The sequence below is a fragment of the Rugamonas rubra genome, assembly GCF_900114705.1.
GTDB classification, from domain to species: Bacteria; Pseudomonadota; Gammaproteobacteria; order Burkholderiales; family Burkholderiaceae_D; genus Rugamonas; species Rugamonas rubra.
The window spans coordinates 1-57,671 of the sequence record NZ_FOTW01000027.1 but is presented as its reverse complement, the minus strand read 5'-3'; the positions used below and the strand labels follow the sequence as shown (position 1 = coordinate 57,671).

47 protein-coding genes, 3 tRNA genes and 2 pseudogenes (1 of these 52 running past the window's edge) are annotated in these 57,671 nt (G+C 65.1%); 18 read left to right on the top strand and 34 right to left on the bottom strand.

Annotated elements, in window-relative coordinates; all coding sequences use genetic code 11:
* Both BM252_RS24625 and mnmH read left to right on the top strand, forming a co-directional pair.
* Nucleotides 1-494, top strand: partial view of an arylesterase gene (locus BM252_RS24625; protein ID WP_245774428.1) — the 3' portion only. 136 nt of this gene lie to the left of the window's left edge; only the last 494 of its 630 coding nucleotides appear in the window; its start codon lies beyond the left edge, outside the window; its stop codon occupies nucleotides 492-494.
* On the top strand, nucleotides 491-1,552 hold the full coding sequence (gene mnmH / locus BM252_RS24620) for a tRNA 2-selenouridine(34) synthase MnmH (protein ID WP_093390317.1): 1,062 nt from the start codon (nucleotides 491-493) through the stop codon (nucleotides 1,550-1,552). The genes BM252_RS24625 and mnmH overlap by 4 nt, the downstream gene beginning before the upstream one ends.
* On the opposite strand, the gene BM252_RS24615 is transcribed toward mnmH, so the two are convergent.
* Nucleotides 1,497-2,468 carry a LysR family transcriptional regulator gene (locus tag BM252_RS24615; protein ID WP_245774427.1) on the bottom strand — a complete coding sequence of 324 codons (972 nt, stop codon included), beginning with the start codon at nucleotides 2,466-2,468 and terminating at the stop codon, nucleotides 1,497-1,499. The genes mnmH and BM252_RS24615 overlap by 56 nt on opposite strands.
* A gap of 145 nt (nucleotides 2,469-2,613) precedes the next feature.
* On the opposite strand from BM252_RS24615, the gene BM252_RS24610 reads away from it, so the two are divergent.
* Nucleotides 2,614-3,588, top strand: a complete 975-nt coding sequence (locus BM252_RS24610) for an MBL fold metallo-hydrolase (RefSeq protein WP_093390315.1) — start codon at nucleotides 2,614-2,616, stop codon at nucleotides 3,586-3,588.
* A 65-nt stretch (nucleotides 3,589-3,653) separates the two neighbouring features.
* On the opposite strand, the pseudogene BM252_RS24605 reads toward BM252_RS24610, so the two are convergent.
* The 15 genes and pseudogenes from BM252_RS24605 to BM252_RS24540 all read right to left on the bottom strand — a co-directional run.
* Nucleotides 3,654-4,301, bottom strand: a pseudogene (locus BM252_RS24605) (FtsW/RodA/SpoVE family cell cycle protein); the annotation flags it as partial.
* Nucleotides 4,302-4,493: 192 nt separating this feature from the next.
* Complete coding sequence (locus BM252_RS24600; RefSeq protein WP_093390314.1) at nucleotides 4,494-6,419, bottom strand: SurA N-terminal domain-containing protein; 1,926 nt, start codon at nucleotides 6,417-6,419, stop codon at nucleotides 4,494-4,496.
* A gap of 216 nt (nucleotides 6,420-6,635) precedes the next feature.
* On the bottom strand, nucleotides 6,636-6,773 hold the full coding sequence (locus BM252_RS31225; protein WP_174900671.1) for a hypothetical protein: 138 nt from the start codon (nucleotides 6,771-6,773) through the stop codon (nucleotides 6,636-6,638).
* 4 nt (nucleotides 6,774-6,777) lie between these two features.
* Nucleotides 6,778-6,854: transfer RNA gene (locus BM252_RS24595), tRNA-Asp, on the bottom strand.
* 27 nt (nucleotides 6,855-6,881) lie between these two features.
* Nucleotides 6,882-6,957: transfer RNA gene (locus BM252_RS24590), tRNA-Val, on the bottom strand.
* Between the two features lie 53 nt (nucleotides 6,958-7,010).
* Complete coding sequence (locus BM252_RS24585) at nucleotides 7,011-7,298, bottom strand: HU family DNA-binding protein (protein ID WP_370593101.1); 288 nt, start codon at nucleotides 7,296-7,298, stop codon at nucleotides 7,011-7,013.
* Nucleotides 7,299-7,482: 184 nt separating this feature from the next.
* Nucleotides 7,483-9,894 carry an endopeptidase La gene (gene lon / locus BM252_RS24580; RefSeq protein ID WP_093390313.1) on the bottom strand — a complete coding sequence of 804 codons (2,412 nt, stop codon included), beginning with the start codon at nucleotides 9,892-9,894 and terminating at the stop codon, nucleotides 7,483-7,485.
* Nucleotides 9,895-10,176: 282 nt separating this feature from the next.
* On the bottom strand, nucleotides 10,177-11,445 hold the full coding sequence (clpX, locus tag BM252_RS24575) for an ATP-dependent Clp protease ATP-binding subunit ClpX (protein WP_093390312.1): 1,269 nt from the start codon (nucleotides 11,443-11,445) through the stop codon (nucleotides 10,177-10,179).
* A gap of 163 nt (nucleotides 11,446-11,608) precedes the next feature.
* Nucleotides 11,609-12,226 carry an ATP-dependent Clp endopeptidase proteolytic subunit ClpP gene (clpP, locus tag BM252_RS24570; protein WP_174900670.1) on the bottom strand — a complete coding sequence of 206 codons (618 nt, stop codon included), beginning with the start codon at nucleotides 12,224-12,226 and terminating at the stop codon, nucleotides 11,609-11,611.
* 121 nt (nucleotides 12,227-12,347) lie between these two features.
* Nucleotides 12,348-13,688 carry a trigger factor gene (gene tig / locus BM252_RS24565; protein WP_093390310.1) on the bottom strand — a complete coding sequence of 447 codons (1,341 nt, stop codon included), beginning with the start codon at nucleotides 13,686-13,688 and terminating at the stop codon, nucleotides 12,348-12,350.
* Between the two features lie 34 nt (nucleotides 13,689-13,722).
* Nucleotides 13,723-13,809, bottom strand: a tRNA-Leu gene (locus tag BM252_RS24560).
* Between the two features lie 217 nt (nucleotides 13,810-14,026).
* Nucleotides 14,027-14,563: a hypothetical protein gene (locus tag BM252_RS24555; protein WP_093390309.1), complete on the bottom strand. Its 537-nt coding sequence runs from the start codon at nucleotides 14,561-14,563 to the stop codon at nucleotides 14,027-14,029.
* A gap of 10 nt (nucleotides 14,564-14,573) precedes the next feature.
* A complete protein-coding gene (locus BM252_RS24550) occupies nucleotides 14,574-15,362 on the bottom strand; it encodes a PEP-CTERM sorting domain-containing protein (RefSeq protein WP_174900669.1) in 789 nt (262 codons plus the stop codon).
* Nucleotides 15,363-15,670: 308 nt separating this feature from the next.
* Nucleotides 15,671-18,763, bottom strand: a complete 3,093-nt coding sequence (locus tag BM252_RS24545) for an efflux RND transporter permease subunit (protein ID WP_093390307.1) — start codon at nucleotides 18,761-18,763, stop codon at nucleotides 15,671-15,673.
* Complete coding sequence (locus BM252_RS24540) at nucleotides 18,760-19,947, bottom strand: efflux RND transporter periplasmic adaptor subunit (RefSeq protein WP_425442371.1); 1,188 nt, start codon at nucleotides 19,945-19,947, stop codon at nucleotides 18,760-18,762. The genes BM252_RS24545 and BM252_RS24540 overlap by 4 nt, the downstream gene beginning before the upstream one ends.
* 188 nt (nucleotides 19,948-20,135) lie before the next feature.
* On the opposite strand from BM252_RS24540, the gene hpnC reads away from it, so the two are divergent.
* The 6 genes from hpnC (at nucleotide 20,136) to BM252_RS24515 (ending at nucleotide 25,308) form a co-directional block, all read left to right on the top strand.
* Entirely contained in the window at nucleotides 20,136-21,011 is an 876-nt protein-coding gene (hpnC, locus tag BM252_RS24535) for a squalene synthase HpnC (protein ID WP_093390306.1), read from the top strand.
* 164 nt (nucleotides 21,012-21,175) lie between these two features.
* Nucleotides 21,176-22,009: a presqualene diphosphate synthase HpnD gene (gene hpnD / locus BM252_RS24530; protein WP_093390350.1), complete on the top strand. Its 834-nt coding sequence runs from the start codon at nucleotides 21,176-21,178 to the stop codon at nucleotides 22,007-22,009.
* Entirely contained in the window at nucleotides 22,002-23,405 is a 1,404-nt protein-coding gene (gene hpnE / locus BM252_RS24525) for a hydroxysqualene dehydroxylase HpnE (RefSeq protein WP_093390305.1), read from the top strand. The genes hpnD and hpnE overlap by 8 nt, the downstream gene beginning before the upstream one ends.
* A gap of 118 nt (nucleotides 23,406-23,523) precedes the next feature.
* Entirely contained in the window at nucleotides 23,524-23,679 is a 156-nt protein-coding gene (locus tag BM252_RS31220; RefSeq protein WP_174900668.1) for a hypothetical protein, read from the top strand.
* A 14-nt stretch (nucleotides 23,680-23,693) separates the two neighbouring features.
* Nucleotides 23,694-24,464 (top strand): DUF1700 domain-containing protein, encoded by a 771-nt coding sequence (locus BM252_RS24520; protein ID WP_093390304.1) that lies wholly within the window; start codon nucleotides 23,694-23,696, stop codon nucleotides 24,462-24,464.
* Nucleotides 24,465-24,498: 34 nt separating this feature from the next.
* Nucleotides 24,499-25,308: a head GIN domain-containing protein gene (locus tag BM252_RS24515; RefSeq protein ID WP_093390303.1), complete on the top strand. Its 810-nt coding sequence runs from the start codon at nucleotides 24,499-24,501 to the stop codon at nucleotides 25,306-25,308.
* 114 nt (nucleotides 25,309-25,422) lie between these two features.
* Here BM252_RS24515 and BM252_RS24510 read toward each other — a convergent pair whose 3' ends face one another.
* Both BM252_RS24510 and BM252_RS24505 read right to left on the bottom strand, forming a co-directional pair.
* Nucleotides 25,423-25,917 carry a hypothetical protein gene (locus tag BM252_RS24510; protein ID WP_139236738.1) on the bottom strand — a complete coding sequence of 165 codons (495 nt, stop codon included), beginning with the start codon at nucleotides 25,915-25,917 and terminating at the stop codon, nucleotides 25,423-25,425.
* 260 nt (nucleotides 25,918-26,177) lie between these two features.
* Nucleotides 26,178-27,431: a TIGR03862 family flavoprotein gene (locus BM252_RS24505; protein ID WP_093390301.1), complete on the bottom strand. Its 1,254-nt coding sequence runs from the start codon at nucleotides 27,429-27,431 to the stop codon at nucleotides 26,178-26,180.
* Between the two features lie 104 nt (nucleotides 27,432-27,535).
* Here BM252_RS24505 and BM252_RS24500 point away from each other — a divergent pair, with 104 nt between their 5' ends.
* Nucleotides 27,536-27,760 (top strand): hypothetical protein, encoded by a 225-nt coding sequence (locus tag BM252_RS24500; RefSeq protein ID WP_093390300.1) that lies wholly within the window; start codon nucleotides 27,536-27,538, stop codon nucleotides 27,758-27,760.
* 63 nt (nucleotides 27,761-27,823) lie between these two features.
* Here BM252_RS24500 and moaD read toward each other — a convergent pair whose 3' ends face one another.
* The 6 genes from moaD to kbl form a co-directional block, all read right to left on the bottom strand.
* Complete coding sequence (gene moaD, locus BM252_RS24495) at nucleotides 27,824-28,081, bottom strand: molybdopterin converting factor subunit 1 (RefSeq protein ID WP_093390299.1); 258 nt, start codon at nucleotides 28,079-28,081, stop codon at nucleotides 27,824-27,826.
* 33 nt (nucleotides 28,082-28,114) lie between these two features.
* Nucleotides 28,115-29,341, bottom strand: a complete 1,227-nt coding sequence (locus BM252_RS24490) for a molybdopterin molybdotransferase MoeA (RefSeq protein ID WP_093390298.1) — start codon at nucleotides 29,339-29,341, stop codon at nucleotides 28,115-28,117.
* Between the two features lie 12 nt (nucleotides 29,342-29,353).
* The gene (thrC, locus tag BM252_RS24485; protein ID WP_093390297.1) at nucleotides 29,354-30,829 is read right to left on the bottom strand and encodes a threonine synthase; all 1,476 of its coding nucleotides are present in this window, start codon (nucleotides 30,827-30,829) and stop codon (nucleotides 29,354-29,356) included.
* Between the two features lie 97 nt (nucleotides 30,830-30,926).
* Nucleotides 30,927-32,333, bottom strand: coding sequence for an L-serine ammonia-lyase (locus tag BM252_RS24480; RefSeq protein ID WP_093390296.1), 1,407 nt, complete (start codon nucleotides 32,331-32,333; stop codon nucleotides 30,927-30,929).
* 56 nt (nucleotides 32,334-32,389) lie between these two features.
* Nucleotides 32,390-33,352: an NAD-dependent epimerase/dehydratase family protein gene (locus BM252_RS24475; protein ID WP_093390295.1), complete on the bottom strand. Its 963-nt coding sequence runs from the start codon at nucleotides 33,350-33,352 to the stop codon at nucleotides 32,390-32,392.
* 29 nt (nucleotides 33,353-33,381) lie between these two features.
* Complete coding sequence (kbl, locus tag BM252_RS24470) at nucleotides 33,382-34,587, bottom strand: glycine C-acetyltransferase (RefSeq protein WP_093390349.1); 1,206 nt, start codon at nucleotides 34,585-34,587, stop codon at nucleotides 33,382-33,384.
* Nucleotides 34,588-34,855: 268 nt separating this feature from the next.
* On the opposite strand from kbl, the gene BM252_RS24465 reads away from it, so the two are divergent.
* The 4 genes and pseudogenes from BM252_RS24465 to BM252_RS24450 form a co-directional block, all read left to right on the top strand.
* Nucleotides 34,856-35,431, top strand: coding sequence for a helix-turn-helix domain-containing protein (locus BM252_RS24465; RefSeq protein WP_093390294.1), 576 nt, complete (start codon nucleotides 34,856-34,858; stop codon nucleotides 35,429-35,431).
* Nucleotides 35,432-35,510: 79 nt separating this feature from the next.
* Nucleotides 35,511-36,404: a class A beta-lactamase gene (bla, locus tag BM252_RS24460; protein WP_425442368.1), complete on the top strand. Its 894-nt coding sequence runs from the start codon at nucleotides 35,511-35,513 to the stop codon at nucleotides 36,402-36,404.
* Nucleotides 36,405-36,558: 154 nt separating this feature from the next.
* On the top strand, nucleotides 36,559-36,909 hold the full coding sequence (locus tag BM252_RS24455; protein WP_093390293.1) for a hypothetical protein: 351 nt from the start codon (nucleotides 36,559-36,561) through the stop codon (nucleotides 36,907-36,909).
* A gap of 14 nt (nucleotides 36,910-36,923) precedes the next feature.
* A pseudogene (locus tag BM252_RS24450) lies at nucleotides 36,924-37,598 on the top strand (ATPase); the annotation flags it as partial.
* Here the strand turns inward: BM252_RS24450 and BM252_RS24445 are convergent.
* From BM252_RS24445 to BM252_RS24430, 4 genes are all read right to left on the bottom strand, one after another.
* Nucleotides 37,595-38,380 carry an inositol monophosphatase family protein gene (locus BM252_RS24445; protein ID WP_174900666.1) on the bottom strand — a complete coding sequence of 262 codons (786 nt, stop codon included), beginning with the start codon at nucleotides 38,378-38,380 and terminating at the stop codon, nucleotides 37,595-37,597. The pseudogene BM252_RS24450 and the gene BM252_RS24445 overlap by 4 nt on opposite strands.
* A gap of 140 nt (nucleotides 38,381-38,520) precedes the next feature.
* The gene (locus tag BM252_RS24440; protein ID WP_093390290.1) at nucleotides 38,521-39,684 is read right to left on the bottom strand and encodes an MFS transporter; all 1,164 of its coding nucleotides are present in this window, start codon (nucleotides 39,682-39,684) and stop codon (nucleotides 38,521-38,523) included.
* Between the two features lie 334 nt (nucleotides 39,685-40,018).
* On the bottom strand, nucleotides 40,019-42,574 hold the full coding sequence (locus tag BM252_RS24435) for a zinc-dependent metalloprotease (RefSeq protein WP_093390289.1): 2,556 nt from the start codon (nucleotides 42,572-42,574) through the stop codon (nucleotides 40,019-40,021).
* A 9-nt stretch (nucleotides 42,575-42,583) separates the two neighbouring features.
* Nucleotides 42,584-44,752, bottom strand: coding sequence for a prolyl oligopeptidase family serine peptidase (locus tag BM252_RS24430; protein ID WP_093390288.1), 2,169 nt, complete (start codon nucleotides 44,750-44,752; stop codon nucleotides 42,584-42,586).
* A 478-nt stretch (nucleotides 44,753-45,230) separates the two neighbouring features.
* Between BM252_RS24430 and BM252_RS24425 the strand changes: the two genes are divergently transcribed.
* Nucleotides 45,231-47,039 carry a GGDEF domain-containing protein gene (locus BM252_RS24425; RefSeq protein WP_425442370.1) on the top strand — a complete coding sequence of 603 codons (1,809 nt, stop codon included), beginning with the start codon at nucleotides 45,231-45,233 and terminating at the stop codon, nucleotides 47,037-47,039.
* A 5-nt stretch (nucleotides 47,040-47,044) separates the two neighbouring features.
* Here the strand turns inward: BM252_RS24425 and BM252_RS24420 are convergent, their stop codons facing one another.
* The 6 genes from BM252_RS24420 to BM252_RS30480 all read right to left on the bottom strand — a co-directional run bounded on the left by BM252_RS24420 (nucleotide 47,045) and on the right by BM252_RS30480 (nucleotide 53,210).
* The gene (locus tag BM252_RS24420; protein ID WP_093390287.1) at nucleotides 47,045-48,415 is read right to left on the bottom strand and encodes a tetratricopeptide repeat protein; all 1,371 of its coding nucleotides are present in this window, start codon (nucleotides 48,413-48,415) and stop codon (nucleotides 47,045-47,047) included.
* Between the two features lie 243 nt (nucleotides 48,416-48,658).
* A complete protein-coding gene (locus BM252_RS24415; protein ID WP_093390286.1) occupies nucleotides 48,659-49,441 on the bottom strand; it encodes a metal ABC transporter permease in 783 nt (260 codons plus the stop codon).
* Nucleotides 49,438-50,352 carry a metal ABC transporter substrate-binding protein gene (locus tag BM252_RS24410; RefSeq protein WP_093390285.1) on the bottom strand — a complete coding sequence of 305 codons (915 nt, stop codon included), beginning with the start codon at nucleotides 50,350-50,352 and terminating at the stop codon, nucleotides 49,438-49,440. The genes BM252_RS24415 and BM252_RS24410 overlap by 4 nt, the downstream gene beginning before the upstream one ends.
* A 9-nt stretch (nucleotides 50,353-50,361) precedes the next feature.
* A complete protein-coding gene (locus tag BM252_RS24405) occupies nucleotides 50,362-51,873 on the bottom strand; it encodes a TonB-dependent receptor (RefSeq protein ID WP_093390284.1) in 1,512 nt (503 codons plus the stop codon).
* A gap of 83 nt (nucleotides 51,874-51,956) precedes the next feature.
* Nucleotides 51,957-52,304, bottom strand: coding sequence for a hypothetical protein (locus BM252_RS24400; protein ID WP_093390283.1), 348 nt, complete (start codon nucleotides 52,302-52,304; stop codon nucleotides 51,957-51,959).
* Nucleotides 52,305-52,466: 162 nt separating this feature from the next.
* The gene (locus BM252_RS30480; protein ID WP_139236737.1) at nucleotides 52,467-53,210 is read right to left on the bottom strand and encodes a hypothetical protein; all 744 of its coding nucleotides are present in this window, start codon (nucleotides 53,208-53,210) and stop codon (nucleotides 52,467-52,469) included.
* 41 nt (nucleotides 53,211-53,251) lie between these two features.
* Here BM252_RS30480 and BM252_RS24395 point away from each other — a divergent pair, with 41 nt between their 5' ends.
* From BM252_RS24395 to BM252_RS24390, 3 genes are all read left to right on the top strand, one after another.
* Nucleotides 53,252-56,908 (top strand): RHS repeat-associated core domain-containing protein, encoded by a 3,657-nt coding sequence (locus tag BM252_RS24395; protein ID WP_093390282.1) that lies wholly within the window; start codon nucleotides 53,252-53,254, stop codon nucleotides 56,906-56,908.
* Nucleotides 56,909-56,919: 11 nt separating this feature from the next.
* Nucleotides 56,920-57,150, top strand: coding sequence for a hypothetical protein (locus BM252_RS30475; protein WP_139236736.1), 231 nt, complete (start codon nucleotides 56,920-56,922; stop codon nucleotides 57,148-57,150).
* Nucleotides 57,151-57,452: 302 nt separating this feature from the next.
* On the top strand, nucleotides 57,453-57,671 hold a 219-nt coding region (locus BM252_RS24390), incomplete at its 3' end, for a transposase (protein WP_174900665.1).

The window sequence follows — 57,671 nt, the reverse complement described above, 5'->3', positions numbered from 1 at the left end:
CCGGCTGGGTCGCCCTGGCCGAGCGCCGCCTCAAGAGCGACAACATCGACGCCGCCATCGTCAACGCCAGCATCAGCGGCGAGACCACCAGCGGCGGCCGCACCCGCCTGCCTGCCCTGCTGGAGAAATACCACCCGGCGCTGGTGGTGATCGAACTAGGCGCCAACGACGGCCTGCGCGGCCTGCCGGTGGCCGCCGCCGAGGCCAATCTGCGCGCCATGGCCGCCGCCGCCCACCAGGCCAACGCCCGCGTGCTGCTGGTCGGCATGCGCATGCCGCCCAACTACGGCCGCGACTACGCCGACAAGTTCTTCGCCATGTACGCCGGCTTGAGCAAGGAGCTCAAGGCGCCGCTGGTGCCCTTCATGCTCGAAGGCGTGGCCGACAAGGCCCAGCTGTTCCAGCCCGACCGCCTGCACCCGACGGCCGAGGCGCATCCCATCATCCTCGCCAATATTTGGCCGTCCCTACAGAAACTACTAAAACCACGATGAAGTATCCCGCACTACTCAGCTTTGACGAAATCCTGCCGCAACTGGAACAGTTCGACACCATCATCGACGCCCGCAGCCCCGGCGAGTACGCCCTCGACCACCTGCCCGGCGCCATCAACTGCCCGGTGCTCGACGACGCCCAGCGCATCCAGGTCGGCACGCTATACAAGCAGGTCAACGCCTTCGAGGCGAAGAAGATCGGCGCCGCGCTGGTGGCCAAGAACATCGGCCACTACATCGAAACGCTGTGGCTGGACAAGCCGCGCGACTGGAGGCCGCTGGTCTACTGCTGGCGCGGCGGCAACCGCAGCGGCTCGATGGCCCACATCATGGCCAAGATCGGCTGGCCGGTGGTGCAGCTCGACGGCGGCTACAAGGCCTTCCGCAACCACGTCGCCGCCGCGCTGGAAGTGCCGCCGGCGCTGTCGTTCCGCGTCGTCTGCGGCACCACCGGCAGCGGCAAGAGCCGCCTGCTCGAGGTGATGCACGCCGACGGCGCCCAGGTGCTCGACCTGGAACAGCTGGCGGCCCACCGCGGCTCGGTGCTGGGCGACCTGCCCAGCCGCCCGCAGCCGAGCCAGAAGGCCTTCGAAACCAGCATCTGGCACGCGCTGCGCCACTTCGACCCGGCGCGGCCCGTGTTCGTCGAATCGGAAAGCAAAAAGGTCGGCCAGTTGCGCGTGCCGGCGGCGCTGATGGACGCCATGCGCGCCTCGCCCTGCGTCGCTTTGACGCTGTCGCGCGCCAACCGCGTGCGTTTGCTGATGGAGGACTACGCCCACTTCACCCAGGACGCCGCCGCCCTCAACACCCAGCTCGAGTGCCTGGCGCTGCTGCACGGCCGCGAAAAGATCAGCCGCTGGCAGCAGATGGCCAACGCCGGCGACATGGCGCCGCTGGTCGAGGAGCTGCTGGCCGACCACTACGACCCGGCCTACCTGCGCTCGATCAACCGCAACTTCACGCTGTACGACCAGGGCACCGCGCTGGAGCTCGACGACATCACGCCGGCCGACTTCCTGGCGGCGGCGCGCCGTCTGCAGCCGCCGGCCGACTAAGCGCGTCCCCGAGCTCGTCCCCAACCGCGTCCCAATACGGCGGCGCGCCGAACCCGGCGCGCAAATGGGCGATGAACAATTGCGCCTTGGCGGCGTGCGAGCGGCCGGGCATGCGCACCGCGTGGATGGCCGGCTGCGGTGTCGCGCCCTTGTCCGCCGTGTCGGGGAACAGCTGCAGCAGCTGCCCCGCCGCGATGGGCTCGCTGACCATCCAACTGGCCAGGTGCGCCACGCCGACGCCGGCCAGCGCCGCCTGCAACAGCGTTTCCGTGTCGTCGCAGCGCAAATTGCCGCGCACCGGCAGCGCCGCGTTGCCGTTGACGCCTGCAAAACACCACCAGCCCTGCGGCACCGGCAGTGTCGCCACGCTCAGGCAGTTGTGCTGCAATAGTTCCTGCGGCGTGGCCGGGCGGCCGTGCCGCGCCAGGTAGGCCGGGCTGGCGCAGGCCAGCCGCCGCATCGGCGCCAGCCGGGTGGCGACCAAATCGCTGTCAGGCAACACGCCGATGCGGATCGCCACGTCCACCCGCTGCGCCGTCAGGTCGACCATCTGGTCGCTGAGATGGAGGTCGATTTCCAGCAGGGGGTATTGCTGGAGAAAGCTCAGAACGGCAGGCGCGACGTGGCGCCGGCCGAACGACGACGGCGCGGTGACGGTCAACACGCCGCGCGGCTCCGCATGCGATTCGGCAAACGCATCCTTGGCGTCGTCGAGTTCGGCGATGATGGCCCGCGCCCGTGGCAAAAACTGTTCGCCGGCGTCCGTCAACAAGAGCATGCGCGTGCTGCGGTGCAATAGCTTGACGCCCAACTCCTTTTCCAGCGCGTCGATTTTGCGCGACACGGACGAGACGGCGACAGCGGAACCGCGCGCCACCTGCGACAGGCTGCCGGCCGCCGCCACGGCAAGAAACATCCGTATTCCATCCAACATCTGACGCCTTTCATTTTGCCGAATACGCAAAGATCTATTGCAAACAGATGCATTGTGCCAGTTTTTGCAAAGACCTACAATTTGCGTCATCGACAACCATCTGCCCCAGGGCCGGAAAGGAAACACCATGTTTCAACCCACATTGACCAAGATCGCCCGTGCCACCGCGCTGCTGGCGACGATGACCTTGCTCGCCGCCAGCGGCAACCCGGCGATGGCCGCCGCGCCGATGGCAAAGGTTTCCGCACCCGGCTACTTCCGTATGATGCTCGGCAACTTTGAAGTGACCGCGCTCAGCGACGGCACGGTGGACTTGCCGGTCGACCAGTTGTTGATGGAGCCGCCCGCCAAGACCAAGCAAGCCCTGGCGGCGCAGTTCCTCTCGGCGCCGCTGGAAACCTCCGTCAACGCCTACCTGATCAACACCGGCAGCTCGCTGGTGCTGGTCGATACCGGCGCCGCCGGCCTGTTCGGCCCCACGCTGGGCAAGCTGATCGCCAATCTGAAGGCGTCCGGTTACGAGCCTGCGCAAATCGACGAAGTCTATCTGACCCACCTGCACCCCGACCACGTCGGCGGCCTGGTCGCCAACGGCATGCTGGCATTTCCAAACGCGAAGGTGCGGGCCGACCGGCTCGACGCCGAATTCTGGTTGAGCGAGGCCAAGCTGGCCAAGGCGCCGGCAGCGGCCAAGGGTTTCTTCCAAGGTGCGATAAGTTCGCTCAACCCCTACGTGGCGGCCGGCAAGTTCGTCCCGTTCGCCGGCGATACCGATTTGCTGCCGGGCATAAAATCCTCGTCGAGCTACGGCCATACCGCCGGGCACACCAATTATGTGATCGAAAGCCAGGGCAAAAAGCTGGTGTTGGTGGGCGACCTGATCCACGTTGCCGCCGTACAGTTCGGCAATCCCGCTGCGACGATCGTCTTCGATGGCGCGCCCAAGGCAGCCGCTGCGGCGCGCGCCAAGGCGTTCACACAGGCGGCCAAGGAAGGCACGCTGGTGGGCGCCTCGCACCTGCAGTTCCCCGGACTGGGGCACCTGCGCAGCACCGGCAAGAGCTACCAATGGCTGCCGGTGAACTACACGCAGCTGCGCTGAGCGGCAGGTTGATACGGGCGCAGCGGCGCGCGGGCGGCACCGCCCTGCCCTAGCGCCACCCTCACCTAACGCTGAGTCGGCCGCGACTGGCGCTGGATGCTCATCAGGATGCCGCAGCCCAGCCCCAGCGTCATCAAGGCCGTGCCGCCGTAGCTGATGAAGGGCAGCGGCACGCCGACCACCGGCACGATGCCGCTGACCATGCCGATGTTGACGAAGGCGTAGGTGAAGAAGATCATTGTGATCGCCCCGGCCAGCAGGCGCGAAAACGCGGTGCTGGCGTTGGCGGTGATTTGCAGGCCGCGCAGCACCAGCAGGAAATACATCACCAGCAAGGCCAAATTGCCGGCCAAGCCGAACTCTTCCGCGTAGACGGAAAAGATGAAGTCGGTCGAGCGTTCCGGCAGGAAGCCCAGGCGGCCCTGGGTGCCCTCCATCCAACCCTTGCCGGCCACGCCGCCCGAGCCGATGGCGATGCCGGCTTGCAGCACCTGGAAGCCCTTGCCCAGCGGATCGGCCGACGGGTCGATCAAGGTCATCACGCGGTTGCGCTGGTAGTCGTGCAGCAGCGGCCAGGCCAGCGGCAAGCTCAGCGCCACTGTCGCCGCCATCCCCGCCATCGCCTTCCACGACAAGCCGTCCAGAATGATCACATAGCCGCCGGCCGCCAACACCAGCAAGGCGGTGCCCAGGTCGGGCTGCTTCATGATCAACACCCCGCGCAAGCCACTTTCACCGTTCGGGCAAAAAGGCTTCCTTGCGGATTTTCGGGATGCCGGCCTTACCCCACGAGCGAAGGGGTCTGACCCCGGGTGGGGTCAGACCCCGTGGCGTATCGGGGTATCGGGGTGCAGGGGCAACAAAAAAGCCGCTCGAAAGCGGCTCCTTCTTTGCTGCGGCGGCGCTTACTTGGCGTCGCCCTCGGTCTTCGCTTCGCTGCTCGCCACGGCGATCGGCTTGACGATCTTGACCTTGGCCTTGTGCTTGAGCACTTCGACGTAGTCGTGCATCTCTTGCTGGGCCAGGATGTTGGCGATCTGGTCCTGCTCCGACTTGCGGCGCGCCTCGTCCTGCTCGGCCGGCTGCTGCACCTTGGCGATGCGGTAGATGCCGTAGCCCAGGCCCGGCACGTCGACACCGACATAGGCCGGCAGCTTGCTGGTGTCCGCCTTCATCACTTGCAGCACGGCGGCGCCGTTGATGCCGTCGGCCTTGGCGCGCGACACCAGCTTGCTGGCGCCGAAACCGGTGGCTTCGCCGGACTTGCGCAGCGCGGCCAACTTGTCCTCGCCGGCCTTCTTGGCCAGTTTGACGGCTTCCTCCATCGTCACGCGTTGACGGATCAGGGCATCGACTTCGGCCAGCGGACGCTTGCTGGCCGGTTTGTATTCCAGCACGCGGCCGGCGATCAGGGTGCTAGGCGCCACTTCGACGGCTTCGGTGTTGCGTTTGTTCTTCAAGGTGTCGTCGGCGAACAAGGCGGTCAGGAACTTGGCGTTGTTGAACGGCGCCGTGCCCAGTTGCGGCGACGGCTTGCGGCTCAGGCCGGCAACGGTTTCCACTTTCAGCTTCAGCTTGTCGGCCGCCGGCTTCAGGCTGTCGGCTTGCTCGTAGACGGTGTTGGTGAAGGCTTCGGCCAGTTCCGAGTACTTCTTGGCGGCTTTTTGCTTCTTCAGCTCGGCGGCGATCTCGCCCTTCACCATATCCAGCGGCTTGATGGTCGAGGCTTTCAGCGAGGTCACGGTGATGATGTGGAAACCGAATTCCGATGCCACCAGCTCGCCGATCTCGCCCTGCTTGAGTTTGAAGATGGCGTCTTCCACCGGCTTGACCAGCGAGCCCTTGCTGATGACGTCCAGGTCGCCGCCCAGTTCGGCCGAGCCCGGATCTTCCGATTTCGCCTTGGCGATCTTGGCGAACTCTGCCGGCGCTTTGCGCACCTCGGCCAGGATGGCTTCGGCCTTGGCCTTGGCGGCGGCCTTGTCGGCGGCGCTGGCGTCCTTCTTCACGGCGACCAGGATGTGGCTGGCGCGGCGCGTTTCCTCGCTGGCGTAGCGCTTCTGGTTCTGCTCGTAGTAGGCGGCCACGTCGGCGTCGTTGACGGCGATCTGGTCCTGCACGGCGTCGCTGTTGAACAGCACGTATTCGATCTTGGCCTGCTCCGGCACCTCGAAGAACTTGCTGTTCTTGTCGTAGAAGGCCTTGACCATCTCGTCGGTGACTTTGACCTGCGGCAGGAACTCGGCCACCGGCAACACCAGCTCCTGCACCTCGCGCTCCTGCGCGCCGATGTCGGAGACGACCTTGGCGACGGTGCGCGGCACGAAGGCGGTGCCCTCGATGGCGGTGGTCAGCTGCTGCAGGGCCAGGTCGCGGCGCATGCGGGCGTCGTTCTGCGCCGGCGTGATGCCTTGCGCGCCCAGGATCGCCTTGTAGCGCTCCATGTCGAACTTGCCGTCGGCGCCGAACACTTCCAGGATGGACTTCTGCAAGGTGGCGTCGCTGATGGTCAGGTGGCTGCGCGCCACCTCGGCGCCGACGGCGCGCTCGGCGATCAGCGAATCAAGGATGTTTTGCTTGAACTCGGGGGTGTCGAACAGCTTCTGGTCGAACTGCGCGCCCATCCGCTGGCGATAGCTCTCGAGCTGGTTGCGCAGCGCCGACTCGAACTCCTGCTGGGTCAGCGCATGGCCGTCGATCTTGGCGATGGTGCTGGCGTCGTCGCCGAAACCGCTGTAGCTGCCGATGCCGACCAGCGCGAAGGACGGAACGATGAGCAACATCAGGAAAAACTGCATCAAGCGTTGATGGGTGCGGATAAATTCAAACATGGTCAGCCAATTCGGATTGAGTGGAACTTGCACATACAAAAAAAGGCGAACTTTCGTTCGCCTCTTCTGGATCTGGCGGAATGGACGGGTAAGCTAAAACTTCGCCCACTTCCCCTTTAAATTCAACGACTTGCACGGCACACTGAACGAAGAACATGCCGGAAAAATCGGTATCACGCGATTTTACAGTGCGGCTACCGCGATAGCAAGGGTAAATCATTGGCAAAACGCCCACGTTGCGCCGGAAAAGATAATCGCCCCGGCCCGCCGCGATACTGCGCCGCCGAGAATATCGTCGTGGCGGCGGCATAAACGAAAAAACCCTGCAAGCTGAATCGCTTGCAGGGTTTTCATGTTCTGGCGGAGCGGACGGGACTCGAACCCGCGACCCCCGGCGTGACAGGCCGGTATTCTAACCAACTGAACTACCGCTCCAGATACTGCTGTACTACGTGCTCGGCTTGGTAGGGGCTGAGAGGCTCGAACTCCCGACCTACGCCTTGTAAGGGCGCCGCTCTACCAACTGAGCTAAGCCCCCAATAGAACAACCCGGCGACAGCAGGGAAAACCGCAGCTGCCCACCGAAGTCCGTTAGTTTACAGCATCCTTCAAAGCTTTGCCAGCTTTAAATTTAGGGACCTTAGCTGCATCGATCTGGATCGCTTCTTTCGTGCGCGGATTGCGGCCGGTACGGGCAGCGCGTTCGCTCACGGAGAAAGTGCCAAAGCCGACCAGGGTGACGCTGTCGTTCTTTTGCAGAGTTGTTGTTACACCGTCGATCACCGCATCCAGCGCGCGCGCCGCAGCCGCTTTCGAAATATCAGCGGATTGGGCAATATGGTCGATCAATTCAGTCTTATTCACTAGCTTCCCCGTCACAAAGGTTTATATCGTTTTACCGCCAGATTCCGTTTTAAACAAAACCGCCGGCAGAGAAAAATCTCAGGCCGTATTAAACAAGCCACACTCCCCTCGTGTCAAGCGCTTTACCCGTGGAAATGGGCTTTAAATAACAAACAAGCGCTACTAGAGCGCTTGTTTGGGCATTGGCAGATGCTAAAAGTTAGTGTTTTACCACTTCCCCCTGGCCGTCCACCTTGACGGCGGCGGCCGCGACGGCCTCCACCGCAGGCACTTCCACCAGCGCCTCGGGCATGCGTTCGAGGGCGATTTCCAGCACTTTGTCGATCCAACGCACCGGCACGATCTCCAGTTTGTTCTTCACGTTGTCCGGGATTTCGGCCAGATCCTTGACGTTTTGTTCAGGGATCAGCACGGTCTTGATGCCGCCGCGATGCGCCGCCAACAGCTTCTCCTTCAGACCGCCGATCGGCAGCACCTCGCCACGCAGCGTGATCTCGCCGGTCATCGCCACGTCGGCGCGTACCGGGATGCCGGTGAACACCGACACCAAGGCCACCGTCATCGCCGCGCCGGCGGAAGGACCGTCCTTCGGCGTTGCGCCTTCCGGCACGTGGATGTGGATGTCGCTCTTTTCGAACACGTCGGACTTGATGCCCAAGCGCGCCGCACGACTACGCACCACGGTGCGGGCCGCCTCGATCGACTCCTTCATCACGTCGCCCAGGGTGCCGGTGCGGATGATGCCGCCCTTGCCCGGCATCTGCACCGCCTCGATGGTCAGCAGATCGCCGCCCACCTCGGTCCAGGCCAGACCGACCACCTGGCCGACCTGGTTTTCCTTCTCGGCGACACCGAAATCGTAGCGGCGCACGCCCAGGAACTTGTCCAGGTTCTTGCTGTTGATGATGACCTTCTTCTCGGTCTTCTTCAGCAGCAGCATCTTGACTACCTTGCGGCAGATCTTCGACACTTCGCGCTCGAGCGAACGGACGCCGGCTTCGCGGGTGTAGTAGCGGATGATGTCGCGCAGGGCCGACTCGGCCACCGAGATTTCCTCTTCCTTCAGGCCGTTGTTCTTGATCTGCTTCGGCAACAAATAGCGCTGCGCGATGCTGGTCTTCTCGTCCTCGGTGTAACCCGACAGGCGGATCACTTCCATCCGGTCGAGCAGCGCCGGCGGAATGTTGTACGAGTTCGAGGTGGCCACGAACATCACATCGGACAGGTCGAAGTCGACCTCGATGTAGTGGTCGGAGAACGTGTGGTTCTGTTCCGGATCGAGCACCTCGAGCAGGGCCGACGACGGGTCGCCACGGAAATCGGCGCCCATCTTGTCGACCTCGTCGAGCAGGAACAAGGGATTGCGCACGCCAACCTTGGCCAGCGATTGCAGGATCTTGCCCGGCATGGAGCCGATGTAGGTGCGGCGGTGGCCACGGATCTCGGCCTCGTCACGCACGCCGCCGAGCGCCATACGCACGAACTTGCGGTTGGTGGCGCGGGCGATCGATTGGCCCAGCGAGGTCTTGCCGACGCCCGGAGGACCGACGAAGCACAGGATGGGCGCCTTCAGCTTGTCGACGCGTTGTTGCACCGCGAGGTATTCCAGGATGCGTTCCTTGACCTTGTCGAGGCCGTAGTGGTCGCCCTCCAACACCTTCTCGGCGTTGGTCAGGTCGTTGTTGACCTTGGACTTCTTCTTCCACGGCAGGCTGACCAGGGTGTCGATGTAGTTGCGCACCACGGTGGCCTCGGCCGACATGGGCGACATCAGCTTGAGCTTTTTCAACTCGGCGGTGGCCTTGTCGAGCGCCTCCTTCGGCATCTTGGCGGAGACCACCTTCTTCTCCAGCTCGTCGAGGTCGGCACCGTCCTCGCCCTCGCCCAATTCCTTCTGGATCGCCTTGACCTGTTCGTTCAGGTAGTACTCGCGCTGGGATTTCTCCATCTGGCGCTTGACGCGGCCACGGATGCGCTTTTCCACCTGCAGAATGTCGAGTTCGCCCTCCAGTTGGCCGAGCAGGTGCTCAAGGCGCTTGGCGACGCTGAAGATCTCCAGGATGACCTGCTTTTGCTCGAGCTTGAGCGGCAGGTGGGCCGCGACGGTGTCGGCCAAACGGCCGGCGTCGTCGATGCCGGACAGCGAGGCGAGGATCTCCGGCGGGATTTTCTTGTTGAGTTTGACGTACTGGTCGAACTGCTGAACGATGGCGCGGCGCATCGCTTCGATTTCCGAATCGTCGCCCAGCTCGGATTCGAGCGGCGTGATGTCGGCCACGAAGTGCGACGGCGTGTCGGTGATGCGCTTGATGCGGGCGCGCTGGGCGCCTTCGACCAGCACCTTGACGGTGCCGTCCGGCAGTTTCAGCATTTGCAGAATATTGGCCACGCAACCGATCTCGTAGATATCGGAGGCAGAAGGTTCGTCCTTGGCGGCGGCTTTTTGGGCGGCAAGCATGATGCTCTTGCCCTGCTCCATAGCCGCTTCCAGCGCCTTGATCGATTTTGGGCGCCCTACGAACAGCGGTATCACCATATGCGGGAAAACTACAACGTCCCGCAACGGCAATAACGGCAGTTGAGTTTGCTCAGTTAATTTGGAAGTTGTCATGGCGTACCTTATGAGAATGCGTGTTTATGATGTGGGCACTCATCTGCCAAATCACAAGACGGCGGTCGGAAATAATTCTCAGAACAATTAAACATTGCCTGAAGCCTTGGCTGCCGTACTCTAAACGAATGCAATTTAAATAAAAAAGCCACGCGCGGCAGATCTGTCGCGAGTGGCTTTCCGACTGAAGCCTGCATTCTTTTATTGATTTAAATTGTACCGCCTCGCCCCACGGATGCGAAATATTTTTTCACATCTGTGCGGACGATGTCGAATACGTATTTAATTCTCGCCCGAGGCCTTGGCCGGTTCCTGATAAATCAATAACGGCTTGGCGCCACTGGTGATGGTGTTCTCGTCGATCACCACCTTGGTGACGTTCTGCTCGTTGGGCAGTTCGTACATCACGTCGAGCAGCGCGTGCTCGAGGATGGAGCGCAGGCCACGGGCGCCGGTCTTGCGCGCCAGCGCCTTCTTGGCGATGGCGTGCAGTGCGGCCGGACGAATCTCCAGCTCGGCGCCTTCCATGTCGAGCAGCTTCGAGTACTGTTTAACCAGGGCGTTCTTCGGCTCGATCAGAATCTGGATCAGCGCCTCTTCGGTCAGCTCGGACAAGGTCGCCACCACCGGCAGACGGCCGACCAGTTCGGGGATCAGACCGAACTTGATCAGATCCTCCGGTTCGGCTTCCAGCAGCACGTCGCTGGCGGAACGCTCGGACTTGCTCTTCACGCTGGCCGAGAAGCCGATGCCGCTCTTCTCGGAACGGTTGGAGATCACCTTGGCCAGGCCGTCGAAGGCGCCGCCGCAGATGAACATGATGTTGGTCGTGTCGATCTGCACGAAGTCCTGGTTGGGGTGCTTGCGGCCGCCCTGTGGCGGCACCGAGGCCATGGTGCCCTCGATCAGTTTCAGCAGCGCCTGCTGCACGCCCTCGCCCGAGACGTCGCGGGTGATCGACGGGTTGTCCGACTTGCGCGAGATCTTGTCGATCTCGTCGATGTAGACGATGCCGCGCTGGGCCTTCTCGACATCGTAGTTGCAGCTTTGCAACAGTTTCTGGATGATATTCTCGACATCCTCGCCCACATAGCCCGCTTCGGTCAGCGTGGTGGCGTCGGCGATGACGAAGGGCACGTTGAGCATGCGCGCCAGGGTCTGCGCCAGCAGGGTCTTGCCGGAGCCGGTGGGGCCGACCAGCAGGATGTTGCTCTTGGCCAGTTCGATGTCGTCTTTTTTGCCCAGGTGCTTGAGCCGCTTGTAGTGGTTGTACACCGCCACCGACAGGATGCGCTTGGCCGTTTGCTGGCCGATCACGTACTGGTCGAGCAGATCCTTGATTTCATGCGGGGTCGGCAGGTCGGACTTGGCGCCGGCGACCGACTCGATGGCCGAGGTTTCGTCGCGGATGATGTCATTGCACAGGTCAATGCATTCGTCGCAGATGAACACCGACGGGCCGGCGATGAGTTTCTTTACCTCGTGCTGGCTCTTGCCGCAAAACGAGCAGTACAGTAATTTTTCGCCGCTGGAGGATTTTTTGTCTGACATGGGGCAGTTTTCTTTGGTTTAGCAGTGGGGGTGTTGCTGTTGCCGGAAAGCATGTTTGCCACGGAAAAGACCGCGCGTAACCACCATGCTACCCGAAATGAAAACGAAACGCCCGAACGATTGATCGTCCGGGCGTTTTTTTAGCAATACCGCTTGGGACGCATCAAGCGCGGCTGGTCAACACTTTGTCGATCAAACCGTACTCTGCGGCCTCGTCGGCGGACAGGAAGCGGTCGCGGTCCGTGTCCTTGGCGATCTGCTCGACCGTTTGGCCGGTGCGTTCCGCCAGGATGCTGTTCAGGCGATGGCGCAGGTACAGGATTTCCTTGGCCTGGATCTCGATGTCGGAGGCCTGGCCCTGCGAGCCACCGGACGGCTGGTGAATCATAATGCGCGAGTTCGGCAGCGAGAAGCGCTTGCCCTTGGCGCCGGCGGCCAGCAGGAAGGCGCCCATCGAGGCGGCCATGCCGGTGCACAACGTCGAGACGTCGGGCTTGATGAACTGCATCGTGTCGAAGATGGCCATGCCGGCCGAGACCGAGCCGCCAGGCGAGTTGATGTAGAGCGAGATGTCCTTGTCGGGATTTTCGCTCTCCAGGAACAACAGCTGGGCGACGATCAAGTTCGCCATCTGGTCGTTGACGGGGCCAACCATGAAGATCACGCGCTCTTTGAGCAGGCGCGAATAGATGTCGTAGGAGCGCTCGCCGCGGCCGCTCTGTTCGACCACCATCGGCACCAGGCCGAGCATTTGTGTGTCCAGCGCCGGATTTCGGTTCATACCAGTCATTCCTTTTCCTTGTGAAGCAGCCAGGTTCGATTGCCAGACGGCCTCGCGGCAACCACCCCGCCCGAGGGGCGGAGGACTACCGGAGACCGTCCTTATTCTAGCCTAAGCTGGATTACGCTTGAGCGTTGCTTCCCATCAATTCGTCGAAAGCGACAACCTTGGACGACGACTTGGACAGGCCCAGTACGTAGTTGACGACGTTTTCTTCCAATACAAGGGCTTCGACTTCAGCCAGACGGCGACGGTCGCTGTAGTAGTACTTCAGCACTTCGCGCGGGTCTTCGTAGCTTTGGGCGAAGTCTTCGACTTGCGCTTTGACTTGCTCAGGCGTGGCTTGCAGCTTGTTGTCGCCAACCAGTTGCGACAGGATCAGGCCCAGGCGTACGCGACGCTCGGCTTTTTCAGCGAACAGTTCGGCCGGGAAAGGCACGTCCTTGATGTTCATGCCGCGCTGCGCCATGTCTTGGCGGGTCATGTCGGCCAGACGCTCGCTGTCTTGGGCGATCAGGGCTTGTGGCACGTCCAGGCTGGCGGTCTTGACCAGCGCGTCCATCACGGCTTCCTTGTTGCGGGCCTTGACACGGCCGGCGACTTCGCGTTCCAGGTTGACTTTGATGTCTTCGCGCATTTTGGCGATGTCGCCATCGGCCACGCCGAGCGACTTGGCGAATTCGCCGTTGACTTCCGGCAGGTGCGCCCATTCCAGCTTTTTCAGCGTGATGGTGAACGAGGCGGTCTTGCCGGCCACGTCTTTACCATGGTAGTCCTCTGGGAAGGCCAGTGGGAAGGTCTTGGCTTCGCCGACCTTCAGGCCGATGGTGGCTGCTTCGAATTCCGGCAGCATGCGGCCTTCGCCGAGCACGAAGGCGTAGTCGTCGGCTTTGCCGCCTGGGAATTCAACGCCGTCGATCGAGCCGACGAAGTCGACGCTCACGCGGTCGCCGTTGGCGGCAATCGCCGCGCCGCCGTCGCCGTGTTCACCAGCCTCACCCTTGGTGTGGAAGTGCACGCGCTGCTTGCGCAGGATGTCGATGGTCTTGTCGATTTCCGCTTCCGACACTTCGGCCTTGACGGTTTCGATTTCCACGGTGGTCAGATCGCCGACCACGACTTCCGGATAGACTTCGAAGGTGGCGTCGAAGGTCAGCACGCCTTCGGCCGAATCTTCCTTCGGTTCGATGCGTGGGTAGCCGGCGACGCGCAGGTTGTTTTCGTTGGCGGCGTCGTTGAAGGCGCGGCCGACTTTGTCATTCAGCACTTCGGTTTCGATCTGATAACCGTATTGTGCTGCGACCATTTTTAAAGGAACTTTGCCCGGACGGAAGCCTGGTGCCTTAGCCGACTTGGCTTGCACTTTCAGGCGTTTCTCAACTTCGGTGCGGACATCAGTCAGCGGGAAGGAGATCGTGATACGACGTTCGAGTTTGCCCAAGGTTTCGACTGCAGTTGCCATGTTTAAAAATCGTCCAAAAAATTAGAAATACAGTTGGTGCGAGGAGGGGGACTCGAACCCCCACACCATTGCTGGCGTCAGGACCTAAACCTGGTGCGTCTACCAATTTCGCCATCCTCGCGGCATGTTTGCACAAAAGCAAAGGGCGACCCGTAAGTGAAAACGGCCGCCCCTTCCCGCCATAGGCGAGAGCTTTCAACTTCAACGCGGTATTTTAACGGTTTTTTCAAGCAGATGTGATGATTTTTAACCTATCACCAACATTCTGCTCTTCTTTGCCTAACTTCTTCGAAAAACCGCCCTTCCCCCCTGTCAGACCAGGGGCGAAAAAGCCGCGCTCAGCGCCCGCGGAAGCCGTCCGGCGCCCAGTCCGGCTCGAAGCGGCCCTGGCTTTGCGGCTTTTGGCTTGTCGCCGCCTGTACCACGGCCAGCAGGGCCTGGTACAACTCGTCGAACTCGGCGTTGTGGTCGTGCTGCCAGCGGCTGACGTCGACGCTGCGGCCCGAGGCCAGGCGCACGGCGATGCGCGGCTTGGCCGCGTCCGGCAGGCCGGGCTGCGCGCTGGAGGGGATGGGCGCCGCCGCGTGGGCGGCGCCCAGGCGCAGCAGGCGGGCCAACGCCTCGGCCGGCACGGCCAGCCGGTAGCGCCTTTCGGCCAGCGCCGTCGCGCCGGACGGGCGCGACACCAGCTGGCAATAGCCCGTGCCGTCGGCGGCCAGGTAAACCACCTGGCCGCCGTGCAGCGGGTGCACGTCCCGCATGACAATCGCCACCACCTGTTCCACCTTGGCCCGCCCTTCTTCCTCTGCGTTGGCGGGCCGCGACGCGGCGACCCGCTCGGGCGCCGCGCAAGCGGCGACCAACAAGGTCAGCAAAATGACCGCCCTAGCCTTGACGTCTGCGCCCATACATCCCCATCAACACGAACAAGCCGGCACACAGCAGCGCCACCTCGGACGGCTCCGGCACGGCGGTCAGGATGAACGGCGTGTTCGGATTGAGCTGCTTCATGTAATCGTAATACTGTTGATAATAGCGCGGATACATGACCGGGTTGGCATTCAATGCGCCCAGCCCCATCAGACCGTCGTTCGACAGCGTCGGATTCGGGTACTGGTCCACCGCGCCGCCGATGTACTCGTCGTACAAGCCCATCATGTGGCCGACCTCGTGGGCGTTGACGCTGGCACTGTCGCCGGTGTACCAGTTCAACATGTCCGAGCGGCCGGGGCCGGCGTGCACCTGGACCTTCTGGTTGAACGGTCCGTCGGTCGTCACCGCGACGAAAATCGGAATGACCTGGCCGGTGCTGGTGTCCTTGACGGCGTACTTGTTGTCCCACACCGAGGAAACGCTGGCCTTCACGGCGTTGGCATAGGCGGTTTTCTGGGCTTCGGTATAGTTGAGTCCGGCGTCGAAGGAGAAGTCGATCTGGATGTCCTTTTCCAGCTTATTGCCGTCGAAGCTGCGCGTGTAGCTGTAGTCCCAGCCGTAGGGGCCGAAGGGGCCGGGGTTGCCGGCGTTGTCCTTCAGGTCGGCGTCGCCGTAGGCCGGCGTGGTACGCGTGCCGCTGACGTTTTGACTGCCGGTGGTGAGCGCGGCCAGCGCCGAGGTGGAAAGCGTGGCGAATGCCAGCGCGATGATAAGTGCGGATCCCTTGATTTTGTTTTTCATTTTTATTCTCGAATAATAGTTGTTAGCAATACCGGATGGCACACCCCCACTGATTACCCACACCGAACAAAAAAGCATGCCCCAAGCCGGCAGACCGTCGCGACAGCCAGCATCCAACTTGCGTGGAAGAAAAACTAAATGAGCAAATTAAACAATGGCTAGACCAACTTAGGATATGAAACCCACTGTGTCAAGGATGACTCCGCCAGGCCCCCGCCGGGTCTCCGCCGGCGCGCCTCAACTGTTTGATTTAAAAAGAAAAACGGCGGATTCCACGGTGGGAATCCGCCGTTGCGTTCCGTCCTTGACTAGGCGGCGGAACGGGTTTGTGGTTTTTTAACCCGGAACCAGGCGGCGTACAAGGCCGGCAGGAACAACAGCGTCAGCGCGGTCGCCAGGATCAGGCCGCCCATGATGGCCACCGCCATCGGCCCCCAGAACACCGAGCGCGACAGGGGGATCATGGCCAGCGCGGCGGCCGCCGCCGTCAGGATGATCGGCCGGCAGCGGCGCACCGCCGCCTCGACGATGGCGTCCCACGGCTCGGCGCCGGCGGCGATGTCCTGCTCGATCTGGTCGACCAGGATCACCGAGTTGCGGATGATCATACCGAACAGCGCGATCACGCCCAGGTTGGCGACAAAGCCGAGCGGACGGTGCAGCAACAGCAGGGCCATCGCCGCGCCGGCCACGCCCAGCGGGCCGGTCAGGAACACCAGCAGCGAGCGCGAGAAGCTGTGCAGCTGCAACATCAACAGGGTGAAGATCAGGAAGATCGCCAGCGGCAGGTTGGCCGCGATCGAGGCCTCGGCGGCGCCGCTGTCGGCCGCCGCGCCCTTGACCTGGATGCGGTAGCCGGCCGGCAGCTTGGCGCGCAGCTCGTCGAGCTTGGGGTTGACCTGGCCCGACACGGTCGGCCCCTGGATGCCGTCGACCACGTCGGACTGCACGGTGATCGCCCATTCGCGCCCCTCGCGCCAGACCACGCCCGGCTCCCACACGAAGTGGGCGCGGGCCAGCTGGCTGATGGTGACCGATTTGCCGTTCTGCGTGGGAATATTCGTATCGTTCAGGATGGAAATAGTCCGTCGCTCCTCGATCGGTTGGCGGATCTGGATGTCGATCAGCTTGTTATCCTCGCGGAACTTGCCGATCGGCGTGCCGGACAGGATCGTGTTGGCCGCGCGCATCACCGTTTGCGAGGTCACGCCCAGCGCGCGCATCTTGTCCTGGTCCAGGTCCAGCCGCAGCACCTTGATCGACTCGTTCCAGTTGTCGTTCACGCCCAGGGTGTTGGGGTTGGCGCGCATGATGTCCTTGACCTGGTCGGCGATGGCGCGCACCTTGTCCACCTCGGTGCCGGTGACGCGGAACTGCACCGGATACGGCACCGGCGGCCCGTTCGGCAGCAGCTTGACGCGGCCGCGCACCTCGGGGAAGTCCTCCTTGAAGATGGCGACGATCTTGTCGCGCAGAATGCCGCGGGTGGCCAGGTCCTTCGGCAGCACGACAATCTGCGACACGTTCGACTGCGGGAAGATCTGGTCCAGCGGCAAATAGAAGCGCGGGCTGCCGGTGCCGACGTAGCTGGTGGTGCTGAGCACGCCGTCCTGCTTGGCGATGAAGGCCTCGAACTTCTTCACCTGCGCCTCGTTGGCGGCGAAGGTGGTACCCTCGGGCGTCCACAATTCCACCATCAGCTCGGGCCGGCTCGAATCGGGGAAGAACTGCTTCTCGATGAACTTGAAGCCGTAGACGCCCAACGCGAACACCAGCAGGGTGGCGGCGATGGTGGTCTTGCGGTAGTCGACGCACCAGGTGACGACGGCGCGGAACTTGCGGAAGCCCGGCGTGTCGAACAAGTCGTGCTCGTGACTCGAGTGCGGCTTGACCTTCAGCAGCACGTAGCCGATGTAGGGCGTGAACACCACCGCCACCACCCAGGAGATGCACAGCGCCAGCGCGTTGACCGAAAACAGCGAGAAGGTGTACTCGCCGGCGGCCGATTTGGCCAGGCCGATCGGCAGGAAGCCGGCCACGGTGATCAAGGTGCCGGTCAGCATCGGCATGGCCGTCGAGGTGTAGGCGAAGGTGGCGGCGTCGAAGCGCGACATGCCCTCCTCCATCTTGCGCACCATCATTTCGACGGCGATGATAGCGTCGTCGACCAGCAGGCCGAGGGCGATGATCAGCGCGCCCAGCGAAATCTTGTGCAGGTCGATGTCGAGGATGCGCATGCACAGGAAGGTCACCGACAGCACCAGCGGAATGGTCAGCGCCACCACCAAGCCGGGCCGCACGTCCAGGCGGAAGGGCTTGGTATGCAGGCCGAGCGCCAGGAAGCTGACGGCCAGCACGATCAGCACGGCCTCGATCAGGGTGTGGACGAACTCGCTCACCGAGGCGGTGACCGCCTCCGGCTGGTTGGACACGCGTTTCAGCTCGATGCCCACGGGCAGCTTGGCGCGCAGCTCGTCGACGGTCTTCTGCATGGCCTTGCCCATGACGATGATGTTGCCGCCCTTCTCCATCGAGACGCCCAGGCCGATCACTTCCTTGCCGTTGAAGCGCATTTTTTCACGCGGCGGGTCCTGGTATTCGCGCTTGATGGTGGCGAAGTCGCCCAGGCGGAAGGTGGTGCCGTTGGCACGCAGCTCGAACTCCTCGAGGTCCTTGACGGTCTTCAGGGCGCCGGTAACGCGCACCTGCAGGTTGTCGGTCGGCGTGACCAGCACGCCGGTCGACTCGACCGTGTTCTGGCTGGCGATCTGGTTGACGATGGCCTCGAAGGAGATGCCCAGCTGGGCGAACTTCTTGTGCGAGAACTCGATGTTGATCTTCTCGTCCTGCACGCCGAACAGCTCGACCTTGGACACCAGCGGCACGCCCAGCAATTGCTGGCGCACGAAGTCGGCGTAGTCCTTCATCTCGGCGTAGTTAAAGCCGTTGCCCTCCAGCGCGAAGATGGAGCCGTAGGTGTCGCCAAACTCGTCGTTGAAGTACGGTCCCTGCACGCCGGACGGCAAGGTGGCGGCGATGTCGCCGATCTTCTTGCGCACCTGGTACCAGGCGGCAGCGGTGTCCTTGGGCGGCGCCGATTCGCGCAGCTTGAGGATGATCAGCGTCTCGCCCGGCTTGGAGTAGGAGCTGATCTCGTCGATGTAGGGGGTTTCCTGAAGCTTCTTCTCCAGCTTGTCGGTGACCTGGTCGGCCATCTGCAAGGCGGTGGCGCCCGGCCAGTTGGCGCGGATCACCATGGCGCGGAAGGTGAACGGCGGGTCCTCGTCCTGGCCCAGGCTGGCGTAGCTGAGCATGCCGCCGATCAACAGCACGGCGATCAGGTAGCGCGTCAGCGGAATGTGTTCCAGCGCCCAACGGGAAAGATTGAAGCCGCCCTTCATTTGGACGCCTCGGCGGCGGACGCCGACATGGCGGCGGAGGCGGCGGCCGGCGCGGCCGCCGGCTTGGCGGCCGGCTTGGCGGCCAGGTCGTCGCCAAGGATCTTGACCTTCTGGCCCGGCTTGAGCAGGTTGACGCCGGCGGTGACCACCGTCTGGCCGTCCTTGACGCCGCTGCTGAGCACCAGGTCGTTGCCGGCGGCGGCGCCGATGGTGACCGGCACCAGCTTGACGGCGCCGTTCTCGACCACCCAGACCGAGCTGGCCGATTTTTCATAGAACAAGGCCGTCAGCGGCACCTTGAGCTGCGGCGTCGCCGTCTTCGAGGCGAACTGCACCACGGCGGTCATGCCCAGCTTGGCGTCGGCCAGGCTGTCCGGAATCGACACCTTGACCGTGTAGGTGCGGGTCGACGGGTCGGCCACCGGCGAGATCTCGCGGATCGTGCCGGCCACCGACTGCTGCGGACTGGCCCACAGGCGCACGCGCACGTCGGGGATGCGGCGCAGCACGTCGACCTTGTCCTCCGGCAGGCCGATGACGATCTCCTTCTCGCCCGTCTTGGCCACGCGCACCACCGGCGTGCCGGCGGCGACCACCTGGCCGACCTCGGCGTCGACCGAGGTGACCACGCCGTCGATGTCGGCCAGCAGGGTGGCGTAGCCGGCTTGGTTGGCTTGGCCGCGATAGGCCGCCATGGCCGAGTCGACGCTGGCCTGGGCCGATTTGAAGGCCGAGTCCTTGGTGTCGAGCACGGTTTGGCTGACGAAATTCTTCTCACGCAATTCCTGATAGCGCTTCAATTCGGCGCGCGCCAGGTCGCGGTTGGTTTCGGCGGCGCGCAGCGCGGCCATGCCCTGGGCCTGCGACAGTTGCAAGTCCTGCGGGTCGAGCTGCATCAACACCTGGCCCTTCTTGACCAAGGTGCCGACGTCGACCTTGCGGGCGACGATCTTGCCGCCGACGCGGAAGCCCAAACGCGACTCGATGCGCGCCCTCACCTCGCCGGAGAACTCGGCGTTCACATCGACGTCGCTGCCATGCAGCACCATCACGCGCACCGGACGGATGTCGACGGTGGCTTCGGGCGGTTTGCCGCAGCCGGCCAGCAACAGCGCGGCGGCGCCGGCCGTGGCCAGCATGGCCAAACGGGGAGTATGCCTAGATGGAAGGCGGAGGTGGGGCAGGGTTTTCGGGGCGGGCACGGAATTTTCCTTTACTATGCGGGCAATGAGAGTCCAAAGGCTTGCTGCTATTTCAAGATGGCACTACTATGACAGGCCGGAAAGTAAATGACTTTCCGTTAAGTAATTATAATCAGGTCAAATCCGTTTGCAAATGACTTTCGCGTCATTAATCTACATTATTCGCTTTTATGCCTGTCGACCACTACGAAAATTTCCCTGTTGCATCTATTCTGTTGCCACGCCGTCTACGTCCGGCCGTCGAAGCGATCTACGCCTTCGCCCGCAGCGCCGACGATCTGGCCGACGAGGGCGACGCCACGCCGGAACAACGGCTGGCCGCGCTGGCCGCCTACGAGGCCGCGCTGGACCGCATCGAACGGGGCGAGCCCGGCCACGATGCGCTGTTCGAGCGGCTGGCCGGCGTGGTGGCGCAGTACCAACTGCCGCTGCAACCGATGCGCGACCTGCTGTCCGCCTTCAAGCAGGACGTCGTGGTCAGCCGCTACGCCAGCTACGACGCCCTGCTCGACTACTGCGCGCGCTCGGCCAACCCGGTCGGCTTGCTGATGTTGACCTTGTACCAACAGGCGGATGATGAGAATGTACGCGATTCCGACGCCATCTGCACGGCCTTGCAACTCATTAATTTCCTGCAGGACGTGGCGATCGACCTGCACAAGGAGCGCATCTACCTGCCGCTGGAGGACCTGAACCGCTACGCCATCTCGCCGGCCGCGCTGGGCCACGTCGACGCGCGGCCGCGCTGGCGCTCGATGATGAAGTTCGAGGTCGAGCGCACCCGCGCCCTGATGCTGAGCGGCGCGCCGCTGGCGCTGCGCCTGCGCGGCCGCATCGGCTTCGAGCTGCGCTTGGTGGTGCAAGGCGGCCTGGCCATCCTCGACGCCATCGAGGCGGTCGAATACGATGTGTTCCGCCGCCGGCCGCAGCTGGTCCGGCGCGACTGGCTGCGCATCTTCTGGCGCGCGCTGCGCATGAAAAGCCAGTTGAAGGCGCGCGCCAAGGCCGTCCAGGGCCGCGTGCGGATCAGCCAGGAAACACAATAGACCCGCCGCGATAGACGGCTGATCGGCGCACAATCGGCGAACAATCCGCACAAGAGCGAGACAATCGGCGTCAAATAAACGGCTTGGCGGCGCAAAAGCCCCCTCGCCGGCCGCGCCGCCCTATAGAATAGCGGCTTCGATTGCCCTCCCTTGCATTTTTGACCATGTCTCCCGACGAATACTGCCAGCAAAAAACCGCCCAGAGCGGCTCCAGCTTCTACTACAGCTTCCTGTTCCTGACGCCGGAGCGGCGCCGCGCCATCACCGCGCTGTACGCCTTCTGCCGCGAGGTGGACGACACCGTCGACGAATGCACCGATGAATCGATCGCCCGCGTCAAGCTGGCCTGGTGGCGCAACGAGATCGCCGGCATGTACCAGGGCAAGCAAAGCCATCCGGTGACCCAGGCGCTGCAGCCCCATCTGCTCACCTACAATCTGCAGCAACAGCACTTGCAGGCCATCATCGACGGCATGGAAATGGATCTGAACCAGACCCGCTACCTCGACTATCCGGCGCTGCAACGCTATTGCTGGCACGTGGCCAGCGTGGTCGGCATCCTGTCGGCCAGCATCTTCGGCGCGACCAAGCCGGAAACCCTGGTCTACGCCGAGAAGCTGGGCCACGCCTTCCAGCTGACCAACATCATCCGCGACGTCGGCGAGGACGCCCGCAAGGGCCGCATCTATCTGCCGATCAACGAATTGCAGCAGTTCAACGTGACGGCGGCCGACCTGCTCAACGCCCGCCACAGCGAGAACTTCGAGAACCTGATGAAGTTCCAGGTGGCCCGCGCCCAGCTGGCCTACGACGAGGCCTTCGCCCTGCTGCCCAAGGAAGACCGGCGCGCCCAGCGTCCCGGCCTGATCATGGCGGCCATCTACCGTACCCTGTTGACCGAGGTCGAGGCCGACGGCTACCACGTACTCAAGCAGCGCATCTCGCTGACGCCGATCCGCAAACTGTGGCTGGCCTGGAAGACCTACGTTCGTGGCTAAGCAGTTCGCCGGCAAGAGCGTCGCCGTCATCGGCGCCGGCTGGGCCGGCTGCGCGGCGGCGGTGGAGCTGGCCCGCGCCGGCCACCAGGTCACCCTGTTCGAGGCCGCCCGCACGCTGGGCGGCCGGGCTAGGCGCGTCGCCACCGACCGTCGCCAGCTCGACAACGGCCAGCACATCCTGCTCGGCGCTTACCGCGAAACCCTGCGCCTGATGGCCCTGGTCGGCGTCGACCGCGAGGCCGCGCTGCTCAATCTGCCGTTGCAGATGCGCTATCCGCCGCACGGCGGCGGCATGGACTTCGTCGCGCCGCGCCTGCCGGCGCCGCTGCACCTGCTGGCCGCCCTGCTGCGCGCCAAGGGCTTGGCGCGCGCCGACAAGATGTCGCTGGCGCGCTTTTCCAGCACGGCGCGCTGGATGGGCTGGCAGTTGCACAACGATTGCAGCGTCAGCGAACTGCTGCAACGCTTCGACCAGACCGACCGGCTGATCCAGCTGATGTGGCGTCCGCTCTGCCTGGCGGCGCTCAACACGCCGCCCGAGCGCGCCTCGGCCCAGGTCTTCCTCAACGTGCTGCGCGACAGCCTGGGCGCCAAGCGCGCCGCCTCCGACATGCTGCTACCGCGCGCCGACCTGAGCAAGCTGTTCCCCGACGCCGCCGCCGCCTACCTGGCCAAGCACGGCGGCACCGTGCGCAGCGGCGCCAAGGTGCGCCGCCTGCAACGCGAGAGCGACGACGCCGGCCAGGCCGCCGGCGCCTGGCGCCTGGAGGTCAGCGGCGAGGCCGTCGGCGGCACCTGGGGCGCCAGCTTCGACGGCGTGGTGCTGGCCTGCGCGCCGCCCCAGGCCGCCGTGCTGCTGCACGACATCGCCGCCAGCGAGGCCGCCATCGCCACCCTGTGCGCCGGCCTGACCGCCTTCGAGGCGGAGACCATCACCACCTGCTACCTGCAGTACGAGCCGGCGCTGCGCCTGGCGCTGCCGATGTACGCGCTGCTCGACGCGCCCGAGCGCTACCACTGGGGCCAGTTCGTCTTCGACCGCGGCCAGCTCGACGCCGCCCAGGCCGGCCTGCTGGCGGTGGTGGTCAGCGCCTCGGCCGAGGCCGCCGCCATGGCCCAGCCGCTGCTGGCCGAGGCCATCGCCGTGCAGCTGGCCACCGTGTTCGAGCGGCCCGAGCTGGGCACGCCGCAGTGGTTCAAGGTGATCACCGAGAAACGCGCCACCTTCGCCTGCACGCCGGGCCTGCAACGCCCGGCCAACGCCACCGGCCTGGCCGGCCTGGCCATCGCCGGCGACTACACCGCCAGCGACTACCCGGCCACCCTGGAGTCGGCCGTGCGCAGCGGCGTGGCCGCCGCCGCCGGCCTGTGGGACGCGCCGCCCCGCCCCGGCTGATCCGCGCTGCATGTCGTCTGCCCCGTCAAATATGCATCCTGTCGCATACCGGTGTCCGCCCGCTGTGCGTTTCCGTACAGTGGCAGCATCGACACACGCAACACGACTGGACCGCATCATGAACCTCCGCCTCAGCCTCAAGACCATCGCCGTACTCGCCTTTGTGGCGGCCAGCACCGTGGCCATCGTACTCGCCGAAGCGGGCGCGCCGGAGGCCGGCACCGGCCACCCATCACACATGCACGCGGGCAACATGCCGGCGTTGCAATACTAGGCTAGGCGCACACCATGGGTAAGCTGGAATACCTCGACGCGCTCAAACGGGCCATGGCGGGATTGCCGCCGGACACCGTGGCCAAGACCCTGGCCTACTACGAGCAGCGTTTCATCGACGGCCTGGCCGCCGGCCTGAGCGAGGCGGAGATCCACGCCCAGCTCGACGAGCCACGCAAGATCGCCATGACGCTGCGCGCCAACCGCCACCTCAACAGCTTCACGCAGAGCAAGAATCCGGTCAACCTGGCGCGCATGCTGGTGTCCTTCGTCGGCCTGGCCATCTTCAACCTGTTCATGCTGATCCCGGCGATGGTCTACGGCTGCCTGCTGCTGGCGGTCTACCTGTCGGCGCTGACCTTCTACGTCAGCGGCATCGCCGTCAGCGCCAGCGCGCTGTCCGGCCAGAACGAGCTGGTGCTGGAGGGCCCGCTGCGCCACCTGATCATCGACAACGACGGCGACGACGAGGACCTGGCCCAGGCCAAGCTGGCCATCAACGAGATGGGCATCCAGTTCCACCGCGATCCCAAGGCGGCCTCGGCGCGGCCGGACGACGGCAGCAAACCCAAGCTGTTGGAACGGGCCGAGGCGGTGGCCGGCGGCGGCCTGCACATCACCACCGAGCTCGACAGCGGCTCACGCAACACCCAGGCCTTCGTCGGCCTCGGCCTGGTGCTGGCCGGCATCGGCCTGACCCTGGTCAGCGTGGTGGTGACGCGCTACACGGTGCTCGGCGCCAAACGCTACGCGGCGATGAACTTCTCGCTGCTGAGGGGCCGCTGATGCGCCACCCCGCCACCAAACCGGAGGGCCGTCCATGCGCTCGCTAATCAAACTCGGCATCGGCATGCTGCTGCTCGCCTTCGTGCTGATCGGCGTCTCCTACAGCATGCTGCGCGCCTACGGCAGCGCCAACCCGTCCAGCGCGGCCGGTCGCGCCCCCGGCAGCGAAGTGCGCAACGCCGGCCGCAACGTCACCATCGTCGAGCTGAACGGCCCGATCGACCTGACCCTGCGCCAGGGCAGCACGCCCTTCCTCAAGGTGCGCGGCGAGCAGCGCCTGCTGGGCAACATCGAAACGGTGCAGGAGGGCGGCACCCTGCACATCGGCACCAAGGGCATGCTGCTGCACCACCGCCGGCCCCTGCAGGTCGAGCTGGTGCTGCCGGCGCTCGAACAGCTCGACGTGCGCGGCAACGGCGACAGCACCGTCAACGGCTTCAGCGGCGCCAGCATCTCGCTGCAGCTCTACGGCAGCGGCAACGTCAACTTCAACGGCCGCTACAAGCAGGTGGCGGCCGGCGTGCACGGCAGCGGCGACATCAACATGAACACCGGCAACAGCGACGCCGTCGATCTGGAGATGGTCGGCTCGGGCCGGCTGGTGTCGGCCGGCGCCTGCAAGGAGCTGAGCGCCGAGCTGACCGGCTCGGGCGACCTGGACGCCCGCCACCTGGCCTCGGACAAGGTGCGCGTACACCTCAAGGGCTCCGGCACCACCCAGGTGTTCGCCCGCCGCGAGGCCGACCTGGAGCTGCGCGGTAGCGGCGACATCCGCGTCTACGGCAACCCCGACCAGCGCAACGTCAACCGCACCGGCTCGGGCGAGGTCAGCTGGAACCACTAGGCAAGTTGGCCGGCACGGCAGGCATTGAACGGTTCCGGCCAGCCATTTAGTTTCGATTCGCGCAGCCACATGGTTCAGCTAGCGCGACAGTTATATCGAAGGTACTACGCTCCCTTACTGACGCGCCATCGCCAGAGCGTACGCTTCCAAATCAGGAATAAGTCGCTCGAGCATCAGGTGCGCAAGCTTCTCCCTTGCTTCGGCACCATTGGTATTCAACTTTTCCCAAAGTGAATCCTTTTCCGTGGAAGTAATGTGATACTGTTTCTGGAACGAACTGCTTCCTCCATTGAGGATCATCGTGATATCGACCTTGTATTCCTGATAGTCGCCGTTCAAATGCACACGATCGATGTTGATCGTGGCGGCCATATCAGCCGTCGCATTCTCGTCGACAGTTGTTGATTTAACCACCCCAAGCCGCACGAGCTCCTTGCGCAGCGATTGAGAAAATTCTTGCTGATCCTTGGCGCCGAAAGGCTCCTTTCCCTTCACGTCCATTGCAATATAGGTGCCGGCCACCGGCATCAAATATGTGCTGCGGCTACTACCTGCGCCATTGGATGTCACGACAATGCGGGCGGTTTTGTCGGTTTTGACGGTGGACACGCCCTTGTAGCTCAGGTTATCGATCGGGATGGGCGTGGCGCATGCCGAAAGCAAAGCCAGTAGCGCACAGATGCTGATTAACCTAGTTTTCCCCATATAATTACCCTTTCAACAAGTCATTACAAGTAAGTAACATAGATGCAGCCTCGCGCGAGTGACGCGGCTGTATTTTCTGAATGCACTTGATAATATGTAATTATAGGAAATTTGGCAATATTTCGATTGCATTCAGCCGCTTGCGCGGGAATGCCAGCGTGCGGCTAAGCGCCCTGCGATTCGCCCCCGCGCCCCAACCAGCGCAACACATCCTGGCCGGCGGCCAGGCCGCCGGCCAGGCAAGCGGTCAGCAGGTAGCCGCCGGTCGGCGCCTCCCAGTCGACCATCTCGCCGGCGACGAACACGCCCGGCGCCGCCTTCAGCATCGCCCCCTCCAGCGCGGCGAAGCGCACCCCGCCGGCGCTGCTGATGGCTTCGTCGATGGGACGCGGCCGCAGCAGGCGCACCGGCAGCGCCTTGATGGCCCGCGCCAACCGCTCCGGATCGGCGAACTCCTCGGCGCCTATGCACTCGCGCAGCAGGCCGGACTTGACGCCCTTGATGCCGAGGCGGCTCTGCAAATGACTGGACATCGAACGGGCGCCGCGCGGTCGCGCCACCTCGTCGGCGACCCGCTCGGCCGACCAGTCGGGCAGCAGGTCGAGGTGGATCGTGGCGCTGCCGTCGGCGGCGATCTGCTCGCGCAGCGCGGCCGACAGCGCGTAGATCAAACTGCCCTCGACACCGCCGCCGGTGACGACGAACTGGCCCTGCTTGCGCACTTGGCGGCCGTGGGCGTCGGTCGAGACGATGGCCACCGTGGTCAGCGGCTCGCCGGCGTGGCGGCTGGCGAAGTGCGCGCTCCAATCCACGTCGAAGCCGCAGTTGGCCGGCACCAGCGGCGCCAGCTCGACGCCGCGCGGCGCCAGCAGCGCCTGCCAGGCGCCGTCCGAACCGAGCCGCGCCCAGCTGGCGCCGCCCAGCGCCAGCACGGTGGCGTCGGCGCGGACGGTGTGCCCGCCGTCCGGCGTGGCGAACAGCAGCGCGTCGTCGCGCCAACCCTGCCAGCGGTGGCGCATGTGGAACTGCACGCCGCTCTCGCGCAGGCGGTGCAGCCAGGCGCGCAGCAACGGCGCCGCCTTCATATCGGTCGGGAAGACGCGGCCGGAGGTGCCGACGAAGGTGTCCACGCCCAGGCCGTGCACCCAGTCGCGCACCTGCTGCGGGCCGAAGGCCTGCAACTGCGGCAGCAGCGCCGCGCCGGCCGCGCCGTAGCGGGTAACGAAATCGTCGAAGGGCTCGGCGTGGGTGATGTTCATGCCGCCCCGGCCGGCCAGCAGGAACTTGCGGCCGACCGAGGGCATGGCGTCGTACAGGTCGACGCGCGCGCCGCCCTCGGCCAGCGTTTGCGCGGCCATCAGGCCGGCCGGTCCGCCGCCGATGACGGCGACGCGGGGTGTTTGAGAGTGAGACTGCATGGGATCGATCCGAAAGCTAAAAAGGCCGCGCTCCGGGGCCGGTGACTAGACCTGGGGCGGTGCGCGGCGCATACTGTGGGCTGCCATACTTTTGAGGAGCCGTTATGGGTGCAGCATTCTGGATTAAACGTTATTTACTCGCGGCCGTGCCGCTGTTCGCCATCCTGGCATTGGTCGACTATTTCAAGGGCGCCCGCACGGCGGACGAGTTCACCAGCGCCGCCATCTGGGCGGTGGTGGCCGCCGCCATCTACACGATCTCGACCTTCATGCGCTACCGCAAAGAAGGCCCGGCCGCGTTGGGCAAGCAGCCGCCGGCACCAAAATAATCACCAGCGGAGAATCGCAACCGCTAGCCGTCGCCCGCTGGGCGCGGCGGTTCAGCATCAAGTCTAGCCGCCGGTCACCGGCGGGAAGAAGGCCAGCTCGCAGCCTTCGCTGACGGCGCTGTCGGCGTCGCACATCACCTGGTTGCAGGCCATACGCAACGCCCTGCCCTCGCCCAAGGCCTTGGCCCATGGCTCGCCGCGTCCAATCAAATGAGCGCGCACCTGGCCCACCGTGGCCACGCCTTCCGGCAGCGCCAGGGATTCGGTGGAAGTGCCTAGTGCCTCGCGCACGCTGGCAAAAAATCGCAGCGTAATATTCATGTCGATGATTCTTCTGTGTTGGTCGCGGCCTGCTCAGTGCAGCAGCTCGCTAAATGGAATGAAACGCACCGTGTCGCCGATGGCGATGGCCTGGCCGGGTGGATTGTCGATGATGCCGTCGCCCCAAACGGTGGAGGTCAGCACGCCCGAGCTTTGGTTCGGGAACAGATCGAGTCCGCCGCCGGCGTTGATGCGGGCGCGCAGGAACTCGTTGCGCCGGTCCGGTTTGGACCAGGCGAAATCGGCGCGCATGGCATAGCTTTGCGGCGTCAGCGCGCGCGGATCGTCCACGCCCTGCAGGCGCAGCAGGAAGGGCCGAACGAACATCAGAAAGGTGATGTAGCTCGACACCGGGTTGCCCGGCAGGCCGAGGAAGAAGGCCTGGCCGACCTCGCCGAAGGCCAGCGGCTTGCCCGGCTTGACGGCGATCTGCCACATGTTCAGGCGCCCTTCCGCCTCCACCGCCGGCTTGATGTGGTCCTCCTCGCCAACCGAGACGCCGCCGGAGGTGATGATCAAATCATGCTCGCGGGCGCATTCGCGCAGCACGGCGCGGGTGGCCTCCAGCGAGTCAGGCACGATGCCGTAGTCGCTGATCTGGCAGCCCAGGTTCTCCAGCAGCGCGCGCAGGGTGAAGCGGTTGGAATTGTAGATGGCGCCGGGCGCCAGCGGCTCGCCCGGCATGGCCAGCTCGTCGCCGGTGAAGAACACCGCCACGCGCAGCTTGCGCCGCACCGGCAGCGTGGCCAGGCCGACCGAGGCGGCCAGGCCCAGCTCGGGGCTGCGCAGACGAGTCCCGGCCGGCAGGATCACGCTGCCGTTGGTGATGTCCTCGCCGGCGCGGCGTATCCATTCGCCCGGTTTGGGCGCGTGGCGCACGGTGACCAGGTTGCCGGCCGCCTCGCACTGCTCCTGCATGACGACGGCGTCGGCGCCCTCCGGGATCAGCGCGCCGGTGAAGATGCGCGCCGCCGTGCCGGGCAGCAGCGGCTGGCCGACGTGGCCGGCCGGGATGCGCTGCGACACGGTCAGCGTCGCCGCGCCGCCGGCGCAGTCGGCCGCGCGCACGGCATAACCGTCCATCTGCGTATTGTCCATCGTCGGCACGTTCATGCCGGACACCTGGGCTTGGGCCAGCACGCGGCCGTTGGCCTCCAGCGTGGCCACGCTTTCGATCTCGCTCACCGGCCGCGCGGCCGCCTGCAGGAAGGCCAGCGCCTCGCTGACGGAGAGCATCGGTTTGGGCTTGTATTCAGTCATGGCGCGGCTCGCTCACAGGCCGGTGTGGCTGGCGATGTAGGCCTTCATCTTTTCCACATCGGTCGACATGACGACGAACTTCTGCGGCAGGTCCTCGATGTTCTCGAAGCCGGCCGGACGCTCGGCGTCCACGCCCAGCGCATCGAGGATGGTCTCGTTGAACTTGGCCGCCAGCGCGGTCTCCAGCACGATCATCGTCACGCCCTTCTCGATATGCTCGCGCGCCACCTTGATGCCGTCGGCGGTGTGCGTGTCGATGGTGATGCCGTAGTCGTCGGCGACGTCGCGGATGGTGTCGAGGCGGTCCTTGTGGGTCGATTTGCCGGACTGGAAGCCGTACTGGGCGACCTTCTTGAACTCGTCGCCGTCGCTGCCCGGCTTGCCGGACAGGTCGAAGCCGCCCTGCGTCTCGACCTTGTGGAACAGCGCGCGGGTGCGCTCGCCGTCGCGGCCGACCAGGTCGTAGATGAAGCGCTCGAAGTTGGACGCCTTGGAGATGTCCATCGACGGGCTGCTGGTGTGGTAGGTCTCGGCCGACTTGCGCACGCGGTAGACGCCGGTGCGGAAGAACTCGTCGAGCACGTCGTTTTCGTTGGTGGCGGCGACCAGCTTGGCGATCGGCAGGCCCATCATGCGGGCGATGTGGCCGGCGCAGATGTTGCCGAAGTTGCCCGACGGCACAGTGAACGAGACCTTCTCGACGTTGCTGCTGGTGGCGGCCAGGTAGCCGCGGAAGTAGTACACCACCTGCGCGACCACGCGCGCCCAGTTGATCGAGTTGACCGTGCCGATCTTCTGCGCGGCCTTGAACGGCAGGTCGTTGGAGACCGCCTTGACCATGTCCTGGCAGTCGTCGAACACGCCTTCGACGGCGATGTTGAAGATGTTCGGGTCCTGCAGGCTGAACATTTGCGCGCTCTGGAAGGCGCTCATCTTCTTGTGCGGCGAGAGCATGAAGACGCGGATACCCTTTTTGCCGCGCATGGCGTATTCGGCCGCGCTGCCGGTGTCGCCCGAGGTGGCGCCGAAGATGTTGAGCTGCGCGCCGCTCTTGGCCAGCGTGTACTCGAACAGATTGCCCAGCAACTGCATCGCCATGTCCTTGAAGGCCAAGGTCGGGCCGTTCGACAGCGCCTGCAGCACCAGCTTGCGGCCGTCGCCCTCTTCCAGCACGCGCAGCGGCGTGATCTGGCTGGCCTTTTCGCCGGCGCGGGCGTTGCGGTAGACCTCCTTGGTGTAGGTCTTGGCGGTCAGCGCGCGCAGGTCGGCCTCGGGGATGTCGGTGGCGAACTTGCGCAGCACCTCGTAGGCCAGGTCGGCGTAGGACAGCTTGCGCCAGGCGTCCAGTTCGGCGCCGCTCACCTGTGGGTAGGCGGTCGGCAGGAACAGGCCGCCGTCGGCGGCCAGGCCGCCCAGCAGGATGTCGGAAAAATTGGAGGGGGACGACGAAGCGGCCGACGCGGCGGCGCGGGTAGACACGTATTGCATAAATTAGACAGGTCCGGTTGGGCTACATATCACTGCGAATGAGCGGATATTATAGTGCGCCCGGCCCGAACCCGTGCAATCGGCTGTTGTAATGGCGTCAGCAGGCGGCGTGGTTGACGGTGATGACGTGGATCGCCAGGCCGCCCAGCGAGGTTTCCTTGTACTTGTCCTGCATGTCGGCGCCGGTCTGGCGCATGGTCTCGATCACCTCGTCGAGGCTGACGAAGTGGGTGCCGTCGCCGCGCAGCGCCAGCGAGGCCGCCGTGATGGCCTTCACCGCGCCCATGCCGTTGCGCTCGATGCAGGGGATCTGCACCAGGCCGCCGATCGGGTCGCAGGTCATGCCGAGGTGGTGCTCGATGCCGATTTCGGCGGCGTTCTCGATCTGCTGGTTGCTGCCGCCCAGGGCCGCCACCAGGCCGGCCGCCGCCATCGCGCAGGCCACGCCGACCTCGCCCTGGCAGCCGATTTCGGCGCCCGAGATCGAGGCGTTGCGCTTGCACAGCATGCCGATCGCCGCCGAGGTCAGCATGAAGTTGCGCACGCCGGTGACCGGGTCGCTCGGCTTGCAGTCCTCGGCGTAGTAGCGCAGCACCGCCGGGATGATGCCGGCGGCGCCGTTGGTCGGCGCCGTGACGACGCGGCCGCCGGCGGCGTTCTCCTCGTTGACCGCCATCGCGTACAGGCTGACCTGGTGCATGGCGTCGTGCGGCAGGTCGTTGGCGCGGCTGGCCGAGGCCTTGACGTCGTTGGCCATGCGCCACAAGTCGGCGGCGCGGCGCTTGACCTTCAGGCCGCCGGGCAGCTGGCCCGGGGTCTCCAGGCCATGGGCGATACAGTCGTGCATGACGCGCCAGATGCGGTCGATGCCGGCGTCGAGCTGCTCGCTGCTGAGCTTGACGCACTCGTTGGCGCGCAACATCTGCGGAATCGTCAGGCCGCTGGCGGCGCCGTGCGCCAGCAGCTGCTCCATGGTGTCGAAGGGGTACGGGATGCGGGCGGCGCGCTCGGCGCGGGCCGCCTCGGCGCCCAGCTCCTGGCCCTCGCCCTCGGCGCGGATGAAGCCGCCGCCGACCGAGTAGAACACTTTGCTAAAGCTGCTGCCGTCGGCCCGCTTGAGGGTGAAGCGCAGACCGTTGGGGTGCTCCGGCAGCGACTCGCTCTTGTGGAAGACCAGGCCGCTGGCGGCCTTGAACGGCACCATATGCTTGCCCAGCAGGGCCAGCTGGCCGGCCGCCTCGGCCGCCGCCAGCATGGCGTCGACCTGGGTCGGCACCACGTCCTGCGGCGTCTCGCCCATCAGGCCGAGGATCACCGCCTTGTCGGTGGCGTGGCCGACGCCGGTCAGCGCCAGCGAGCCGTACAGCGCCGCCTCGACGGCGACCACGTCGTCCAGCGGAGCGCACTCGACCAAAAACCGGCGCGCCGCCACCATCGGTCCCACGGTGTGGGAACTGGACGGGCCAATGCCAATTTTAAACAGATCAAATACGCTCATGTCCATCGATGGTCTCTCTTATGTATTTTATAAAAACGGTGGCTGCGGGATGATACGGTGTTTCAGGCGGCCTTGCCCAAGCTGACGTCGACGTTGGCCAGCATGTCGGCGACCATCTGCTCGACGCCGATGCGCGCCTGCCAGCCCCAGTCGGCCGTGGCGGTGCTGTCGTCCAGGCTTTGCGGCCAGGTGTCGGCGATGGCCTGGCGGCTGTCCGGCTTGTAGGCGATCTTGAAGTCCGGCAGGGCGCGCGAAATGGCGGCGGCCAGCTGCTCCGGATTGAACGACACGCCGGCCACATTGTAGGCCGAGCGGACCTTGATTTGTGCCGCCGGCGCGTCCATCAATTCGATGGTGGCGCGGATCGCGTCGGGCATGTAGATCATCGGCAGCGCGGTCTGCGGGCCGAGGAAGCATTCGTAGCGTTCGCCACGCAGCGCCGAGTGGAAGATGGCGATGGCGTAGTCGGTGGTGCCGCCGCCCGGGGGCGACTTGTAGCTGATGATGCCGGGGTAGCGGATGCTGCGCACGTCGACGCCGTACTTGAGGAAGTAGTACTCGCACAGGCGCTCGCCGGCCAGCTTGCTGATACCGTAGATGGTGGTCGGGTCCATCACCGTCAGCTGCGGCGTGTTGACGGCCGGGGTGTTCGGGCCGAAGGCGGCGATCGACGAGGGCCAGAAGATGCGCAGCGGCTTGCCCAGCACGCCGCGCTCGCGCGCCACTTCGAGGATGTTGAGCAGGCCGTCCATGTTCAGCGTCCAGGCTTTGAGCGGTGCCGCCTCGCCGGTGGCCGACAGCATCGCCGCCAATTGGTAGACCTGGGTGATGCCCTCTTCCGTGACCAGCTTGGCCAGGGCTTCCTTGTCCAGCACGTTGAGCTGGGTGTAGCGCGCCGCCTTGTACAGGTTGGTGCTGCTGATGTCGCTGGCGATGACGTTGTGCGCACCGTGCTGGGAGGCCAGGGCCTCGACCAGTTCACTGCCGATTTGGCCGTTGGCGCCGATGACAAGTATGCGTTCCATATTGTTCTTCCTGAGTACGAGATGCAAGATTAGTTCTTCAGCAGGCCGAGTTCGCGGCCGGCTTGTTCGAATGCCGCCAAGACGGTGACCAACTGGGCGCGGGTGTGCGCCGCCGACAGCTGGACGCGCACGCGCGCCTGGCCCATCGGCACCACCGGGTAGAAGAAGCCGCTGAGCAGTACGCCCAGCTCATACATTCGTGCGGCAAACTTCTGCGCCACCGGCGCATCGAACAGCATCACGGGAACCACCGGATGGGTGCCCGGCTTGATGGTGAAGCCCAGCGCCTCGATCTCCTTGCGGAAGAAGGCGGTGTTTTCGTGCAGGCGGTCGCGCAGCTCGGTCGAGGCGGACAGGCGTTCCAGCACGGCCAGCGAGGCGCCGGCGATGGACGGCGCCAGCGTGTTGGAGAACAGGTAGGGCCGCGACTTCTGGCGCAGCATGTCGATCACTTCCTTGCGCGCCGAGGTGAAGCCGCCCATGGCGCCGCCCAGGGCCTTGCCCAGGGTGCCGGTGATGATGTCGATGCGGCCCATGACGTTGTGGTGCTCGTGGGTGCCGCGGCCGGTCGCGCCCATGAAGCCGGAGGCGTGGCACTCGTCGATCATCACCAGCGCGCCGTACTTGTCGGCCAGGTCGCAGATCTTGTCGAGTTGGGCGATGGTGCCGTCCATCGAGAACACGCCGTCGGTGACGATCACCTTGTGGCGCTTGCCGGCGGCCGCCTGCAGCTGCACTTCGAGGTCGGCCATGTCGTTGTGCTGGTAGCGGAAGCGCGCCGCCTTGCACAGGCGGATGCCGTCGATGATCGAGGCGTGGTTCAGCGCGTCGGAAATGATGGCGTCGTTCTCGTCGAACAGCGGCTCGAAGACGCCGCCGTTGGCGTCGAAGGCGGCGGCGTAGAGGATGGTGTCCTCGGTGCCGAGGAAGGCGGAGATGGCCTGTTCCAGCTTCTTGTGCACGGTCTGGGTGCCGCAGATGAAGCGCACCGACGACAGGCCGTAGCCGTACTGCTCGGTGGCGGCGATCGAGGCCTGGGCCACCCACTCCTCGCCGGACAGGCCGAGGTAGTTGTTGGCGCACATGTTGATCAGCTTGCTGCCGTCCTGCGCCACCACCTCGGCACCCTGACGCGAGGCCAGCACCCGTTCCGGTTTGTACAGGCCCTGTTCACGCAACTGGTCCAGGGTTTGCTGCAGGCCGCCGAAAAACGCGTTTTTTGCTTGGTCGCTCATGATCATCCTCGATTGTGGTGGCGAGGGCGGCCGCTTGACCTGGCCTCGCTGTATGTTGTACCGTGTTCCGCAGGGTGTCGCAGGTTCGAGTCTACTCCGAGTCTACTCCGCTTCCCGAACCACCCTTGAAATCCGTTATGTCGAACTAAAATTCAATATATCGAATATTACCGAAGGCCAGTGAACTTGGCAAGGCGCGTCCCTATGTTTATGGCGCGGTTTTTCCGACAGATTTCCCCACAATTTGCGCATTTCCCCGAATAAAAATATGAATACACCTGTTTCGACGAACGCCCCGCCGGAAGTCGGCGCCGCCCTGCAACGGCTGCGCCTGGCGCGCGGCCTGACGCTGGAGGACTTGTCGCGCATCGCCGGCGTGTCGAAATCGATGCTGTCGCAGATCGAGCGCGAGAAGGCCAACCCGACCATCGCCATCACCTGGCGCCTGGCCAACGCCCTCGGCGTGGCCATCGGCGAGCTGCTGTCGAGCGTGGAGAAGAGCACCGAGACCATCCGCGTGCTCGACGCCCACGAGACCCCCACCCTGCCCGGCAACCATGCCGGCTACGTGCTGCGCATCCTCGGCCCGATGGAACTGGCCGGCAAGTACGAGTGGTACGAGTTGACCCTGGCGCCGGGCGGCGAGCTGGCCTCGCAGCCGCACGACCCGGGCGCCACCGAGCATTTGACGGTGCTGCACGGCACCGTCGAGCTGGAGGTCGGCTCGCAGAAGAAGAAGGTCAAGCTGGGCGGCACGGCGCGCTATCCGGCCGACCAACAGCACGCCATCCGCAACGCCGGCAAGACCGAGGCCAAGGCGCTGCTGGTGGTGATCCACCGCTAGCGGGCGCACGGCAGGCCGCTGCGCTGCGGGCAATTGTAAAAATCTTTACAATTGCATATTTCCCACAGGAGATCCGACCATGACCATCATCCACTCGCCACGCCGCCGCAGCCTGCTGCTGGCCGCCACCTCCCTGCCCTTGCTCGGCGCCTGCACCACCTGGGGACCGAAGGACCTGGGCGCCGACACGGCCGAGGCCAGACTGGCCGCGCTGGAAAGCGGCTGGGGCGGCCGCCTCGGCGTGTTCGCCATCGACACCGCCAACGAGCGCAGCATCGGCTTCCGCGCCGGCGAGCGCTTCGCCTTCTGCAGCACCTTCAAGGTGATGCTGGCCGCGGCCGTGCTGGAGCGCAGCAAGCAGGTTCCGGACCTGCTGCAACAGCGGATCAAGTACGCGAAAAGCGAGCTGGTCAACTATTCGCCGATCACCGAGGACCATGTCGAGGACGGCATGAGCGTGGCCGAGCTGTGCGCCGCAGGCATCCAGTACAGCGACAACACCGCCGCCAACCTGCTCATCAAGCTGCTGGGCGGCACCGCCGCCGTGACCGCCTACGCGCGCGCGATCGGCGACCAGGAGTTCCGTCTTGACCGCTGGGAAACCGAGCTCAACACCGCCATCCCCGGCGACCCGCGCGACACCACCACGCCGGCGGCGATGGGCCGCAGCCTGCGCCGCCTGGCCGTGGGCGAGGCGCTGCCGGCGCCGCTGCGCGCACAGTTGCAGGACTGGATGCGCGGCAACACCACCGGCGACGCGCGCATCCGCGCCGGCGTGCCGGCCGGCTGGCAGGTCGGCGACAAGACCGGCACCGGCGACTACGCCAGCGCCAACGACATCGGCGTGGTCTGGCCGCCGCAGCGCGCCCCCATCGTGCTGGCGGTCTACACCGCGCAGGCCGACAAGGACGCCAAGGCCAACAGCGAGGTCATCGCGGCGGCGACGCGGATCGTGCTGGAACACCTGGCCTGAGCAAGCGGACTTTTGCTGACATGTTTTCCGGGGCTTTGCGCGAAGAGGCCTCAAGCCCCGGAAATCAGGTCTAAAATAGCTCCATATATTGCCAGAACCGTCAGCTTATACGTGGCGTGCGACGCCCGCCCACGTGATCCACAGAGGACACACCATGGACAAGGTCATCAGCATCTCCATTTCCGAGCACGACCACCGCGCTCTCGAAGCCGCCTCCAAGCGAGATGGCGTGGACATTCTTGAACAGGCGGCCAAAATGCTGGCCCGAGGACTCGGCATCACCGAGCTGCTGCCACAAAAGCAGGTTCAGGCGCTTGACGAAATGGTTCAGCGGCCAACCACAGTGATCAGTCAAGCCGACGCTATCGCTGCGTTCGAGCGCAAGGGATCGATAGCGAAAGCCTTGGAGCTACGAGGTTTTGTTGAGTCTGACGAATTTCAAAACGCGTTCAGGCAGCGGGTACTAGCTGACCAGGTCAAGGCCAAAGCCAAGATCGCAAGTTAACGGCCACCGCATCGAGCGGCAAAGTGCTACGCCCTCAATTGATTTTCATCGCCGGGGCCAATGGCTCGGGAAAATCCACCTTTCGGGAAATTCTTCGCAGGGCAGACCTGACTAAGCCACCCTGGACCTACCAGCACTTGCCCTACCTGAATGTGGATGAACATTACGCCGCATTGCTCAAAACCGACCCGTCGACAACCTTCGCCGCAGCCATCACTTGGCGCAACGCGCAAATCTCAACGTTCATCAACAACAAACAGTCTTTTATCGTCGAAACACTACTCGACGAGGGCAAACTCGGCTATATCAAATCCGCCCGCAAACGCGGCTTCGAAACCACCATCTATTTTCTCGGCCTGGCCTCCAGCGACCTCGCGGTAGCGCGCGTCAAAACACGCGCGGCAGCAGGCGGCCATGATGTACAGGAAGAAATGGTGCGGAAGAAATGGGCCGATGCCCTTTCCAGCGCCAACAAAGCCATTACGCGCGCAGATACCGTCGCGTTCTACGAGAATTCCACGGAAACAGGTCCGCGCGAGATGGCCGTGTTTTACCAATCAAGACTCGTGCGCATGGCGAACGTACCAGCAGAACGGCTTGCGCTTATGCCCAACGTTAAATTGGCAATGAGCTTACCCATGGGAACCGTCATTCAGGACATCCATTCGGGCAAGAAAAAGCCTGGCTAACGCAGCAACTCAACCACGGCCGCGTGCAGCGCCGGGGCGCCGGCCAGCACGGCGTAGTCGCGCTCGGCGGCCCGCGCCGACAGGTCCAGCGTCAGCGGCCGGCCCTGCGGGTCGGTGAAGCGGCCGCCCGCCTCTTGCACGATCAGCATGGGCGCGGCGATGTCCCACAGCCGTTCGCTGTGGTTGAGTACGCCGCCGATGCGGCCGTCGGCGGTGAAGGCGGCGTCCAACAGGCAGTTGGTGGCGCGCACGTTGCGCACCCGCTGCAGCAGGCGCACCAGCGACTCGGCGCAGGCGCGCCGCCGGCCCTCGTCCGGGCTGCTGTCCATGCCGACGTTCCACAACACTTCGCCCAGGTCGGCGCAGGCGCTCACCCGCACGGGCTGGCCGTTGCGCCGCGCGCCGCGCCCCTTCTCGGCCTCGTACAGCGCGTCGGACATGGGCAGGTATAGAAAGCCCTGCACCGGCTCGCCCTTGTGCAGCAGGGCCAGCAGCACGCCGAACCAAGGCAGGCCGGCGACGAAGTTGGAACTGCCGTCGAGCGGATCGACGACCCAGGTGTAGTCGGAACCGCGCAGATCGCAGCCGGACTCCTCGGCGATGATCGAATGGGCCGGGAAATGCCGCCGCAGCCCCTCGACCAGCAGGCGCTCGGCGGCGATGTCGGCCTCGGTGACGATATTGCTGACGTCACCCTTGGCGCGGACCTGGTGGCTGGCACCGAATTGCCGCCGCAACAGCTCACCGGCCCGGCGCACCAAGTCGACGGCGACGGTTCTCATGTCGTAGTCCAGCATTTTTCCTCCGATTGAGATCAATCAACGCCGCCATAGCCGCCGCTATCGCCGGGCAGGGTCAGACCCTCGGGTCTGACCCTCAGTACGCTGCGGCGTCGGGTTCTCTTCACTTGGCGGCATCGCCGTCAGTCGGAGGCGCAACCCTCGACGCTGAGCCAGGGCGCCGGCTTGGGCAGCGCCGCCAGCGAACAGGCCGCGACCAGGAAAGCGGCCGTGGCCACCATCCCCATGCCCCACACCAGTCCGCTATGCTGGGCCACGAATCCGATCACCGGCGGTCCCAGCAGCGTGCCGATTGAACCCATCGTTGTCACGGCCGCCAAGGCGCCGGCGCCGTGGCGCGACGACTCGGCGTAGATGCAGGGCGACAAAGCGGCCACGCCGACGCCCACCAGCAGGAAGGCGGCCAGCGTCGGCCAGACGCCGCCCAGCATCAGTCCCGCGCCCAGACTGGCGCCGGCCAGCAGGCCGCCGCGCCAGATCAGGGCGCGGGCACCCCAGCGGCTGCGCCAATGGTCGGCCACCAGGCGCGTTGCCAGCATCGTCGTCGACACCACGGCGATGCCCAGCGGCGCCTGCTGCGGCGTGGCGCCGGCCACCTTTTGCAGGTAGATGGTCGACCAGTCGTACATCGAGCCTTCGACCAGTGTGCTGAAGAATACCAGTAGCCCGAGCCAGCGCGTGGCACGATTGGGCAGTTGCCAGCGCCGGCCCGGGCGCGCCGGCGCCGCGCTGGCCGGCTCGTCGAGCAGACTGCCGCGCGCCACGGCGATAGCGGTCAACATCAGCGCGGCGGCGCCGGCGAAGTGCGGCAGCAAGGACGGCGACCAGCGCATCACCGTCGAGCTGAACAGGGCCGCCAGCAGTAGGCCGAGGCTGAACATGGCGTGCAGCCGCGCCATGATGGCCTGGCCGTGGCGCGTTTCGACCAGCATCGCCTGACTGTTCATGGCGGCGTTCATCAACGCGCAGAGCACGCCCTCGGCCACCATGATGGGCAGGGCAACGGCAAAGTTCGGCGCCCAGGCCAGCGCCAGCAACAACATCGGTAGCAGGCATGCGGCCAGACAGGCCAAGCGGCGCGAGCCCAGGCGGGGCAGCAGCGCCGTGGTGATGGGGAAGGCGCCCACCGAGCCCAGTCCGCAGGCCAACAGCAACACGCCGATGCCGGCCGTGTCCAACGCCAGCTTGTCCATCAGCGCCGGCAGGCGCGCCGACCAGCTGCCGACGTTGAAGCCGAGCAGCAGGAACAGCGTGGCCGCAGCCAATTGGACGTGCCGCGCCGCCATGGGTACAGGCGGCGGGCTCACGCCGACAGCACCCGTTCCGCCACGCCCAGCACCATCTCCCCCCGGTCGCTGGCCTTGACGGCCGGTCTGATTTTTCATCGTTTGATTGCCTTTATCGCACTATCTTCTCGGCAAATTGTGCCCGTGCGATAATTGGTAGTCAAGTGGTTTTATTAATACGCGAACTAAAATACCAATTTATATAATTGGTATTAATTTAGACCTTCGGGCCAGCCTGGACGATGCGCATGAGCGCTGAACCGCGCGAGGAACGCCCGCCGCCGCGACCGAGTGGCCACGGCAGCGGAAGCGGTGTGCCGGCTGAGGCGCGAGCTTAGATGGGCGCACCCGGCGGAATCGCCGGCAAGGGCCGCAGCTTGACGCTGCGCGGGTCGGCCAGATACTGGGCGATGAGCGTGGCGGCCTGCTTGCGGCTGTGCGCCACCACGTCCTTGCCGGGGTTCTTCGCCAGCCACTGGCCGAACTCGCGGACCTGCTGGCGCAGCTCGGCGTCGACCTGCGGATGCAGCTTGGCGCCGTCGAGCAGATTCAGCATGGCGTCGAGCAGCACCCAGTTGGCGGCCAGTTGCACCGCCTCGCCGCCGGCCACGCCGGCGCCGACCGGCCCGCGCTGCCAGGTGCGCTGCAACAGCAGGCCCAGCGTCTCGCGCACGCCCAGCTGTTGCGCGTCGCGCGCGTGCTGCCAGGCCAGGCGGTTGAGGCGGCCGGCGTCGAGCAGGAAGCCGGCGCTCTGCGCGCTCGCCGCCTCGACGGCGGAAAAGGCGTCGAACACGCTGTTCATGCGCGTGCCGAAGTACTCGCGGCCGCGCTCATAACCCTGGGCCGGCGGCGTCAGCACGTCGAGCAGCTTGGCCGGCAAGGCCAGGTACTCGGCGCGCAGGCTGTCGGTCAAGCGCGCCAACGCTTGGCGCTGCACCGCCGCCGGCGTGATGCGCACGCCGCTGCGGGCGATGCCGTCCTTGATGTCGCCGCTGCTGCCGTAATCGAACTCGCCGCCGCCGATCAGTCGGGCCAGGGCCTCGCCCTGGTAGCGCTGCAGCAGGTAGATCGGCACCAGGCGAGCCTCCAGCTCGCCGCTCTGGCGCGCGTCCGGCAGCACGTCCATCGAGAAGGTTTGCAGCGCCCGCTGGCGCACCGCCGTCAGCTGGTCCCAGGTCTTGATCGAGTCGGGGCCGAAGTCCCACAACAGGCCGTCGGGATGGCTGGCGCCGGGCGCGCGGGCGTCGCCGTCGCTGACGTAGGCAAGCTTGGCGGCCTTGGCGCCGGCGCGCAGCCGGTCCAAGGCGGCCTCCTCCTGCTTGCCGGCGCCGAACTGGCCGTAAATGTAGTTGACGATGTAGTCGTCCCAGACGCCGACGCCGACCCCGTAGGCCTCGGCCAGGTCGACCTCGCCGGCGCCGTTGAGCTTGAGCACCGGGTGCGGATAGTCCATCACCGAGCCGTTGCCGTTGCCGTAGCGGCTGGCGGCGAAGTTGTGGGCGAAGCCCAGCGTGTGGCCGACCTCGTGCGCGGCCAGCTGGCGCAGGCGGGCCAGCGCCATCTGCTCGGCCAGTTGCGCCTTGGCGCCGTCGGCGCCTTTGCCGTAGGGCGCCAGCAGGCTCTCGGCGATCAGGATGTCCTGGCGCACGCGCTGCGAGCCGAGCGTGACGGCGCCACGGATGATCTGGCCGCTGCGCGGATCGGCCAGCGCGTTGCCGTAGGACCAGCCACGGGTGGCTCGGTGCACCCAGTGGATCATGTTGTAGCGGATGTCCATGGCGTCGGCGCCCTCGGGCAGCAGCTCGACGCGGAAGGCGTCCTTGAAGCCGGCCTTGGCGAAGGCGCTGCTCCACCAGCGCGCGCCGTCGAGCAGGGCCGAACGCACCGGCTCCGGCGCGCCCCGGTCGACATAGTAGACGATGGGTTTCTTGACGGCGCTGACGGCGGCCGTCGGGTCGGTCTTCTCCAGGCGGTGGCGCACCTGCCAGCGCACGTCGATGCTGCCGGCCAGCGGCGTGGCGAAGTCGAAGTAGCCGGTGTCGAAGCCGCCCGAGGACGGGTGGTAGGCGCGCGGCTGGTAGCCGGCGTCGGGCAGGCGCACCAGGCTGATGTGCTGGCGCAGCGACAGGCTGGCCGGGTCGGCCGCCACCTGGCGCACGAACTCGGCCTGGCCCGGGCCTTGGAAGGTCAGGATGGCTTCCAGCTCGACGTTGTCGGGGAAGCTCTTGGCCTGCGCGGCCAGCACGGCGCTGCGCGCGGCGTCGACGCGGTAGGCGCCCTGCTTGTTCTCGTCGAGCTTGGCGGCGACGCCGTGCCAGTCGGCCAGCAGGAAGCTGGAGAAGTCGACCAGGTGGGCGCTGCCTTGCGGTGCCTGCGTTGCGCCCGCAGCGCCGCCGGCGGGCGGGCCGGCCTTTGTCGACGCCGGCGCCGGCGGGGCGGAGGCGCCGGCCGGCTCGCTGGCCAGGATCTCGCCCGACCACAGCACGGCGCCGGCGAACGACTCGTTGACGGCGGCGCGCTCGTCGCGGTCGGCCGAGCGGGCCGTGTAGCGGGTGTTGTCCTGCACCAGGAACAGGCGCTTGCCGTGTTTTTCAAAGCGCACCATGCGCAGCTCGCCGGGCTGGCCACGGTCGAGGCCGACGTCGTTCGAGCCGAGCGCGTAGGGCAGCGAGGACAGCAGCAGGAAGGGTTGGTCCAGCGCCGTCACCGACAGCAGCACCCTGCCCTGTTCGACGTCGCGCCACAGCTGGATGAAGCCGGGCTGCGGCTGCAGGCCACGGGTCAGCTCGGCCAGCGGTTTGGCGGCGCCGGGCGCCTCGGCGAAGACGGCGGCCGAACCGAGCAGGAGCATGGCCAGCAGCAGGGGTTTGAGCGCGGGTGTCGGTGTCATGGCGAACGACTACATGCCGCCGGCGGTCGGCGCCGCGTTCATCTGCAGCTCCTTGCTGAGGAAGCCCCAACGGTCGGCCACTTCCTCGATCTGCTTGGCGGTCGGCTTGCCGGCGCCGTGGCCGGCCTTGCTGTCGATGCGAATCAAAATCGGCGCGGCGCCGCCCTGGTCGGCCTGGGCGGTGGCGGCGAACTTGAAACTGTGCGCCGGCACCACGCGGTCGTCATGGTCGGCGGTGGTGATCATGGTGGCCGGGTAGCAGGTGCCGGTCTTCAGGTTGTGCAGCGGCGAGTACTTGAGCAGGGCCTTGAACTCGTCGGCGTTGTCGGACGAGCCGTAGTCCGAGGTCCAGGCCCAGCCGATGGTGAACTTGTGGAAGCGCAGCATGTCGAGCACGCCGACCTGCGGGATGGCGGCGGCGAACAACTCGGGCCGCTGCGTCATCGCCGCGCCGACCAGCAGGCCGCCGTTGCTGCCGCCGCCGATGGCCAGCTTGGCCGGCGAGGTGACCTTGTGCGCCACCAGCCATTCGGCGGCGCCGATGAAGTCGTCGAACACGTTCTGTTTCTGCAGCTTGGTGCCGGCGCGGTGCCAGGCCTCGCCGTACTCGCCGCCGCCGCGCAGGTTGGCCATCACGTAGACGCCGCCCATCTCGACCCAGGCCAGGTTGGCCACCGAGAAGGCCGGCGTCAGCGAGACGTTGAAGCCGCCGTAGCCGTACAGGTAGGTCGGGTTGCTGCCGTCCAGCTTGACGCCCTTCTTGGCGACGATGAACATCGGCACCTTGGTGCCGTCGCGGCTGGTGAAGAACTCCTGCCGCGTCTCGTAGGCGGCCGGGTCGAAGTCGACCTTGGGCTGGCGGTAGACGCTGCTCTTGCCGGTGCTCAGGTCGTAGCGGTAGATGGTGGTCGGGGTGGTGAAGCTGGTGTAGGAGTAGAAGGTCTCCTGGTCGGCGCGCTTGCCGTAGAAGCCGCTGGCCGAGCCGATGCCGGGCAGGTCCACCTCGCGCACCGGCTTGCCCTTCAGGTCGAAGATCTTGACCTGGCTGTGGGCGTCGCTCAAATAGTCGATCACCAGCTGGTTGTTGACGATGTTGGCCGACATCAGGGTCTGCGCCGCCTCGGGCACGATCTCCTTCCAGTTGGCCGGCGCCGGCTTGCGCGTGTCGATGGTGATGATGCGCGACTTCGGCGCGTTGCGGTCGGTGCTGAACCAGAACACGGGGCCGTCGTTGTCGATGAAGTTGTAGGCGGCGTCGAAGTCTTCGAGCAGGCCGACCACCTTGCCGTCCTTGGCGCTCAGGTCCTTGTAGAACAGACGGTTCTTGCGCTCGGTGCCCTGCGAGGCGGAGATGACCAGATAGCGGCCGTCGTGGCTGACCTCGCCGGAGAAGCCCCAGTCCTTGTGGTCGGGCCGCTCGTAGACCAGGGTGTCGCTGCTCTGCGGCGTGCCCAGCTTGTGGAAGTACAGCTTCTGGAAGTAGTTGACGTCGGCCAGCTTGGTGGCCTCCTTCGGCTCGTCGTAGCGGCTGTAGAAGAAGCCGGAGCCGTCGCGCAGCCACGAGGTGCTGGAGAACTTGACCCACTTGATGTGGTCGCTGGTGTCCTTGCCGCTGTCGACGTCGCGCACCTTGATCTCGTTCCAGTCCGAACCGGAAGCGGCCGTGCTGTAGGCGAGGAACTTGCCGTTCGGGCTGACGGCGGTGCCGGCCAGCGCCACCGTGCCGTCGCTCGACAGGGTGTTGGGGTCGAGCAGCAGGCGCGGCGTGTCGGCCAGGGTCTTCATGGTGTACAGCACCGACTGGTTCTGCAAGCCGTCGTTGCGGCTGTAGAAGTAGCGGCCGCCCTCCTTGAAGGGCACGCTGAAGCGCTCGTAGTTCCACAGCTTGGTCAGGCGCTGCTTGATCGCCTCGCGGCCGGGGATGGCCTGCAGGTAGCCCTGCGTCAGGCGGTTCTGCGCCTCGACCCAGGCCTGGGTGTCGGGGCTGTTGGCGTCCTCCAGCCAGCGGTAGGGGTCGGCGACGCTGACGCCGTGGTAGGTGTCCTGCTGGACCACGCTCTTGGTGGGCGGATAGCTCAGGCCCTTGCCGGGGCAGCTCTGCGCCAGGGCGTGGCCGCCGAGGGCGGCCAGCGAGCCGATGAGGGGGAGGATGAGCAGCGAGGCGCGTCGTGTAGGCATGGTTCTTCCGTGTATTGTGACGAACAAATCGGGATGGGCGGGCCGCCGCGCGGCCGCGCCGAAAACAGGGTGGCAAGCGCGGCCGGGTCGGCTTGGACCTCGGCGCGCGCAACAACACCGATCATAGCGTGAAATGTGACTAATTTGAAATGTTACCTTCGAGAACAAGGAAACTTTTGTTCGGCCGGGCCGGCCGGCGCCGCGCGCCGAACCCGGCCGCCCGGCCCCGGTCGAACGGGCGCGCGGCGCGACGGCGCGCCCGCCGCCCCCCCCGCCGCTACTTGACTTGCCGTCAATAAAGTTTCTCGTTGTCATTATCCGGTAACAAAAAACATATAGGATTGTCAGGTTATACACAGCCCACCGCATCGAGGCCCCCGTGAACTCAGTCCATACCGCGCCGGCGGACAGCCGGCAACCGCCCATTCCCGCCAAGGTAAGGTATCTGAAACCGACGCCGCCGGAGGCCGCGCCGCCGCTGCCGCCGCCGGCCGAGGCGGCCAACGAGGACGGCGGCGGCGACGCCAGCCTGGGCCGCCACCTGCTCGACATCATCGCCCGGCGCCAGCTCAGCGCTCTGTTCCAGCCCATCGTGCAGATGCACAGCGGCGAGATCATCGGCTACGAGGGCTTGATACGGGGACCGTCCGACAGCCCGCTGCACGCGCCGATGAACCTGTTCAAGGTGGCGCGCGCCAACCAGTTGACGGCCGAGGTCGAGCACCTGTGCCGCCACGTGGTGTTGCAGCGCTTCGCCGAGCTGAACCTGGCGGGCAAGCTGTTCCTCAACGTCAGCCCGGAATGCCTGCTGCTGCGCGACGCCCGCCACGGCCAGACGCTGGAGATCATCCAGCAACTGGGCATCAACCCGGAGCGGGTGATCATCGAGCTGACCGAGAACCAGCCGACCTACGACTACGAGCTGATGCGCGAGGCGGTGCTGCACTACCGCAAGATGGGCTTCCAGATCGCCATCGACGACCTGGGCGAGGGCTTTTCCAGCCTGCGCCTGTGGTCCGAGCTGCGCCCCGAGTACGTGAAGATCGACATGCACTTCATCCAGGGCATCAACAACGACCCGGTCAAGCTGCAGTTCGTCCGCTCGATCCAGGAGATCGCCGACAAGTCCGACACCCTGGTCATCGCCGAGGGCATCGAGACCCAGGCCGAGCTGCTGGTGTTGCGCGACCTGGGCGTGGCCTACGCCCAGGGCTACCATCTGGGCCGGCCGAATGCGCTGCCGGCCAAGGCCGCCCCGGCCGAGGTGGTCAAGGCATTGGCACGCAACGGCGTGGCGGTGTACCCCCAGCGCAGCGTGGAGAAGAACGCGGTGACCATCCTGAAACTGTTGCACCGGGTCGCGGCGGTGCCGCCGAGCATGAACAACAACCAGGTCTACGAGATCTTCCTCAAGGAGCCCAAGCTGTTGATCATTCCGGTGGTCGACAACGGCGAGCCGCTGGGCCTGATCAGCCGCTTCGAGATGATCGACCACTTCGCCCGCCCCTACCAGCGCGAGCTGTACGGCAAGAAGTCGTGCAAGCTGTTCATGGACAGCAAGCCGCTGATCGCCGACAAGGACACCAGCCTGCAGGACCTCAGCTTCATCATGGTGCAGGCCGACGCCCACCACCTGTTCAACGGTTTCATCATCACCGACCACGGCCGCTACATGGGCATGGGCCGGGGCCACGACCTGATGCGCGAGATCACCCAGATGCAGATCAACGCGGCGCGCTACGCCAACCCGCTGACCCAGCTGCCGGGCAACGTGCCGATCAACGAACACATCGACCGCCTGTTGCAGAGCGGCACGCGGTTCTGGGTCTGCTACTGCGACCTCGACCATTTCAAGCCCTTCAACGACGTCTACGGCTACCGCCGCGGCGACGACGTCATCCAGCTGACCGGCAAGGTGCTCAGCGAGCGCTGCGACCCGAACCGCGACTTCGTCGGCCACATCGGCGGCGACGACTTCATGATCCTGTTCCAGAGCGAGGATTGGGAGGAGCGCTGCCAGGCCATCCTGGAGGAGTTCGCGGCGGCCGTGCAGGACTACTACAGCATCGAGGACCGCGAACGGGGCGGCTACATCAGCGAGGACCGCCAGGGCAAGAAGGTGTTCTATTCCCTGATGAGCTTGTCGCTGGGCGCGATCAAGGTCGAGCCGCGCCAGTACTATTCGCACCACCAGATCGCCACCGCCGCCACCGAGGCCAAGAAGCAGGCCAAGAAAATCCACGGCAACAGCCTGTTCCTCGACCGGCGCCAGCAAAGCGGCCCGTAGCCAAGCTAGGCGCGGTGGGCGGCGTGCCACTGCCGCGCCAGGTCCTGGGCGCAGCCGAGCTGGGCCGGTGTCATGCCGCTCGCGATCAGCTTGCGGTTGGTGCAGGCCGTCTCGTCGCCGGCATCGGCCGCCAGCGAGATCCACATATACGATTGCAGCGGATCGCGCGGCACGCCGCGCCCGCTGCTGTACATGCCACCCAGGTTGTACTGCGCCAAGGCATGGCCCTGCTCGGCGGCGCGGCGATACCAGCGCACCGCCTGCGCGTCGTCCTGCGCCACGCCCTGGCCGTTCGCGTACATCACGCCCAAGTTGTTTTGCGCGCTGGCGTCGCCCTGCTCGGCCGCCGTGCGATACCAGGCCACCGCGCGTTGTTCGTCCTTGGCCACGCCGTGGCCGTTGGCGTAGATCACGCCGACATTGAACTGGGCGTTGGACGCGCCCTGCTCCGCCGCCAAGCGATACCATTCCAGCGCCCGCAGCGGGTCGCGCGGCACGCCCCGGCCGTGCGCGTACATGCCGCCCAGGTTGTACTGGGCCAGCGCGTGGCCGGCCTCCGCCGCCCGCTTGTACCAGCCGATGGCGCGCGCGTCGTCCTTGTCGACGCCCTGGCCGTTGGCCAGCATGATGCCCAGGTTGAATTGCGCGTCCGGATCGTCCTGCGCCGCCGCGCGCGACAGCCAGGCGTAGGCGCGCAACTGGTCGGCCGCCACGCCGCGCCCCTCGGCATAGGCGACGCCGACCTGGCGCTGGGCGGCGGCGTCGCCCAGCGCGGCGGCTTGGCGGAACCAACTCAGGGCCTGCGCGTCGCACTGCGGCACGCCTTGGCCGCGCTTGTACATGAGGCCGAGATTAAGCTGGGCGGTGGAGTCGCCCAGCAGCGCCGCCTTGCGGAACCAGGCCAGCGCCAGCGGATAGTTGCGCGGCGTGCCCAGGCCATGGGCGTAGGCCTCGCCCAGCAGCGTCTGCGCGCCCGCCACTGCCTGGTCGGCGGCGCGGTGGAACCAGGCCAGCGCCTGCTCGTCGCTGCGCGGCACGCCGCGCCCGCGCCGGTACATCTGCCCGAGGTTCTGCTGCGCCGAGGGATCGCCCTGGTCGGCGCCACGGCGGAACCAGGCGGCCGCCTCGACGTCGTCACGCTCGACGCCGCGGCCGTTGTAGTACATGGCGCCCAGGTGGTTCTGCGCGAAGGCCAAGCCCTGCAGCGCCGCCAGGCGCATCCACAGGAAGGCGCTGGCGTCGTCGCGCTCGACGCCAGCGCCTTTTTTGAGCAGCAAGGCGAGGTTGAACTGCGCGTAGGCGTTGCCGTGTTCGGCGGCCTCGCGGAACCACATATAGCAGTCGTTTCTGTCCTTGGCCGAACTCTGATTGTTCATGCTCCACCCCCAGCCGGCTAGCGGCGAACGCTGCCCTTGCGCGAATGCGCACGCCCAGCGCGATAATGTTGCCTAAATTATAAATGCCGGCTTGCAGGATAGGTTTGAGGCTGCTCAAGGAAAGTATTAAAATTGCATTAACTAATGCCTAGCGGAATGTCAAATGATGTGAGCCAACAAAAAATGGCCCCTCGCGGCGAACCGGGAGGAGCCAGAGAACCACGCGCGGTGAACGCGGCAGTATCAGGAATGCATCGCGCGCAAGCCGCCGGGCGGCTTCGGACCCAGCGCGTAGACCAGCACCGCCAGCGCGGTCAGGCACCAGACGATCAGCGCGCCCGACGGCAGGTCGTACAAGGTCGACAACACCAGGCCGGCCGCGTAGCCGCCGGCGCCGACCAGGTAGGCCAGCGCCATGCGTTTCTTGCCGACATAGTGGCGCACCGCCAGACCGGGTACGATCAGGCTGGTGAACACCAGATACACGCCGACCAGTTGCACCGAGGCGGTCACCGCCAGCGCGAAGATCAAATAGAAGCCGAGCCGGCTCAGACTGTTCTGGAAGAAGAACAGCACCGCAGCGATCAGCGCCGTGCCTACGGCCGGCAACAACAGTTGCTGGTAGCGCACCCACAGGATCTGTCCGGCAAGTAGATCCTGCAAATGCTCGCCGCCGTGCGGGTTGTGCGCCACCAGCAACAGCCCGCCGGTGGCGGCAAGGATGAACATCACGCCGATCTGGGCCTCCTGCACCTCCGGCCAACGCTTCTCGGTCCAGGTCAGCAGCAGGGCGCCCAGCACGGCGGCCGCCGCAGCGGCGCCCTGCACCGCCCAGCCCTGCGGCTCGAAGTCGCCGGCACCGGCGATGATCACACCCAGCGCGGCGATCTGGGCGATTGCCAGGTCGATGAAGACGATGCCGCGCTTGAGCACCTGGGCGCCCAGTGGGATGTGCGTCACCAGCACCAGCAGGCCGGCCAGCAGCGCCGGCAGGATGATCATCAGGTCCAGATCGGCGGGCATCATTTTGCGGCGTCCGTCAAGCGTTGCACGGTCGAGTCGAACAGGCCGAACAGGTCCTTGGCCTTGTCGTCGCCGCCGACCGAGAACGGCAGCACCACCGCCGGGATCTTGGCGTGCTCAGCCAGCCATTGCGAGGCGCGGCCGTCCTGGTAGGCCGCGCGCAGCACCATTTTTGCCGGCTGGCGTTGCAACTGGCCCAGCAGCGCGGACAAGTGCGCCGCGCTCGGCTCCACGCCGGGCTTGGGTTCCAGCGTGCCGACCTGGCGCAGGCCCAGCCAACCCATCAGATACTCCATGTTCTTGTGGTGCTCGACCACGGCAACGCCCTTCAACGGGGCAGCCTGCTTCTCCCACTTCAACATGGCGGCGTCCCAGCGCGCCGAGAAGTCCTTTTGCCGCGCCTGGTAATAGGCGGCGTTGGCCGGGTCCAGCTCGGCCAAGCGCTTGGCCAGGCCGACGCCCACCAGCGCGATATTGTGCGGGTTCTGCTGGATGTGCGGGTTGCCGGCGGCGTGCACATCGCCCTCGCTGCGGTCGACCTTGCCCGGCACGTCCAAGCGCGGCACCAGCGCGCCGGCCTCGAAGTTGCCCGGCTGGCCGGCGGCGATCTTGCCGTTGCCCGACTGCTGCAACAGCACCGGCAGCCAGCCCACCTCCAGCTCCAGCCCGGTGCAGACCAACAGGTTGGCGTTGCGCGTGCGGGCGATCAGGCTGGGGCGCGCCTCGATGCGATGCGGGTCCTGCAACGCGTTGGTGGCGCTGGAGACCTTGACCTTGTCGCCGCCCAGCTCCTTGCTCAGCGCCTCCCACTCCGGTTCGCAGGCGAGGATGTTCAGTTCGGCATGGGCCGGCAGTGCGGCGCCGGCCGCCAGGCAGACGGCGGCGGCCAGCAGGGATGCTCGTTTCAGTTTCATGGCAACTCCTTAGAAAGCGTGGGCCGCGTGCGTGCCCAGGCTCATAATGTATTGCAGGAAAACTTGATTGTCGGTCACGCCGGGACGCGACTTGTCGCGCGCCAACTGCAAGCGCAGGCGCGAGAACTCGGACGGGCTGTAGTCGAACATCACGCTGCTGCGCGACGGCGTGTACGCCTCCAGGATAGGCAGGCTGGCCAGGCTGACCGTGCCGTCGTCGACCAGGCCGATGCGCTGGCTGCCGGACGACAAACGGTCATAGCGCAGGCCGGCGCGCCAGTTCGGCTTGAACTGGTAGACGCTCTGCAGATACCAGCCCGACTGGGTGCTGGCGTAGCTGCCGCTGGCGGCGTTCTCGCCGCCGCTGTCGACGGCCAGCAGGCCGCTCTCGTGGCGGCGGAAGTACTCGCCCTGCAACTTGAAGTTGGTCCGCGTCGGGTTGCCATTCGGCGCCCACTTGAAGATACCGTCGGCCACCCAGGTGCGCGATTTGCCGCTGAAGGCATTGTTCAGGCCGCCATCCTCGAAGGCCCGCTCGTGGGCGCCGGTGCGCAGGTGCGACAGGCCGACGCGGTAGCTGGCCGAGTCGCCGATGTCGTCGCCCAGGTGGGCGAACACGGTGGTGGCGCCGTTGCCGTTCTTGTTGCGCGCGGTGCCGGGGAAGGCCGAGCCGTTGCCCAGCTCGACGCCGACCTCGAGATACTGGTCGAGCGGCGCCAGCCACTTTGCCTGCACGCCGTCCGGCTTGTACTGGCCGCCGAGGAAGGCCTGGTAGGCCAGCGGCGCGTCGACGAAGTCCCAGGTGTGGGCGTGCTGGCCGTTCATGTAGCCGAGCGCGGACAGGAAGCGGCCGGCCTTCAGGTTCAGGCCGTTGGACATGGCGCGGGTCTGCACGAAAGCCTCCTCGACCTCGACCGTGTTGTCGGCGCCCAGCGCGAAGGTCAGCTGGCCGGCGAACTGCGGATCGATGTTGGCCGCCATGGTCAGCTCGGACTCGCCCAGGCTGAAGCCGCGCGTACCGGGACCGCCCTCGCCGCCACTCGGCACGAAGCCTTGCAGGCGATACTGGCCCGGGTCCTGCGACAGGTTCTGCATGGTGCCGCCGAGGATCATCGAGATGTTCGGATTGAACAGGTTCGAGGCCGGCGCGGCCGAGCCGGCGGCCGACGCGGGCGAGCCCGTGGCGGCAGGCATCGTGGCGGCGGTGTTGCCCGGCGATGCCAGCGGCGCGCCTACGCCGCCGCTGGCGACATTGCCGGCGTTAGCAGCACCGGCGGCGGATGCCGCCGGCGCGGCGGCCACGCTGGCGGCCAGCGCCTTGGTCTGCGCCTGCGCGTCGGCGGTGGCGGCTTGCGCCTTCTCCAGCCGTTGCTCCAGCGCTTGCAAACGCGCCTCGTAGGAATCCTTCATCTGACGGATCTGGGCGCGGATCTCCTTGAGTTCCTTGCTATCGGCGGCCGAGGCCATGGGTGCGGCAAAAGCGGCGGCCACAGCGGCCGCCAGCAGGCTGTGTTTCAACATGATTTTTGTGTCCTGTACGAATGAATGCGGCGCGGCGCGGCCAAAGCGGCAGCGCTACGTTTTTATCAACAAAAGAGATGCAATCAGGACAGGACGGGCGGCGCGCGCGCCTGGAACACGCACACTGTGCGCTGGCACAGCGACAAAGCGGGCGTGGAGACGACAGCCGTGGCGTCAACGCGCGCGGCCGGGAAGGAATGGAAAGGGGTATCGAGGGCCGAAGCGATCTGGGCGAAGGCCAGACACTGGTTGCAGCTATGGTCCAGCGCCAGCGACTTGGAGGCGCTCTCGGTGCGCTCCAGCACCTGCGCCTGCTCGCTGCCACCACGTGCGCCGGCCCAGTGCGTCAGGCCGTGCGAAATCCCCATCTGCTGCGAGACGAGCAGCAGAAGCGACAGCAAGGCATAGGCGATGGTGCGACGGACGTTCACAAAACCTTAACTAATAGATCACGATGGCGGATATTGTAATGCGATCCGGCCCGTCCCGGCGGATTTTTCGTATCAATTCATTGCCCGGGCGAGATCCGAAATGGTTTCATCTCAAACTAGCCTGGGTCGCCGCCGCATAAACCGCTGAACCTAGAAGTGTCACTACTTAACAATATTGTTCACAGGGAGCGCAACCCACTCATAAACCCAATACGGATGATCTCGCCTTCCTGTGACCAGGTATTCCACTACCAGCCGTCGGGAACTAGCGGTGCGGGTTTTTGCTACAGCAGTAATCCGAACAACCCGCCCTGCTGGGGAACTGGCCCCAGTCAAAACGCTAGGGGCCGCTAGTTTAAGGCCAAGCGTGGTTGCCAGCCATTGTGATGCTATCGAAGCGTTTGGTGCCGCCTGTCTGGAAAACAGAGTCACATGCGGCATCAGCCGATCGATGTGGTGTTGCGACACACCGTGAATGGCCGCGAGAGCGGCGTAACTGGTCAACGGCCGCGCAGCAAGTATTGCCGAGACCGCTGGGCGACCGTCACCAATGTTTAGCGATGCGAGTAAGCGATGGAGAGCAGCCTCGTCGCATGCGTTAAGGTCAAGCAAGCCGCTGACATCTTGTGTAGTAACGAGTACCTCATGGCCGTCGATTTGCATTGCTCGCCGTTGGAAAGATGGCGCAATTCCAGATACCAGAAGCTGATAGAGCGCCGTGTGTATAGCCGACTCTGCAGCCATTTCGGTTCGGAATGCAGCGATGGCGGCTTCGCTGTCTTTGGCCGCGCCAAGGCTTGCCTCCAGCATTGTCGACGCCAGCAAAGATGTCAACAGCGTTAGCCACAACGCCTGCAGCAAGACGAAGCCACTATTGCTTCGGTTTGACTTGAATTGGAGGACCATGATTCCCGAGCTCGGAGGCCGAAGGCACCTCGCTCGACCTCATGGCGGACGCAGCGAAGCCCCTCGACAAGATGGTCATCGCGACGCTCGGGCAAAGCTGGTTCGGCGAGCAAATGTTGGACAACACCGTGTCGCTGCAACAAGGCCTCGACGGCGCGCAGTTCGTCCGGCTGCCCGACGGCACCTACAACCCGCCTCCCGGCAACTCGGCGAAGCTGCTCAAGAACGCCGACGGCAGCTACACGGAGGAGACGGCGCAACGCGTTAAGCTCAACTTCAACACGGCCGGCAAGCTGGCCAATCTCGCCTATCCGAGCGGCATGCAAGTGAAGCTGAGCTATGTCGGCAACGACCTGGCCCAGGTGCAAAACAGCCTGGGCCGCACGCTGACCCTGACCAGCAGCTCCGGCCAGATCAGCTCGGTGGGCGACGGCAACGGACGCAGCGTCAAGTACGGCTACATCGCCTCGGGCGACCTCGATACCTTTACCGACGCGGTCGGACAGGTGACGAAGTTCCACTACGACGTGCCGGGCCGCCTGGACAAACTCTTCTATCCAAGCAACCCGAGCATCGCGTTCCTGAGCAACGTCTACGACAGCCTGGGACGTGTGCAAACCCAAACCAACGCCAACGGCAAGCTGTACACCTATTACTTCGCCGGTTCCCGCTCGGAGGAGGTCGGACCCGGCAACGTCAGCAACGTCTCCTACTTCGACGGCGACGGCCATGTCGCCCGGGCCGTCGATCCATTGGGGAAAAGAACGTCCAACAATTACGACGGCCACGGCCGCATGACGCGCCGCGTCCTCCCCGAAGGCAACGCCGTGCAATACACCTTCGACGACGCCACCTGCGCTGCCGCCGAGCGGCGCTGCACGCACAACGTCAAGACCGTCACACAGATCCCCAAACCGGGATCGCCGCTGGCCAGCCTGGTAAGCAGCTTCACCTACGAGACGGCGTACAACAAGATCGCCAGCAGCACCGACCCGCGCCTGCAGGTGAGCAACTATACCTACACCGCCCAAGGCGATCCGTGGACGGTGACGGCTCCGCCGGACCCGGCCGGCGTCCGACCGACGACGACTTTTGGCTATACCGCCTACACCCCAAGCGGCTATCCGACCGTCTACCTGCTGACTTCGCAAACCAGCAAAATCACCGCCAGCAGCTCTGTGACCAACACCTACGCCTACAACGCGGCGAACAAATACGTGCCGCAGAGCACGACCGTCGATTCCGGCGGACTCAACCTGGTGACGATGTCGGTCTATGACGCCGTCGGCAACCTGCAAAGCGCGGACGGACCGCGCACGGACGTCGCCGACATCCAAACCCTGGGCTACGACAACGAGCGGCGCCTGGTGCTGAACACCAACGCGTTGGGGAAAATCAGCAAAACCGCCTACGACCCCGACGGCCGCCCGGTGCGCGTGTCGGCGCAGCTGGGCGCCAAATGGATGGTCAGCTGCAGCAGCTACACGCCCAGCGGCAAGCTGTCGCGCAGCTGGGGCCCCGCCCTGACGACGGACGACAAGGTCTGCCCGCCGGCGGCGGCGCCGGTGGCGGTGACCGACCACCTGTACGACGACCTCGACCGTCATTTCCGCGCGACCGTCTATTTGCCCGTCGCCGGGGGCGGCAACCGGATCGGCGAGACCGACTACTTCGCCGACGGCAGCGTGAAGGCGGTGCGGCGCGGCGTCGCCACCGCGCTGGCGCAAACCTACGCCAGCTACACCTACACCGCGAACGGCCGCCTGGCGACGGTGGCCGACGCCAAGAACAACCTGACCAGCTACACCTACGATGGCCACGACCGCAGGGACAAGACCTTCTATCCGGACAAGGCCAGCGCCGGTGTCTCCTCGAGCGCCGACTACGAGCAATACGGCTACGACGCCAACGGCAACGTCACCAGCGAACGCCGGCGCAGCGGCAACAGCCTCACCAACACCTACGACAACCTGAACCGCCGCAGCGGACGGCTCTACCCCGTGGCGGCCAACAACGTCGCCTATGGCTACGACCTGCTGGGCCGGCGCACCAGCGCGAACCTGGCGGCCTTCGGCATCGGCTACGCCTACGACAACGCCGGCCGGCTCATCAGCAGCACGGCCGGCGGCAGAACCCTCGCCTACCAGTACGACGCGGCCGGCAACCGCAGGCGCGTCACCTGGCCCGACGGCTTCTACGCCACCTACGACTACGACGCGCTGAACCGCCCGATCAACATCAAGGAGAACGGCGTGGCCGGGCTGGTCGCCCTCTACGCCTACGACGACCTGTCGCGCCGCGCCGCCGCCACGCTCGGCAACGGCACGGCCAGCAGCTACAGCTATGGCGACCAGGCCACGCTGACCGGCCTGGCGCACGACCTCGGCGGAACGGCCCAGGACATCGCCTTCGCCTACACGCCGAACCAGGCGCGCGAGGTGGCCCAGCACAGCTGGAGCAACGACCTGTACCAGTGGAAGGGCTACGCCAACGGCAGCCGCAACGCCACCCCAAACGGCCTGAACCAATACACCGGCGTGGCCGGCGCCACGCTGGGCTACGACGCCAACGGCAACTTGGCCGGCGACGGCGTGTGGGCCTACGACTACGACCAGGACAACCGCCTGAAGCACGCCGTCTCAAGCACGCTGGCGACGGAACTGCTCTACGACGGCGCCAGCCGCCTGCGCCTGGCCACGATCGCCGGCGTGTCCACCCAACTGTTGTATGACGGCATCGACCTGGTGGCCGAGTACGATGCCGCCGGCACCCTGCTGCGCCGCTACGTGCACGGCCCCGGCGCCGACGAGCCGGTGGTGTGGTACGAGGGCGCCGCCACGACCAACAAGAACTGGCTGTACGCCGACCACCTCGGCTCGGTGATCGCCACCGCCAACGCGGCCGGCGCGGCCACCTCGACGCTCAGCTACGGCCCCTACGGCGAGCCCAATCAAAGCGCCGGCCCGCGCTTCCGCTACACTGGCCAGCAGTCGCTCGCGCAGCTCAACCTGTACTACTACAAGGCGCGGATGTACTCGCCGGCGCTGGGCAGGTTCCTGCAAACCGATCCGATCGGCTACGGCGACAATATGAACTTGTACGCGTATGTCGGCAACAATCCGCTGAACGGGACGGACCCCAGCGGGTTGGCGGCGGATTGGGCGAAGGGGATGACGCTGACCGCCGCCGGCTCTGTGGCGAATTGGTGGGAAGCATCCAAAGCGGGCTTCCAGTCGGACAGCCCAACTGATATGGCGATGCGCATATTGCAAGGCTGGCCGACAGGGGGCGCTGCGCTGGGCATGTTTGGCGCAACAAAAGGGGTCGGTGGGAGCATTGCGAAAATCGTCGGAGGCACGACGGGAGGCCTAGCCGCAAAGGCGGTGGGTACTCAAAACCCTTTGTTCAATAGCGCTGTCCAACTATTTAAGAATTCAGAACTCTCGAATGCAGGGCGAGCTCTGACCAAGCATCCAGAACTCATTGGGGAGACGAAAGAAACTCTCCGCTTATCATTGAGAACGGATGGCGCCATTAATGACGCAGCAAGCAGTGCGCTAAGTAACATCATACGTAACGGCGTTACAACGACTCCAACGCTTGGTAGGTATGGAACGGTGACCCAAATTCAGATTCCAGGCGGATTTGGTGCGCGTTGGGGGTCAGATGGAAGTTTCATCGGCTTTATTAATCCTTAAGGAGTAGACCTATGCTAACCCCAAAGAGCTATCGTTGGAGAAAAACAACAGACATCAATCGTGAATACGCGGTGTTTGAACTGTTGGCAGATGAAAATCCAATACTCGATGCAGGATTTTCAGACGTAGGCATCTTTGATATCACCTTCAATGCTGGGATAACAGGCAATCAGATTGAATGGAATTGGCTTCGGAGCTTGATTGAGGAAGGCTGGAAGCTCGCAGAGCTTGATCGACGATGAATTAAATTTATGCGAATAAATATTAATTTCTATTTTGTTGTTTTTAAAAAAAGCACTGTATGATTTATATTTAGCTTCAACATGTTGCTAGTCCTATATAAATATGCTTTCCGCTTGCAATTGAAGACAGGAGGAAATAATGGACGTTACTAGCGCAATAATTGTTCAATTAAGAGCAGCACTTTGGGAGTGCTGTCCTTTTGAGTTCATACATAAATTGGCCTGATTATGTTCGTTCGTCAGAACTTTGCCACTCCAGTTGAGTCAAACCTATCAGGATGGCAGAGCCACTGAAGGGGATGATGATGACGATCAACGGGATTCAGTTTCAGAAGGGACTGTCGCTGCCTGCGTTCTTGCGCGATTACGGTACCGAGGAGCAATGCGAGGCGGCGTTCATCAAGGCGCGGTGGCCACAGGGATTCATCTGCCCTTGCTGCGGCCATGGCGCCGCTTACGAATTCAAGCGGCGGGAACTGCGCTACTGGCAGTGCGGCGCCTGTCGGCATCAAACCAGCCTG

Coding starts and splice junctions, on each gene's coding strand:
- mnmH (WP_093390317.1), top strand. CDS start 491: ATGAAGTATCCCGCACTACTCAGCTTTGACGAAATCCTGCCGCAACTG.
- BM252_RS24615 (WP_245774427.1), bottom strand. CDS start 2,468: ATGTTTCTTGCCGTGGCGGCGGCCGGCAGCCTGTCGCAGGTGGCGCGC.
- BM252_RS24610 (WP_093390315.1), top strand. CDS start 2,614: ATGTTTCAACCCACATTGACCAAGATCGCCCGTGCCACCGCGCTGCTG.
- BM252_RS24600 (WP_093390314.1), bottom strand. CDS start 6,419: ATGTTTGAATTTATCCGCACCCATCAACGCTTGATGCAGTTTTTCCTG.
- BM252_RS31225 (WP_174900671.1), bottom strand. CDS start 6,773: ATGAAAACCCTGCAAGCGATTCAGCTTGCAGGGTTTTTTCGTTTATGC.
- lon (WP_093390313.1), bottom strand. CDS start 9,894: ATGACAACTTCCAAATTAACTGAGCAAACTCAACTGCCGTTATTGCCG.
- clpX (WP_093390312.1), bottom strand. CDS start 11,445: ATGTCAGACAAAAAATCCTCCAGCGGCGAAAAATTACTGTACTGCTCG.
- clpP (WP_174900670.1), bottom strand. CDS start 12,226: ATGAACCGAAATCCGGCGCTGGACACACAAATGCTCGGCCTGGTGCCG.
- tig (WP_093390310.1), bottom strand. CDS start 13,688: ATGGCAACTGCAGTCGAAACCTTGGGCAAACTCGAACGTCGTATCACG.
- BM252_RS24550 (WP_174900669.1), bottom strand. CDS start 15,362: ATGAAAAACAAAATCAAGGGATCCGCACTTATCATCGCGCTGGCATTC.
- BM252_RS24545 (WP_093390307.1), bottom strand. CDS start 18,763: ATGAAGGGCGGCTTCAATCTTTCCCGTTGGGCGCTGGAACACATTCCG.
- hpnC (WP_093390306.1), top strand. CDS start 20,136: ATGCCTGTCGACCACTACGAAAATTTCCCTGTTGCATCTATTCTGTTG.
- hpnD (WP_093390350.1), top strand. CDS start 21,176: ATGTCTCCCGACGAATACTGCCAGCAAAAAACCGCCCAGAGCGGCTCC.
- BM252_RS31220 (WP_174900668.1), top strand. CDS start 23,524: ATGAACCTCCGCCTCAGCCTCAAGACCATCGCCGTACTCGCCTTTGTG.
- BM252_RS24520 (WP_093390304.1), top strand. CDS start 23,694: ATGGGTAAGCTGGAATACCTCGACGCGCTCAAACGGGCCATGGCGGGA.
- BM252_RS24515 (WP_093390303.1), top strand. CDS start 24,499: ATGCGCTCGCTAATCAAACTCGGCATCGGCATGCTGCTGCTCGCCTTC.
- BM252_RS24505 (WP_093390301.1), bottom strand. CDS start 27,431: ATGCAGTCTCACTCTCAAACACCCCGCGTCGCCGTCATCGGCGGCGGA.
- BM252_RS24500 (WP_093390300.1), top strand. CDS start 27,536: ATGGGTGCAGCATTCTGGATTAAACGTTATTTACTCGCGGCCGTGCCG.
- moaD (WP_093390299.1), bottom strand. CDS start 28,081: ATGAATATTACGCTGCGATTTTTTGCCAGCGTGCGCGAGGCACTAGGC.
- BM252_RS24490 (WP_093390298.1), bottom strand. CDS start 29,341: ATGACTGAATACAAGCCCAAACCGATGCTCTCCGTCAGCGAGGCGCTG.
- thrC (WP_093390297.1), bottom strand. CDS start 30,829: ATGCAATACGTGTCTACCCGCGCCGCCGCGTCGGCCGCTTCGTCGTCC.
- BM252_RS24480 (WP_093390296.1), bottom strand. CDS start 32,333: ATGGACATGAGCGTATTTGATCTGTTTAAAATTGGCATTGGCCCGTCC.
- BM252_RS24475 (WP_093390295.1), bottom strand. CDS start 33,352: ATGGAACGCATACTTGTCATCGGCGCCAACGGCCAAATCGGCAGTGAA.
- kbl (WP_093390349.1), bottom strand. CDS start 34,587: ATGAGCGACCAAGCAAAAAACGCGTTTTTCGGCGGCCTGCAGCAAACC.
- BM252_RS24465 (WP_093390294.1), top strand. CDS start 34,856: ATGAATACACCTGTTTCGACGAACGCCCCGCCGGAAGTCGGCGCCGCC.
- bla (WP_425442368.1), top strand. CDS start 35,511: ATGACCATCATCCACTCGCCACGCCGCCGCAGCCTGCTGCTGGCCGCC.
- BM252_RS24455 (WP_093390293.1), top strand. CDS start 36,559: ATGGACAAGGTCATCAGCATCTCCATTTCCGAGCACGACCACCGCGCT.
- BM252_RS24445 (WP_174900666.1), bottom strand. CDS start 38,380: ATGAGAACCGTCGCCGTCGACTTGGTGCGCCGGGCCGGTGAGCTGTTG.
- BM252_RS24440 (WP_093390290.1), bottom strand. CDS start 39,684: ATGGCGGCGCGGCACGTCCAATTGGCTGCGGCCACGCTGTTCCTGCTG.
- BM252_RS24435 (WP_093390289.1), bottom strand. CDS start 42,574: ATGACACCGACACCCGCGCTCAAACCCCTGCTGCTGGCCATGCTCCTG.
- BM252_RS24430 (WP_093390288.1), bottom strand. CDS start 44,752: ATGCCTACACGACGCGCCTCGCTGCTCATCCTCCCCCTCATCGGCTCG.
- BM252_RS24420 (WP_093390287.1), bottom strand. CDS start 48,415: ATGAACAATCAGAGTTCGGCCAAGGACAGAAACGACTGCTATATGTGG.
- BM252_RS24415 (WP_093390286.1), bottom strand. CDS start 49,441: ATGATGCCCGCCGATCTGGACCTGATGATCATCCTGCCGGCGCTGCTG.
- BM252_RS24410 (WP_093390285.1), bottom strand. CDS start 50,352: ATGAAACTGAAACGAGCATCCCTGCTGGCCGCCGCCGTCTGCCTGGCG.
- BM252_RS24405 (WP_093390284.1), bottom strand. CDS start 51,873: ATGTTGAAACACAGCCTGCTGGCGGCCGCTGTGGCCGCCGCTTTTGCC.
- BM252_RS30480 (WP_139236737.1), bottom strand. CDS start 53,210: ATGGTCCTCCAATTCAAGTCAAACCGAAGCAATAGTGGCTTCGTCTTG.
- BM252_RS24395 (WP_093390282.1), top strand. CDS start 53,252: ATGGCGGACGCAGCGAAGCCCCTCGACAAGATGGTCATCGCGACGCTC.
- BM252_RS30475 (WP_139236736.1), top strand. CDS start 56,920: ATGCTAACCCCAAAGAGCTATCGTTGGAGAAAAACAACAGACATCAAT.